The sequence below is a fragment of the Sutcliffiella tianshenii genome (assembly GCF_016908565.1).
GTDB classification, from domain to species: Bacteria; Bacillota; Bacilli; order Bacillales; family Bacillaceae_I; genus Sutcliffiella_A; species Sutcliffiella_A tianshenii.
In genome coordinates, this window is the sequence record NZ_JAFBED010000001.1 from 576,713 (window position 1) to 634,383 (window position 57,671).

Consider the following 57,671-nt stretch of genomic DNA (forward strand, 5'->3'; position numbering starts at 1 on the left):
TTCTCATTAAACCCGGATCAAGATTGCGTCGCCCTGTCCGCCGCCCGAGCAGATGGATGCGATACCAAGTCCGCCGCCGCGGCGTTTCAGTTCATGAATCAGTGATACGATGATGCGGGCACCACTTGCCCCGATCGGGTGTCCAAGTGCCACTGCCCCACCGTTCACGTTCACCTTTTCCAGATCCAGCCCTGCAAGGTTTGCAGATGCCAATGCGACTGCCGCAAATGCCTCATTTATTTCAAAAAGATCGATTTCTTCCAGTGTCGTCCCTGTTTTCTTTAAAAGCTCATTGATGACAAGTCCTGGCGTTTTCGGAAAATCCTTCGCTTCCACGGCGATCGATGCATGCCCGAGTATCGTTGCAAGCGGCTGCTTTCCTTCCCTGTTTGCACGGTCCTCACTCATCAGGACAAGCGCGCTTGCCCCATCATTCACTCCCGGCGCGTTTCCTGCCGTGATGGTTCCGTCATGGTCGAATGCCGGTCTTAAGCTTGCCAGCTTTTCAATCGATGTGTCCTTGCGCGGCGATTCGTCCTTGCTCACGACAACAGGCTCGCCTTTGCGCTGAGGAACTTCGACAGGTACGATTTCTTCTGTGAATACTCCTTTTTCCATTGCATCAATTGCACGCTGATGACTTCTGTATGCCCAAGCGTCCTGATCCGCGCGGGAGATTTCCATTTCCTTTGCGACACTGTTTCCGTATGTTCCCATGTGCACGCCTGTAAAGGTACAAGTCAAACCGTCATGCACCATCAGATCCTTCACCGAGCTGTCACCCATACGAAGTCCCCATCTTGCTTTCGGCAGGATATATGGGGCATTGCTCATGGACTCCATGCCGCCTGCGACGATGACCTCTTCTTCACCGGAGCGGATCAGTATATCGCCAAGCGCTACGCTTCTCATCCCTGATGCACATACCTTATTGATGGTTTCTGTTTTGACGTTCCAAGGAAGCCCCGCTTTTTGTGATGCCTGACGGGAAGGAAGCTGACCCTGCCCTCCCTGGAGCACTGTACCAAGGATCACTTCGCCTACCTCGTCACCTGAAACGTTGGCTCTTTTCAGCGCCTCTTTAATAGCTACAGCTCCCAGATCCGATGCGGACAACGAGCTCAATCCCCCGGCAAACTTTCCGATTGGCGTACGCACTCCACTGACGATTACTGTTTTTCCCATTTTAAGTTCCTCCTCTATATTGGTTGAATATATTGTTAGCGCTTACAGACAAGCGACTGAACGCTCGCTCAGTTCCGTTAAAAGGGTATGGTGTACGCAATTGGAATATCGCGTACACCCATTTATTTTTCTATGAAGCTAGCATTCTCTTTATGCCACAGTTTCTTTTTTATCGCCGTAAATGGATTTCTCGAGGAGCTCGGCAACGTCGTATGTGCTGACCTTCTCTTCGACTTCCTTGGCTTTTGTGCCGTCTGATAGCATCGTCAGGCAGTAAGGACAGCCGGAGCTGATGACGCTTGGTGCCACTTCGAGTGCCTGTTCGGTACGGGCGACGTTGACGCGCGTTCCTGTGTCCTCTTCCATCCACATGAGACCCCCGCCTGCTCCACAGCACATGCCTGTTTCGCGGTTGCGCTTCATCTCGACAAGCGTCACACCAGGGATGCTCTTCAGGATTTCACGAGGCGGCTCGTAGACTTCGTTGTATCTTCCAAGGTAACAGGAATCGTGGAAGGTGATCGTTTCGTTCACAGGATGCTGCGGCTTCAGGCGCCCTTCTTTTACAAGCTGAGCCAGTAGCTCTGTATGGTGATATACCTCTGCCTCGAGTCCGAAATCAGGATACTCGTTTTTGAAAATGTTGTAGGCATGAGGATCGATCGTGACGATTTTCTTCACTTCGTTCTTTTCGAACTCGGCGATATTGCCTGTTGCAAGCTCTTGGAACAGGAATTCGTTCCCAAGGCGGCGCGGCGTATCTCCGGAGTTTTTCTCTTTGTTGCCGAGGATCGCGAATTTCACGCCTGCTTCATTCAGCAATTTTGCAAAAGAGATCGCGATCTTCTGGGAACGGTTGTCGAAGGATCCCATAGAGCCGACCCAGAAAAGGAATTCGAACTCTTCGCCCGCTTTTTTCACTTCTTTTACTGTTGGGATATTCACTTCAGGTGCCGCTTCACGCCAGTTTTCGCGCTCTTTGCGGTTCAAGCCCCAAGGATTGCCCTGACGCTCGATGTTCGTCATCGCACGCTGTGCATCGGCATCCATTTTCCCCTCCGTCAGTACAAGATAACGGCGCAGGTCGATGATTTTATCGACGTGCTCGTTCATGACCGGACACTGATCCTCACAGTTACGACAGGTCGTACATGCCCAGATCTCTTCTTCTGTGATGACATCGCCGATCAGACTCGGGCTGTACTCGATCGTTGCAGCACTTTCCTCCGCACCTTTTCCGGCAGAAGCAAGTGCCAGCTGATTGCCTTGCGTATTGTTGAATGCGAACGTCGGAACCCAAGGTGATTTGGACGTGATCGCAGCTCCCTTGTCTGTCAGGTGATCACGGATTTTCAAAATAAGATCCATCGGAGAAAGCATTTTCCCCGTACCGGTTGCAGGACACATATTCGTACAGCGTCCACATTCCACACAGGCGTACATATCGATCAGTTGGTATTGGGTGAAGTCCTCGACCTTCCCGACCCCGAAGGATTCCTGTGTTTCATCTTCAAAATCGATCTTTTCAAGCTTTCCTGGATTCGTGGTGCGGTGGAAAAATACGTTCGCCGGTCCTGCAATCAAATGTGCATGCTTGGACTGCGGTACATATACAAGGAATGCAAGCAGGAATAATAGATGGATCCACCATCCTACATAGAACAGCGCGACAGATGCCGTCGTATTGATCCAGCCGAACAGGAATGCCACTCCGGATGCAACCGGCTCACTCCATGTCAGGCCATGGTCGTGCCAGATAAGCCCCATACCGTTTGAGAAAAGGACGGAAACCATCAGCCCGCCGATGAAAATAAGGACAAGACCTGATTTAAAGCCGCGCTTCAGGCGGACAAGCTTTTCCACATAACGGCGGTGGAACGCCCATAGTACTGCGACCAAAATCATGAGCGTGACAAGCTCCTGGAAAAACGTGAACGCTGGATAAAGCGGTCCCAGCGGCAGGTGTGAACCTGGGAAAAGACCTTTGATGATCAGGTCGATCGCGCCAAGCTGGACCATCAAGAACCCATAGAAGAACATGACGTGGATGATCCCACTCTTCTTATCCTTCAAGAGCTTCTTCTGGCCAAAAACATTGACCCAGACCTTATCCAATCTTTCTTTTACTTTTTTATCAAACTCGACCTTCTTGCCCAGCTTGATGAATGTAATCCTTGTTCTGATCAAATAAACAAATAGTGATACTGCGTAAGCGGTTACAATTATCGTTAAAATCCAATTGGCTATTAACAAACCGTTCCCCACATCTCTCCACTCCTTTCTTATGTCCCCTTTTTTTGTGTCAGCGGCTTTCTATATTACCCGAAGAGCCTTAATGTTTGGAAAGAATATAATTTTCAGAACTTTAATTTATCTCTATTCTATTTGTGAATGAGCATTCAGTCAACACATTTGCTGAAAATTTTGCTTATGCTTTTTCCCATGTGGGTATGGATTGGAGACGGCTTTAGTATCTTTGGCCCAACCTGGGCATAAGGACCTGTAAAAAGGATAAGTCAGGGCCGTTCGGTAGAAACTAGAAACAGTCGGATGACGGAGGGGTAAACATGACTATCGCATTATATATCGGTTTAGCAATACTACTTATTCTTATTTGGATCGTCATTGATTTTCAGCTGGGACGAAAGATGCATCTTAAGAAGGTCACTAGGCTCGAGTTCCCGAAAAGAAGGAGCGACTTTCACCTCTATTCCGACGGCAACAAGCTGTATGAGGACCTTTTTGCAGAAATGAAGGATGCCAAACATCACATCCATTCCCTCTTTTACCTCGTAAACGGGGATCATGTCAGCGAGGAATTCTTCACCATCTTAAAAAGCAAGGCGGATGAGGGGGTCGAGGTCCGCCTGCTCGTGGATTACCTTGGCTCCCATAAGTTGAAAAGAAAACAGGTGAATGAGCTTCGTTCCCATGGAATCGAGGTCGAATACTGCCGCAAGCCTTCATTCCCCTTCATCTTTTTCAGCATCAACCAACGAAACCATCGCAAAATCACTGTTGTGGATGGGAAGATCGGCTATGTCGGTGGATTTAACATCGGAAAGGAATATCTCGGCCAGGACCCTGAGTTCGGTGTGTGGCGCGATTACCATCTGAAGCTTAAGGGAGAAGGAGTGCAGGATCTTCAAACGCAGTTTTTCGAGAATTGGGATGATTGCACCTCGAAACCGCGCTCGGAATCATCGGCCTACTATCCTCCGTTGGAAGCGGGAAAAAGCTTACATCAATTCGTCCCGACAAACGGCGAAGCCCTGAAGGAAACTTTCCTTAAGCTGCTTCAGAAGGCACAGCGGTCCGTGATCATCTGCACGCCTTATTTCATTCCGGATGAGCGGCTTTATAACGAGCTGATGGCGGCGCTTCGGCGCGGTGTCAAGGTAACCATCCTCCTGCCCGATAAAGCGGATCACGCACTTGTCAGGGATGCGGCCTTTCTATATTTCCCATCCCTTCTGGAGGCAGGTGCCGAGGTTTACCGTTTCTATATTGGCTTTTATCATGCCAAGGTGATGGTCATCGACGAGGAAATGTGCGATATCGGCACAGCCAATTTTGACAAACGCAGTCTCTTTTTAAATAATGAAATCAATTGCCTGATATATGACCCAGAGTTCGTAAAGGCAACCATCCCTGAAATCCAAAAGGACATCCATAATTCCGAGAAGCTGACGCTAGAATACATCAGTGAGCGGTCCATTCTGGATAAAGGAAGGGAACAGCTTGCAAAGCTTGTTTCTCCTTTGCTGTAATTGTAAGTCAGGAAAATAAGAAAGAGGTGAATCCCATTGCGAATACGCTTTGGCTTTGTATCACAATCATGGAACCTTTGGGACGCCTCCCCCGGCAAGACATTGACCTATACGCGCTATAAGCAGATGTCGCCTGAGGACGGGCGCGCCAAACTGCTGGAGGTGACCCGTCAAAACCTTGCGAGCACCCTGCGCACCATACATCTCTGCATCGCAAACGAGATCAAGGTATTCCGTTTCTCCTCCTCCATCGTGCCGCTTGCGACACATCCCAAGGTCAAATGGGATTTCGTTTCGGAGTTCGGGGCTGAGTTCAAGGAAATCGGCGACCTGGTGAAGCGCTATGGCATGCGCACTAGCTTCCATCCTAACCAGTTCACGCTCTTTACAAGCGACAAGCCACATATTACCGAGAATGCTGTGGTGGATATGGTGTATCATTATGAAATGCTTGAGGCAATGGGCCTTGCGGACAGCGGGACGATCAACATCCATGTCGGAGGCGCCTACGGAAATAAGGAGGCTGCATTGGAGCGCTTTTATGAAAATATCAAGCAGCTTCCGGAGCACGTTTTTAAGCGGATGACATTGGAAAATGATGATAAGACCTACACGACGGAGGAAACGCTGGTGCTGTGCGAAAAGCTCGGCATACCGCTTGCTTTCGACTATCACCACGAATATGCGAACCCAAGCGCTGTATCCTGGGAGGAGCTTTTGCCGAGGGTCTACGAAACATGGCGCGGGATTGGCATTATCCCGAAGGTCCATATCTCCTCCCCCATCTCGGAGAAAAAGCTGCGCCATCACGCGGACTATGTGGACTTGCAGTTCTTGACGGAGTTTTTGAAGGTCGTCGTCGGACTTGGTCAGGATGTCGACTTCATGATCGAGGCCAAGCGCAAGGACGAAGCCGCCCTCCAGCTTGTTGAGGACGTAGCGGCGATCCGCGGGGTGAAGCGGATCGGCGGGGCGACTGTGGAGTGGTAGATTGTGAAGCAGCTGGGGGCGATGCCGTCCATTCGGTGATTTGCTCCGTAGAACGGTACGATTCGCTTGTTTTCGTACCGTCACTTAGGCCATTTGCTCGGTGGGACGGTGCGATTCGCTTGCTTTCGTGCCGTCTCCTCGACATTTAGCTCGTTATGACTGTAAGTTACAGCAGAGTTACCCAAACAAACTACTTTTAATAGCAAAAAGGGTCTGGCCCCATTTGGATGTTTTACCCAAATGGGGCCAGACCCCTGTTGTTATGTCAACTTCAACTTCAACCTCAACTGCCTGTGCTCTGGAACATTGGTGCGATCCAGGAGAATAGTTTGTAGCCTAGGTAGATGCCGACGATTCCGATGATGCCGGAGAATACTGGTGGTGCGGGGATGGGCAGGCGGAAGAGGGCGAATACGAACCCTACGACCATGCCGGTTAAGAGTGCCAGGATGCTTTCTTTCATAGATGAAAAACTCCTTTTGTTTTCAGTTATTTATTTCATTATTTTTCACCAAAAAAAGGTTCACTACTCATAATGGTAGTGAGCCTTTTCTTGTAATTTCTATTACATTTTTTCCGGAGCGGATACACCGATCAGGCTTAGTGCGTCCTTCAGCGTGATTTGAACGGCTTTCATCAGGCCGAGGCGCGCTTTGGATTTTTCCATATTTTCTGCATCCAATACTTTTTCTGCATTGTAGAAGCTGTGCAGCGCGGAGGATAGCTCGAAAACATAGTTCGTGATACGGTGCGGGATGCGTTTTTGTGCCGCTTCTGCCACCGCTTGCGGGTAGTCACCCAGCTTTTTCAAAAGGTCGATCTCTTTTTCGGAATTGATATTTTCCAATGCATACGGTCCTTCTAAGCTTAATCCAAGCTCTTCCCCTTGGCGAAGCATGCTGCAGATACGGGCATGTGCATACTGCGCGTAGAATACCGGGTTTTCATTGGACTGGGAAACTGCCAGGTCCATATCGAAGTCCAGATGTGTATCGCCAGAGCGCATTGCGAAGAAGTAACGAACCGCATCAAGGCCCACTTCCTCCATCAGGTCACGCATCGTCACGGCTTTACCTGTACGCTTGCTCATCTTCATTTTTTCGCCGTTTTGGAAAAGGTGAACCAATTGGATGATTTCCACTTCCAGGGCGTCCTTCCCGTAGCCAAGCGCCTCGATTGCCGCCTTCATACGTGGGATATAGCCATGGTGGTCGGCACCCCAGATGTTGATCAGCTTATCATGGCCGCGCTTCAGCTTGTCCTGATGGTACGCGATATCCGGCGTCAAGTAAGTGTAAGAACCGTCATTTTTGATCAATACACGGTTTTTGTCATCGCCGAATTCCATGGATCCGAACCAGGTCGCGCCGTCCTCTTCATAGATATGGCCTTTTTCACGCAGTGTCGCCAACGCTTCATCGATTTTGCCGTTATTGTATAGGGAAGTCTCGGAATACCATACGTCGAAACGGACACGGAATTCCTCAAGATCCTGCTGTAATTTTTTCATCTCATATTTCAAGCCGTATTCACGGAAAAAGCTGCGGCGGTCTTCTTCTGATTCATGAACAAAGCGGTCGCCGAACTCATCTGCAATCGCCTGTCCGATGCCGATGATATCCTTTCCGTGGTAGCCGTCCTCAGGCATCGCCACATCCTGGCCAAGCGCCTGGAAGTAACGCGCCTCTACAGACAACGCAAGATTGTTGATCTGGTTTCCGGCGTCGTTAATGTAATATTCTCTTGTGACATCATAGCCAGCCTTGTCCAATACGTTGCAAAGGGAATCCCCAACTGCCGCTCCACGGGCATGCCCCAAGTGAAGGTCGCCTGTAGGATTCGCTGATACGAACTCGACATTGATCTTTTCGCCGTTTCCGACATTCGATCTACCGTAATCGGAGCCTTGCTCGAGTATCGTCGGAATCAGGTCCGTCAGATAGGAATTGTTCATGTAAAAGTTGATGAAACCAGGTCCTGCGATATCGATTTTTTCGATGCTCGCCTTGGATTGGTCAAAATTTTTCACAAGCTCCTCCGCGATCATGCGTGGCGCCTTCTTCGCGACACGTGCCAGTTGCATCGCCATGTTGGTGGAATAGTCACCATTTGCTTTATCCTTCGGTGTTTCTAGCACCACATCCGGGATCTCCTCCTCTGTCGCCAAGCCTGCCTTGATCACGGCATCTTTAATTTCAGTTTTTAAACGTTCCTGGACTTGTTCTACTATATTCATGTCGTTTGTTCCTCCTCGTAATGGATGGTGATGAAATATTGACCTGTCTCTTGCCCTTGTACCTTCAGCTGGTATTGCAGCTGTATGGAGCCACGATTTTTCACAGGATCCTGCATCCTTACAACCTTCTCGGTATCTGTCTCCAAATGGAAAATACCAAATTCACTGTCATACAGCCCGGCTGTCAGTTCACCTGCACGAAAGGTCTGTTTCATTTTCACTCCGTTGCCTGAACGGCTCACCCAAACCTCTTGATCGGATAATTTATAAATGACATCCAGCTTTTTCCCGTTCCCTTGATCCTCGGAAAAAACGATATATTCAGTTTCACCTTTAAGGTAGTATTGACCATTTGTCTCATACGCCATAACCTGCCGTTCTTCATCTTGAAGAATTTCCGACTTGAACTTCACCCGGATAGGCATCTTGGCACTGTTCTGATTGTCCAGCAATCCAGACACATCCTTTATGATTAACGCTTTTCGCGGCGCTTTTACTTTTCTATAACCTTCATAGTATAAAACAAGTAGTGGAGCAAGTTCAATAGCGGGGTGGCCTGTTTAGGGAGAAAATGAGGTTCTGGGACTTGAAGCTGATCTCTGGCGCGAATGACATGCAAAAGCCCCATCCACCAACCAACCGGTCAGCAGACAGGGCAACAACTTTATTTCACCCAGCCAAGGATCATTTCACGAATGAGCTTGCTTGCTGTGTTTGCAGTTTGTTCGGATGTATCATAAATTGGTGCCACTTCCACCAGGTCCGCTCCAACGACGTTCACTTTCGAACGTGCGATTTCGTGGATGGAAGCCAGAAGCTCACGGGATGTGATGCCCCCGCAATCGACTGTCCCGGTACCAGGTGCGTGCGCAGGATCGAGCACATCGATGTCGATCGTCACATATACAGGGCGGCCAGCCAATGTTGGCAGGATTTCTTTCAGCGGCTCAAGCACCTCGAATTTAGAGATGTGCATGCCCACTTCCTTCGCCCATTTGAATTCCTCTTTCATTCCGGAACGAATTCCGAAAGAATAGACATTCGTCGGTCCGATCAGGTTTGCAGCCTTCTTGATCGGCGTGGAATGTGATAGAGGCTCGCCTTCGTAGTCGTCACGAAGGTCGGTGTGCGCATCCATGTGGATGATGGCAAGATCCGGGTATTTCTTGTACATCGCCTTGATGACAGGCCATGAAACAAGATGCTCTCCACCCATTCCAAGCGGGAACTTGTCTTTCTCTAAAAGGGAGTCGATATACTCCTCGATCATTTCGATGCTTTTTTGCGGGTTACCGAATGGCAATGGGATATCCCCTGCATCAAAATATTTCACTTCTTCCAATTCGCGGTCCAGATACGGGCTGTACTCCTCAAGCCCGATGGATACCTCACGGATGCGGGATGGGCCAAAACGGGACCCAGGTCGGTAGCTAACCGTCCAGTCCATCGGCATGCCATAAATCACAGCCTGGCTGTCCTCGAAAGTCGGATGACTCTTAATAAACACATTACCAGAATAAGCTTCATCAAAACGCATCATAATTTCCTCCTTTGAAGAAGGGGCCTGACCCTTAGCGCTTTAAAGCGCCGAGGGTCAGGCCCCTCTTTCATTCTCTATAACTTCGACGCATCACCGCGGAGCGGGTCAGGCCCCTCTTCACTGCGTTACTTGATTAAATCACCAACGAACTTCGGCAGGGCGAATGCTGCTTTGTGAAGTTCTTTTGTGTAGTATTTTGTGTCCATGTCGTGGAAGCGGTCTTCTTTTACTTCCAATGGGTCGTGCTTTTTGGATCCGATTGTGAATGTCCACATTCCGCTTGGGTATGTTGGGATGTTTGCGATGTAGAGGCGGGTGATCGGGAAGATCTCGCGTACGTCGCGTTGTACGTTTGTGATCAGTTCAGGCGTGAACCATGGGTTGTCTGTCTGTGCAACGAATACACCGTCTTCTTTCAGCGCTTTGGAGATCCCAGCGTAGAAGCCTTTTGTGAATAGGTTGACTGCAGGTCCGACAGGCTCAGTGGAGTCTACCATGATTACGTCATACTCGTTTTCGCTTTCAGCGATGTGCATGAAGCCGTCGCCGACTTTCACTTCCACGCGGGCATCGTCAAGCATGCCAGCGATCTCAGGCAGGTACTGCTTGGAGTACTCGATCACTTTTCCGTCGATTTCCACAAGTGTCGCTTTTTTCACGCTTGGGTGCTTCAATACTTCACGGATTACGCCTCCGTCCCCGCCGCCTACTACCAACACGTTCTCAGGGTTTGGATGTGTGAAAAGTGGTACGTGTGCCACCATTTCGTGATAGACGAACTCGTCCTTTTGCGTAGTCATGACCATGCCATCAAGGATAAGCATGTTTCCGAACTCCTCGGTTTCTACCATGTCAAGCTTTTGGAACTCCGTTTGCTCTGTATGTAAAGTGCGTTTGATCTTCGTTGTGATCCCAAAGTTTTTAGTTTGATATTCTGTGTACCATAATTCCATTTGTACAACATTCCCTTCCGTTTTTTAATCTGTCCAAAATACTCGTGCTATATCGAATAAACTTCGCTTTTATCGTTCCCTAACCTAAAAAAAAGCAAACATGATTTATAGGTGTTTTCGTACTCTTCGCTGTTTTTACGTATATAGGAAATCCTCGAACCAAGCGCTTCATCGTGCTCTTTTCCTGTAGATCAAGTCTTTCCTATTATTTTGAATGGGGATAGGCTGTAAAAAATCCAAAAGCCGATTTTTTACTTTTTTGCCACATCAAATAATGTTAATGAAAAGAGCTTAATTTAATTTTATACAACAAGAAAAAAGTATAGATGAATCTAGCAAAAATTCAAGTTAAAATTTATTTTTTTTTGAAAATGTTTAAAACGCGGGAAAGGTTTTCATACTGAGTAGTAATGATGCAGGACTAGGACTCTCACGGAAAGGGGGAATTTCTGAAATGGAATTGATGACAGATGACCGGTTGCAGCGGGTTTTGAAGTATGTTCGTGCCTTTATTTTTATTTTTTCAATCCTAGCAATCTCGTTGATGGTTTTAATAGGAAGTGTCATCATTTATGCGAAGTCCAAGGGGGCACCTCCTCTATCTGTGTCCCAGTCTTCGATTTTCTATAGCAAGGACGGCTCGATCATCGGGGAGGCACATAGCGGGGAGAAACGATATTGGGTTTCGCTTGCCGATATCTCCCCTCATCTGATCGACGCCACGGTTGCGGTGGAGGATCGCCGCTTTTTCAGCCATCATGGGTTTGACCCGAAACGGATTGCCGGTGCGCTCCTTGCTGACATCAAGGCGATGGCAAAGGTCCAAGGGGCGAGCACGATCTCGCAACAGTATGCCCGCAATCTTTTCTTGGAGCATGAAAAGACATGGAACCGAAAATTGAATGAGGCACTCTATACAATCCGGATCGAGGCCAATTATTCAAAGGAAGAGATCCTTGAAGGCTATTTGAATACGATCTATTACGGGCATGGTGCGTACGGAATCGAGTCAGCCTCCTATTATTATTTTGGCAAGCCGGCAGCGGACCTGAACTTGGCCGAGGCCAGCATGCTTGCAGGGATTCCCAAGGGTCCAGGGGTGTATTCCCCTTTTACAGATAGTGAACGGGCTTTGGCAAGACAGAAGACGGTGCTTGATTCGATGGTCGAAAATAAGGACATCACACGCGCCGAGGCCGAGGCTGTCCTTGCTGAGCCGCTAGTATATGGAGATCGCGAGCATCTGCCGAAGGAATTCATGGCTCCATATTTTCAGGATGCAGTCAGGTCCGTGATCCGTCATGATCTGAAGCTGGAAAAAGAACTCGAGGACGGCGGGCTTCATATCTATACGACGCTTGACCCGAAGATGCAGGAAATTGCGGAGGAACAGATCACAGCCACTTTCGATCCGAACTCCACGATGCAGGTCGGTTTTGTCGCGATGGAGCCAAAGTCCGGAAAAGTGCTGGCACTTGTCGGTGGACGGGATTATGAGGAAAGCCCGTATAACAGGGTGACCCAGGCGGAAAGGCAGCCTGGCTCCACATTTAAGCCGCTCCTTTATTATCGTGCGCTGGAAAAGGGCTTTACGCCATCGACCGGGTTCCGCAGCGAGCGGACGACATTCCAGGTCGATGAAGGGCGGTCCACTTATACGCCGCATAATTTCAACCATTACTATGCCAATGACACCTTGACGATGATGCAGGCACTGCCGCTTTCGGATAATGTGTATGCAGTGAAGACCCATCTGCTCCTGGGAAAAAGCGAACTGGTCAAACAGGCGAAAAAGATGGGCATCGAATCGAATGTAAAGGCGGTCCCTTCCCTCGCACTTGGGACTTCGCCTGTCCGGGTGCTTGATATGGCAAATGCCTACAGCACGTTTGCCAATGGCGGAAAAGAGGTCCAGCCAGTTTTTATCGAAAAGGTGGTCAACTACAAGGGCGAGGTCCTCTATGAGCGCGATGCCAAGGCAAAGCAGGTATTGGATAAGGATGTCACGTTCGTGCTGAACCATATGATGACAGGGATGTTCGATACGGCCCTGAATGGCTATATGGCAGTGACAGGGAATGCCATCAAGGATAAGCTGACCCGCCCCTATGCAGGTAAATCGGGCTCGACGGAAACGGACAGCTGGATGATCGGCTATACGCCGCAGCTGGTGAGTGCCGTCTGGACGGGTTACGATAAGGACCAGAACATCACCCTATGGACGGAAAAGCGCTATGCGAAGGAAATCTGGGCAGGATTCATGGAAAATGCCCTGAAAAATAAATCGGTGGTGGCGTTCCAGCCGACCGATAATGTAGTCAGTGTGAAGGTTAACCCGCAAAGCGGACTGCTGGCTTCAGAGGACTGCCCGGTTTCGCGGATGACGTATTATGTAAAAGGATCTGAACCGACGGAGTATTGTACTAAAGAAGCGGAGGGTACCGAGCAGGAGCAGGCACCGCCTGATACGACAGCTCCAGAGAAGAAGGAAAAATGGTGGAAGAAGCTTGTACCTTGGATGTAGATGAATAAAAAGTTAAAACCCCCGAGATGCCTCTCGGGGGTTTTAGGTGTCCTAGCTTTCCATGTGCTCTATACACATGTAGACTTAGTTTACTTTTTTTGCGGTAATAACTCAAGTGGGTATAGCCGAACGTTCAAAAAAATGTCACAACTTTATTTTTCAGATGGTGTTGACTTTTAACTGGTTTTTCAAATCGTCGGACGCACGCTCCCACATTCCGCTGTCATGTCCGATGAGATATTTTTGCAGAATAGTTTTAGACTTGTCGTCCATATGTTCGACGATGATATGGCGCTTCATCGATTTGTCCATTCTGTTCACATGCTCCGGCAAGGATTTGTAGCCTCTTCGGATCTCACGGTCGACGGTCATTTCGCAGGCTGTCACACCGGCATAGTACGGTCCCTCCTGCTTGCGGTCAATCGTCACCCAGACAAGCCAAAACGGCTTTCCGTTCGGTACATCTTCCTTATTCGGCAAAAACTTGATGCCGCGTTCCACCGTGCTTCGTGCGTGCATGGCGCCGATATCGACAAACGCCTCGCCACCCTCCACGTCAACGAATACCGGTGATACATTATCAAGGCTTAGTGCACCAACACCAAAGCCTCCATGGCCGTCTGTCGGGTCATTTTTTATGATATTAAATCCAATCGGTTTCTTTTTCTTTTCCTGGTCCATGATGGTTCCCCCTTAACGTAAGAATATGCTAGCAAACCACTGCATGATTGTTCCTTGTATACTCGGGACAACGTCATACAGCAGCGGATTGATGGTATAGTCACCAAGGTCTGTAAAAATCAATACTAAAAAGATGATGATGCCGAATGGCTCCAGTCTTGTCATTTTCACCCTCAAATCGGCCGGTGCCAAATCTTCAAGGATCCTGTATCCGTCCAATGGCGGAAACGGCAGGAGATTAAAAATGAAAAGAAGCACGTTCAACCTTGTGAAAACGTCGACGAAGAGCTCTATTTTTTCCAGGATGGAGATCGGCAGTCCTTGGAGCAACCCCAGGCTCACAAGTAGAAAGAACAGCAAATACGCGAGGCACGCAAGCAATAGATTGCTGAGCGGTCCGGCAAGCGAAACGAGTATCCCCGCCAATCTCGGATTCTTGAAATAGAACCTGTTGACCGGGACCGGCTTTGCCCATCCGAAGCCTGCAATGAATATCAGTATCGTCCCGATCGGGTCCAGATGCACATGCGGCGCCAAGGTTAGCCTTCCCTGATTTTTCGCTGTCGGGTCCCCAAATTTATAAGCCACAAAGGCATGGGCATATTCATGCAGCGTAAACGCTATAATCAGCGTGATCGCCAAATATGGAATCAACTCCAGATTCAGTCCAAAAAAACTATCCAACCCTTTTCCCCTTTTCTACGCGATTTCTTCGCTTGCGCTTTTCTAATAAGTATACAATAATTTATGTAAGGATAGAAAATATTAGTCGAAATAAGCTCTTTTCATAAAGTTTGTTGCTTTTGTCTGTAAAAAATCGGCTTTTGGATTTTTTATAGCTATAATTACACATTATTTAGTTAGAAAAATCCTATCCTACAGGAAAAGAGCACGACAGTAGTTCATCTTGCGGGGGTAAGCTGAATACGTCAATGCAACAACATATGCGAAAAAGCCTAAAACTTAAAGGAGTGTCATTCACATGCCATACGTAACAGTGAAAATGCTTGAGGGCCGTACAGAGGAACAGAAGAAGGCATTGGTGGAAAAAGTGACGACCGCTGTCAGCGAGACAACCGGCGCACCGGAGGATAAAATCGTTGTGTTCATTGAAGAGATGACAAAAGGTCATTACGCGGTTGGCGGGAAGCGCTTGAGCGATCAATAAAATATTGTGAAAGGTGTCCCGTTGGTTGGTGTTCGGGACACCTTTTTTGATGATGGAATGGGGTGAAAATGGGAATCGGGCGCAAATTTTTTTTTGCGGGCGATAAACACGCACTACCGGGCGCAAATTTAATTTTGCGGGCGAAAACCGCGCATTATCGGGCGCAAATCCTGTTTTGCGGGCGAAACCACGCTAATACGGTGCGTGGGGCAGCATCGATTCCCCCGCTACCGAAGAAGTTCATTCAAACACGCCTTCTTCTCCTCGATTTTCACAATATCCAACGGCTCGAACTGCCCTTCCTTGATGCTGTTGACTAAAAAATCATACATGCTGTTGATTTTCCGTCTGATCGGTTTGCTGCTTCCTTCTGCTGTAAGGATCAGGCATTCCAGGATGGTCAGGATCACCGAGATATCAGCCTGTCCGTAGATCCTGAGCTGGTAGAATGCCGTATACAGAATCTCTTCAAAGGTCCGCTGCGGCAGGAAGATGCGCTGCTTGTGATCCTCATCCAAGAAGAGCAGCAAGTCTGAATCGATTTCGCCAAATTCGATCAAGAGCCGGCTCATATACCGGATACAGTTGTTTGCGGTGTTTGGATCATTGATTCCTGGCGAGATGGCCCGCAATGCCACTTCTGCAAGCTTCTGCAGGGCAAACTCCCCGTCCTGAAGCGGTGTCCTCTCAGGTCCGATTTCCAGATATGGATTGATATCGATGGTTTCCTTTTTTTCTTTAAGAAAATAAACTTCTCCGATGACACTTTTGTCTGTCACAAAATCACCGATCCGCTTGTGGTAATGAATGAACAGGTCGTGCTCCTTCGCTTTTTCAGCCAGTCCTTCAGTGTCTAAGAGCTGGATGTAGCCTGTAGCTTCTGCCATCCATTCCAATTTCTCGATATAGTCGAAGTTCTGCTTTTCCGAAAGGACCAGTTTCCCCTCTTCTATCAGCGTCTTCTTCTTTTCGGCAGTCTCCATCCCTTCCTTCATCAGCCGTTCGATCAGCATGCTTACCCGGATTGACCTGGAAACGTGATGAATGAAGAACACAAAGTAGCCGACACAGATGATGGCAAGGATGATGCCGACCCCAGCAGCCAATACGCGCTGGTCGTCGAGCCAGTCCTTCATGAATAGAAGCGAAAGCACAGTATAGATGAACGCTCCAACGAAAACGCCGAGCACCCTGACTGTACTGCTTTCCGTCATAAAGTCCTGCAGGGTACGCGGGGAGAACTGTGAGGAGTATGTCGTCAGCACAACCATGATCGTGGAAAACGAAATCGTCGTCATCGTCAGGATTGCCGTCGAGATGGAGCTCAGTATCGTCGTTCCTAGGTCCACACTCGTAAACAGTACCTTTGGCAGGGCATTCTGCACCGAATCTGCAAACACTGTATCAATCAAAATCACTATGATGGTCAATATGATGCTTGCTATGCTGTATATGCTCGGAACAAACCATATGCTCTCTCTCGCCTTCAATGTCCACTTATCCATCGCTAAAGTATCCCCTTTTATCCGTACTTTTTTCTTATACCATTCCCTTTTGTGTCGGGGATTAAGCGGGTTAAGGAAAAATAATCCACATTGGTGGAGAATTGAGTGAGATTTTTTTAGCTGATTCAGTTTATCGGTCGGAAACTCACACTTATCGATCCGTTTCTTTGCGTAATCGATCCGTTCGGTTCCGTTATCGATCCGTTTTCCCACATTATCGGTCCATTACGAAGCATTATCGATCCGCTCGACAATCAGTGACAAAATCCGCACACCAAAACAAAGCTTCAGCAAATAAAAAGCCAGACCCATATCTACGGGTCTAGCTCAGCAACTGCGCTCGCAGCTTTTCGATATATTCGTATGCCTCGTCCACTTCCTGCTCGGTGTAACGCTGCTTGCTCTTTAACGTGAACACCTTTTCCTGCACTTCTTCTTTTGGCAGATTCTCAAAGTAAAGCACCGTTGAAACGAGCTCAAGGAAGCGTGAGCTCTGTTCGTTCATGGCGGTCATGCACTCGCCGAGATGCGGCATCTCCAGGTCGTAGTGCTTGAGGAATTCCGATCCCGTATCCGTGAGGGAGTAACGGTACTGCGAGTAGCCGCCTTTGTTTTCCTTCAGTTCGTGCAAAAAGCCCAGGTTGCAGAGCTCTTCCACTCTTAAGGTCACCTCTTCGGAATATGGTCCATAGAAATGGAAATTGTATTTTTCATAGAATGGGTAGTTCAGCTTTTTGGCTATGTACACCATCTTTTGCAGCTTTTTTCTCCCGATGACTTCCCCGGCCGTAGCAAAGACCTTCATTAATTTTGCGTGATCGATCAACAAACCCTTCATCTCCTAACGTGTATCCGTAGCCTATATTCCTAATATCTCTCTGATTTTTTTCTTTATCGCGCGTTTTGACGTCTGGTCCTCTAGTATGTCCTGTGGAAAATAAAGCTTATGGTCGGTTCTTCTTTTGCCGGAAATCGCTTCTACTATCTCCGATTCCCTGGAAAGCTCCCGGATGTCCCCGTTTGGCTTCAACAGATGGATCGGCAATCTTTCTTCCTCTTCACCAGGACGGTAAAAGTCGTACGGCAGGTCGGAGGAGGAATCGACTACAAGGTAATATTCCGGATCGAGTCCCGCTTTTTTGAAGAGACCCATCAGTTCCATTAAATCCATCATCTGCTTATTAGGATTAAATTCGACATACTTAAACAAATTCCTGTTCATAAATCGTCGACAAAGGTCACTTATTATCGAATCTTCTTCCTCTTCCCAAGCCTGGAAGTAAAACATGATGACGGCTTCGTCCAATTTTATATAATCCTCAAGCTCAAGCTTGTCCTGAAAAAGGGAATAAAAATGTATCGGATCATGCTTGAACGTATAGTTTTCCTCATACAGTTGTTTTGCTCGATGAAGGATCTTCGTTAAAATAACCTCCGCACTTCTTGTCACCGGATGGAAATAGACCTGCCAGTACATCTGGTAGCGGCTCATGATATAATCCTCGACCGCGTGCATCCCGCTCGACTTGATGACCACCTGATCCTCTCTCGGCCTCATGACGCGCAGGATCCGCTCCATATCGAAGTTCCCGTAGCTCACCCCTGTAAAATAGGCATCACGAAGCAGGTAATCCATCCGATCGGCATCAATCTGACTGGAAATCAAGCTTACTACTAATTTATTTTTATATGTTTTGGCAATCACTTCGGCTACATGCTTCGGAAAATCCTTATGGACATTACGCAATACGGCATTCACCTCGGTTTTGCCCAAAATGATCTCTTGTGTAAAATCCTCATGATCGAGGTGGAACACTTTTTCAAAGGAATGGGAGAACGGACCATGCCCAAGATCATGGAGCAATGCTGCACACAGGCACAATAGGCGGTTTTCAGGATGCCAGTCCGGCCTTCCGTCAAAGCCGTCGTCAATGATCCGGCGTACGATTTCATAGACTCCAAGCGAATGGTTCAGACGGCTGTGCTCCGCGCCATGAAACGTCAAATATGTCGTCCCTAGCTGACGGATCCTTCTCAGGCGCTGGAACTCCCTTGTCCCGATCAAGTCCCATATCACACGGTCACGAACATGCACATAACGATGGACCGGATCTTTGAATACTTTTTCTTCACTAAGCTTTTCCGTTGCATAACTCATTCTCTTGACCTCGTTTACGTGTGATATTTTTAAACCTGACTCTATTATATAGTATTTTTTTTACAAAGAAAGGATGGCCAAAAGGCAAAATAGAGGGTCTATCCTCGTATTACCCGAACATATTCCCGCCTACTCTTTTTTTCGTCATTCTACTGATAATCTGAATCTTTTAGGCGAATAAAAAATCACCTTTGTACGAATACGAAGGCGATTTCTATTTTTTGATCTTTTTCACTATTTTTTCGATCAGTTCATCTTCTGTTGGTGCAGAAACAGGACGGTTGTTCACAAATGCAAACGACTTCTTCCTTCCCGGTCCGCAATAAGATTGGCATCCCACATCCAGCGTTGCTTCCTCATCCACATTTTTCAGCTTCGGAATCAATGTTTTGATGTTGGTTGCCTGGCAATCATCACATATTCGAAATTCATTCGCCATTGCTGGTACAACCCTTTCTTTTCTGGGGATCTGTCCCCATGGCTTTGCAAATGATATTTTACATGTAAAATCCACCCTTTGCAAGGGAGTTTCCGGAGAATCAGCCTCGAATTGGCGGCAGATAACAATCTAGTAATTTTTTCTATGAATATGTATAAATATTTTTTTCTCGTCAAAAATAATAACAGAACTAAAGCTTAAAAGGGAGTTGGATTACAATGAAAGATCGTCAGGACGCTTGGTCCGAGGAGAATGATTTATTACTAGCCGAAACGGTTTTGCGACATGTAAGGGAAGGCAGCACACAGCTTAACGCATTCGAGGAGGTCGGCGACAAGCTGAACCGCACCTCGGCAGCCTGCGGATTCCGCTGGAACGCAGTGGTAAGGCATGATTATGAAAAGGCGCTTCAATTAGCGAAAAAACAGCGCAAGCAAAGGCAGCGCGCACTTGGCCAGCCTACGAAGAAGCTTCTTTACAACCCACCTGAGTCCATTGTGGATGAGGATATCCCATATGTGCTTGAGCAGACTGAAGTGTTAGCCCAACCTGTCATGCAGGCACCGGTGCAAACAAAGATGGAAACTGCAGCCGAGCAAATGCCTCTGCAGCAAAAGCAACCAGTCTATTCCGGTTTTAACGGTACGCTTTCCATCGATCAGGTTATCGGTTTCTTACAAACCATGAAACACTCAAACGTTCATACTAGCGCTCTAAAACTAGAAAACGAGAGACTAGCAAAAGAAAATGCCGAACTTGCCCGGAAGGCCCAGGAGCTCGAACAGCGCGTCAAAACGCTTCAGGATGAGCAGCTGACCGTCCAGGAGGATTACGAAACACTGATGAAAATCATGAACAGAGCACGCAAGCTCGTCCTGTTCGACGAAGAAGAACGCGTACCATCAAAATTCATGATGGACCGCAACGGGAACTTGGAGAAACTGGCGGAATAGATAAAAAGATCAGTGGCCAGACCCCCTTAGCGCTTTAAAGTGCTAAGGGGGTCTGGCCCCTTGGTATGTTGGTGTGTTGATTCCCTCACCGCTCGCTATTCCCACGAGTGAGGGTATCATTCTGCCCTTTTGATTCCCCCACCCCTCGCTTTCTCCACGAGTGAGGGTATCATTCTACCTTTTTGATTCCCCCACCCCTCGCTTTCTCCACGAGTGAGGGTATCATTCTACCTTTTTGATTCCCTCACTCCTCGCTTTCTCCACGAATGAGGGTATCATTCCGCCTTTTTGATACCCTCACCCCTCGCTTTCTCCCTGAGTGAGGGTATCATTCCGCCCTTTTGATTCCCCCACCCCTCGCTTTCTCCACGAGTGAGGGTATCATTCTACCTTTTTGATTCCCTCACTCCTCGCTTTCTCCACGAGGGAGGGTATCATTCCACCTTTTTGGTTCCCTCATCCCTTGCTTTCTCCACGAGGGAGGGTATCATTCCACCTTTTTGATTCCCTCAACCCTCACTATTCCCCCAACACCTTCTCATTCCGCTCCACAATCCGTTGGTAATAGTGGTGATAGAGTTCTGTTTCTGCTCCTTGTAGCGTGCCCGCAAAAATCTGCCCGCTCATTTCTTTCAGCGATGTGAGCAGTCGCAGCATCACGTCCTGGACGGTCAACCTTTCTCCTGTCAGCTCGGTCAACGAAGCCATCACACTTGGGTCGATCGTCGGGAAGGCGAATTTGGTCTGTTCGCCTTGCAGTGCACGCTTATAGAACTCACCGATCATTGCAGCCCGCTCCGACCCGCTGCCACCGATGCAAAGATAGATCTGGACGGCCACGCCGCCCCGGATCCGCCGCTGGGAAATTCCCGCAAACTTCCTGCCGCCGATGCTCAAGTCATAGCTGCCTGGACAGTATGAGCCGATGATCTCCCTAGCTTCTATTTCAGACGTCAGATCCTTGAACATATCCTTTGTCAGTTCAAACATCGCGTCATAGCCTCTATTGATATCGATCGCTTTTTCGCCTTCCGGGAATACAAGCGAAATGTTAAGGACGCCATCGTCGAGTACGACTGCCAATCCGCCTGAGTTGCGGACGATAACCTCATACCCCTGGCTGTTCAAATAGTCGATGCCTTCCTGAAGATGGGGCAGTCTTGTATCCTGGATGCCGAGTACGATCGTGTTGTGGTGGACCCACGTGCGGCAGACCGCTCCGCTTTCGCCCTTTCCAACAGACGTGCATAACGTGTCATCCATGGCGAACGATTGGAGTGCATGGAAGTTTGCGCCCAATGATGATTGATCGATGATTCGCCAGCCCGGCTGCATGAGCAGCGCCTGGGCGAGCGCATTTGTTGGTTCTATCATGATAATGGTAACTCCTCTAAACGTTCAAATTTATTCCTTTGCATTATAATACAAGAATGAAAAAAGAGGAAGGCGCGCCGCCAGGCACACACTTCCCCTTTCACTGTCAGATTCAGTTCATTGCCTGCCCGGCTGTAATGAGTGCAAGCTTGTAAACGTCCTCCACGCTGCATCCGCGGGATAGGTCGTTCACCGGTTTGTTCAAACCTTGCAGGATCGGGCCTACCGCTTCGAAGTTTCCTAGGCGCTGGGCGATTTTGTAGCCGATGTTTCCTGCTTCAAGGCTTGGGAATACGAATACGTTCGCGTCCCCTTTGATGATGGAGCCCGGTGCTTTCTTTTCTGCAACGGATGGCACGAATGCTGCGTCGAATTGGAATTCTCCGTCCACCACAAGGTTCGGATCGCGCTCAGCGGCAAGGCGAGCCGCTTCCACTACGCGTTCGGTTTCTGGGGATTTTGCCGATCCTTTTGTCGAGAAGCTCAGCATTGCAACCTTTGGCTCGATGTTGAACATTTTAGCAGTTGCCGCACTTTCAACCGCGATTTCCGCCAGGTCGTTGCTGTCCGGGGAAATGTTGATCGCGCAATCAGCGAATACGTACTTTTCGTCGTTGCGTACCATGATGAACACGCCTGAAGTTTTGCGGACGCCCTCTTTCGTCTTGATGATCTGAAGTGCCGGGCGCACCGTATCGGCTGTAGAGTGTGCCGCTCCGCTTACAAGTCCTTGTGCACGGTTCACGTGTACTAGCATTGTTCCGAAATAGTTCGGGCTGAGAAGAATCTTGCGTGCATCCTCTTCTGACGCTTTTCCTTTGCGGCGTTCCACGAAGGATGCCACAAGCTCGTCCATGTGCTCGTAAGTTTTAGGATCGTAGATTTCCACGCCGTCCAATGTCAGTTTGAGGCTTGCTGCAAGTCCATTGATCTCATCAAGGTCTCCAACAACGATCGGCTGAACCATATTTTCCGCTGCCAAACGCGCAACAGCTGTCAGGACACGCTCATCGTTTCCTTCGGGGAATACGATTTTGATATCTTTTCCTGCCACTTTTTCTTTTAATGTAGTAAATAATTCACTCACACAAATCGCTCCTTCATTCGCTTTATACTAGCTTCTACAGATAAGGATACTTCAACAAAATTGAAAAGCAACCATTAGCCACCCTTGTTATCGCTTACAAGAAAAAGTCTTTATTTTCTAATAAAATCCTGTAATCTTCGCCCTTCTATTGTTTCATGCCCACCGCTTCCTATTCATCAACCCGTCACATTTTTAGGGTTTTACAAATAAGAAGATAAGGATAAACTGTGTTATAGTAAGAAGGAATACATATTAATTCTATTTAATTTTATATAGGAGTGATAATGATGAGTGAAGCAGCACAAACATTAGACGGCTGGTATTGCCTGCATGATTTCCGTACGGTTGACTGGGCACTTTGGAAGACGCTTTCAAGTGAAGAGCGCCAGACTGCGATCAACGAGTTCCTTGGACTTGTGGAAAAATGGAACCATGTTCAACGTGATAAAAATGGAAGCCACGCGCTTTATACTATCGTGGGACAAAAAGCGGATTTCATGATGATGCTCCTTCGTCCGACTCTGGAAGAATTGAACGCGATCGAAAACGAGTTCAATAAGACGACACTTGCACAGTATACGATCCCGGTACATTCCTATGTATCCATCGTCGAGCTGAGCAACTATCTTCCTGAGGGCGAAGATCCTTATCAAAACCCGCAGATCCTTGCGAGACTATACCCGGAATTGCCAAAGGCGAAGCATGTCTGCTTCTATCCGATGGACAAGCGCCGCAACGGGGAAGACAACTGGTACATGCTGCCGATGGAAGACCGTCGCCGCATGATGCGCAGTCATGGAATGATTGGCCGCCAGTATGCCGGAAAAGTGAAGCAGGTCATCACAGGTTCTGTCGGATTTGATGACTATGAGTGGGGCGTAACCTTGTTTGCAGACGAAGCGCTTCAATTCAAGAAGCTTGTCTACGAAATGCGTTTTGACGAAGTGAGTGCCCGTTTCGGTGAATTCGGTGCGTTTTATGTAGGAAACCTGCTTGAAGAAGACAAAGTATATTCTTTCTTGCACGTATAATAGTACGCTTGAGTGCCGACTTCCGGGTTGGCGCTCTTTTTTTCGTGGCACCAACACCCAAACTCCCCCTGTCATATTTACTCCCCACCTTTCATACAATCTACTAGTATGAATTCTGCTAAAAGATGCACCATTTTCTTTCCTCTCAATATGTTATTAAGGGAGATGCCTATGCTTTAACTTCAATTGAGGTGAGAGAATGTCAGTTATATCTCACAGAGACGCGGATGAAAAGAACAAGGCACGGCAAAAAGAAAAGAATACTTACACGTTTTTGAGGAGGGAATAGCATATGAGTCAACAATTTTCACAGGCAGCAGGTTACCCTTATGCACAGGGGTACGGAGATCCTTACTCAGCCTACACAAGAAATTCCCAGCAAGGCGGTTATCCATATGGAATGAACGGCCAGCAGATGCAGCAAATGCAACAGATGCAACAAATGCAGCAGATGGCGGCGCAAAACGGGACGCAGCCACCATCTTTCCCGGCCCAGACTACTACCCTACAAGGACCGGATGTACCAGGAATGCTGCCCATTGAGCAATCTTATATCGAGAATATCCTGCGACTGAATCGCGGCAAACTTGCAACGGTGTATATGACATTTGAGAACAACCGTGAATGGAATGCAAAGATTTTCAAAGGGATCATTGAAGCGGCAGGACGGGATCACATCATCTTAAGCGACCCGCAAACAGGGAAGCGTTATCTGCTCTTGATGGTTTACCTGGATTACATCACATTCGATGAAGAGCTTGAATATGAATATCCTTTCAATGGCACAGGACAGCTGTCTCAATATCAGCCTAGATAAAATAAAAACACGCAAGCCGCATATCTTCATGCGCCTTGCGTGTTTTTTTACGCCTTCATTGCCGCCACGATCACCAATGCCCATCCAATCAGGAATGCCACTCCGCCAAGCGGCGTTATGGCCCCGAGAATTTTTACCCCGGACAATGTCAGGACATACAAGCTTCCTGAAAATAGGATGATTCCGATGGTCATGCTCCAGCCTGCAGTGGATAAAAGGCCTGAACCGCCAAAGCGGTCGATCAGGAATGCAACAACGAAAAGACCTCCAGCATGGAACATCTGATAGGTTACGCCGGTCTTCCAAATCTCGAGCATCCGCTCTGTTACTTTCCCTTCCAACCCGTGTGCCCCGAAAGCTCCGAGCGCCACCGCCAAAAATGCATTAATTGCACCAAGTATGATAAAGAGATTCATGAATGGGTCCGCCTTTCCTATCCTGTTCTTTTAGTTTAAGCTAGGGTAGTAAGTATTTTAAGCTTATTTATATGTATAACACAATTCTCCTCATGTAAGGGTGATGTTTTTTGAACTATCTGTTACAACCGCTTGGGGATCAGGCGTTGCGAATCGAATGGACGGATAAGGATATTGCCATCCGGACCATCTGTGCCAAGCTTTCATCAAGCAAAATCCTGGGTGTCGTGGATATTGTCCCCGGCATCAGCAGTATAACCATCTTTTATGAGTATCCTACGACTGATTATTATATTTTAAAAGAAAAAGTGATCGGCTTTCTGGAAGATATGCCTGTCTATGAAAGTGACGTTTCATCAAGGACGGTCCTTTTGCCTGTCTTATATGATGGGCCTGATTTAGCTGATCTTGCCGGCAAGCACCAGACTTCAGTGAAAGAAATCATTGAAAAGCATAGCGGGGCTGCCTATGAGGTGGCAATGCTCGGATTTTTGCCTGGATTCCCTTATCTGAACGGGCTGCCATCTTCATTGACAACGCCAAGACTCGCAACACCAAGAAGCAAGGTTCCTGCAGGTTCCGTCGGGATCGGAGGAGATCAGACTGGCGTATATCCGGTAGAGTCGCCTGGCGGTTGGAATCTTATCGGCAGAACGCCGATCCCGCTTTTTTCACCTGATGAAAAGGACTCCTTCCTGATGCAGGCAGGCGATAAAGTGCGATTCCAACCTGTCTCTGAAGAAGAATTCAACCTATGGCAGGAAAAGGTTTCTCAAAGTGATTGGAAAAAGGAAGTGATTATCTATCATGAAAAGAACGATTGATTTGAACTGTGATTTGGGAGAGAGCTTCGGTTCGTTTGTGATGGGCAATGACGAATCCATTCTGCCTTATGTGTCCTCTGCCAATATTGCCTGCGGCTTTCATGCCGGGGACCCCCATGTGATGGCCAGGACCGTCAAGCTAGCAAAAGAGAACGCTGTGGCAGTCGGGGCACATCCCGGATTTCAAGATATTCAGGGTTTCGGCCGGCGCAGCATGCCGCTAACCCCCGATGAAGTATATGATCTCGTCCTTTATCAGATTGGGGCCATGGAAGGGTTTTGCCGGGCACACAACGTGCCGCTTCATCACGTAAAACCGCACGGCGCTTTGTATAATATGGCGGCAAAGGACTACACCCTGGCCGAGGCAATCGCAAAAGCGGTAAAGGCGTTCGATTCTTCCCTTCTTTTATACGGCCTCGCCGGCAGCGAACTTATCCGGGCGGGAAAAGATATGGGGCTCCAGACGGCTTCTGAAGGTTTCGCCGACAGAACCTATCAGCCCGACGGAACACTCACACCACGTAACCAGCCGAATGCTGTCATCCATGAGGCGGATGCGGCTGTGCAGCAGGTCATTCAGATGGTGGAGCACGGAACGGTCACTGCCGTCAACGGGGAAAAGGTGAAGCTCCATGTTGATACCATCTGCCTTCATGGAGACAATGAGCATGCGATCCTTTTTGCCAACAAGCTCCATGAGACCCTCTGTGAAAATAAGATTGAAATCTCGAGGGTGCAGCGCCTATGACCACTCCAATTTTTCAAGTAGACAAGCCGGGGCTGCTTACTTCTTTTCAAGATTTGGGGAGGAAAAATCACCAATCAAAAGGTGTGGTCGCATCTGGAGCGATGGATACGAATTCATGCCAGATTGCCAATCTCCTTGTCGGTAATCAAAAGGAAGAGGCATGCATCGAGGTGGCCGTACAAGGTCCCTCTTTTACAGTGACTGCAAAAAGTGCGACCATCTCGATCTGCGGGGCGGATCTCTCTCCCGTAATCAATGGAACTCCGGTCGAGATGTGGAAGACGCTGCAGGTAAAAGAGGGCGACAAGCTGCAATTTGGCGCACCTAAATCGGGAGTGTATGCCTATATTGCGGTGAGTGGCGGATTTGCGGTACCGAAGCAGCTCGGAAGCAAGTCCAGCTATCCTAAAGCAAGTCTCGGATTGGAGATAAAAAAAGGGGAGATTCTCTTTGCGGAGTCCCTTCCCTCTGCCTTTCCTGCAAGAGGCCTGCGCCACGATTTCAGCTTTCCGAAAGAGGTGGAGGTACGAGTCATCCGGGGGCCACATGAATCGCATTTTTCCGTTGAGGATTTTGAAACATTTTTCTCCCAATCGTATCAGGTGAGACAAGGAGATCGCATGGGGTATAGGCTCCAGGGTGAGCTATCCCTTTCTTCTCCGACAGATACCGGAATTGCCTCGGATGCAATTCCACTCGGGGGGATTCAGGTGCCTGAAGACGGCCAGCCGATTGTACTGTTGGCTGACAGGCAGACGACTGGCGGCTATCGCCGGATCGGGACGGTCATCACAGCGGATCTCCCTAAATTGGTACAGGTTCCTGCCGGTGGGATGATCCGTTTCAAGGAAGCGACACTTGAGGAAGCATACGAAGCGCTTCTGGAACAGCAGCGGTTTTTGAAGCATGTAGGGATTTTCATCCAATAATAAAACGCCCCACCTCTATCGGTCATGGGGCGTCCTATCATCGGGAGTTCAAATACAGCTGAAGTGCGTGTTTGAGCTCTCGTTCCTTTTTGTTTGTTCTTATATGATAATGATCGCCGTCAAGATTCGTCAGGAAGTCGTTGTGGCCCTGCGTGTGCAGGAATTCATTGACACTTGTAACGTCTTCCCTCGTCGAAAGCAGCGTTTTTTGTCCAACAAAGTCACCGTTCACGTAAACTTCATAGCGATCATGGGAAAGCTTCGTGCTTGTATCGATAAAATTATCCATATTAGAAGCTATCCCGAAAAATGTTCCGTCCATACTACCCATCATGTGTAAAAAACACCTCCATACTTGCTGGGGTGTTTTTAGTTTAGCTACTTCCCATGCAGTTTAGTATGGTAACTTTTCGGAAGAACGTTAAAAATCGAAAATCGAGTCGCCGTTCGCCTCGTCCTCTTTCATGGGCTTGGACGGAAAATGGTTCACCGGCTGGCTGGGCTGGACCGGTGGAACAAAATTGTTTGCCGCAAATGTTGGGGCTGAGGGCTGCATGCTTGGTGCTGCTGGTCTTCTTTCCTGCTGGGCGTCCTCTTCCAATGCAAGCTCGCAAAGCGATTTCATCGCCGCCAGATGCTCCCGCTTCTTTTGCACATTTCCCGTTTCCTGCGCCCGGTTCAATTCCGCCTGCATCCGCTGCAAGACTTTATCCAATGTGATGCTCATCATGTCCCCTCCTTTAGTAATATGGCGATATCATCAAATACACGATCACACCCGTCAAGCTTACATAGAGCCATAGGGGCATCGTCCAGCGTGCAATTTTGCGGTGTCGTTCCTTTTGCATGCTCCATCCCGTCGCCAGGGAATATAGTGCAAGGGGTACAATCACTACCGCCAGCACGATATGCGTCAGTAATATGAAGAAATAGATTGATCGAATGATCCCCTCTCCGCCAAACGGTGTCGACTCTGTAAGCGAATGATAAGTCACATAGGTGACCAAAAATAATGTGGTGGATGTAAATGCCGCTAAAATAAAACCGCGGTGTACCTTAATATTTTTCTTTAAAATCGCTATTAGCGCACAAACTAGGAATACAAAGGTAAAGCTGTTGAATATCGCGTTCATCATCGGCAGGAATGTCAGATTCACATGAGCCAGCCCTTCATATCGCGGAAGGAAAAACAGCAGCGCGACAAGTGCATTGACCAAAATGGATATGCCGATGATCCACGGCAGGAAATTTCTCTTTTTCATGGTTGTCTCCTTTTACAGGCTCTTTAAAAATAAAGCCTTTATATGTAATAGCCTTTTTGGGCAGGTTCTTTTGTTGAAGCCTTTTTTTCAAATTTCATACAAGGGCTTCCTGATGAACGGAAGACGGCCAAGGAAGGCAACTGATTGGTTTTGAACCCGAATGCACGGCAGCCTTTTGGAAACTTCGCATCCCAGGTGACATAGTAATGTCTGCATTTCAAACAATCAATCCGCTTCTGTTCCATCCCTTCACACCCTTTCCCCCATTATGCTCCATTTTACCATTCTTTAAGTGCGCATCCTATGAATAACCTGTGACGAATGCGGTACATTGTCATAAAAAGATCGTGTCTGGGTTTAAGACCGCTGGTGATTTCCGCACTAGGCTGCGCTTTCCGCGGGGCGATGCTGGAGCCTCCTCGGGCTTCGCCCTGTGGGGTCTCCAGCCTACCGCTTCCTTCCCGCAGGACAAGGAAGGCTTCGGAAGCGATACATCGCACGCAGAAAATGCTCGCATTTTCAAGGAGTCTACGCCTATTGCTCCAATCACCAGCTGGCATACACTTTGAATTTTAGACGTACAAGGGTGACAGAGTTCAATGTCTTTCGCCTTTGCGTATTAACATATATCACGTTGAAAAGGTCTAGGTCTTCATCCGGGTTGATGAAGACCTTTTCTCTATACAACGGCCGGTGTTTTGGTCTTCATCTCGCTTATGAAGACCTTTTCTCTACACAATGGCCGGCGTTTTGGTCTTCATCCCTCTTTTGAAGGCCTTTTCTATTCACAATGGCCTGCATTTTGGCCTTCATCCGGCTTATGAAGACCTTTTCTCTACACAATGGCCTGCATTTTGGTCTTCATCCCGCTTATGAAGACCTTTTCTCTACACGACGGCCCGCGTTTTGGTCTTCATCCCGCTTATGAAAACCTTTTCTCTACACAATGGCCGGCGTTTTGGTCTTAATCTGGCTTTTTATATGACCAACATTATTAATTCCACTCTCCCCTGTTGTTTGTAGTGCAAGGCATGAGACTCCTGCGGGAAAATAGCGGTTGACTTGAGACCCCGCAGCAAGCCGAGGAGGCTCAAGCATCGCCCCGCGGAAAGCGAATGCCTGGAACGGAAATCAACAGGGTGTTTGATGAGGATACTTTATTCTAAATTGATCTTCAAACATAAAAAAACCTGTGACAATTTCATCACAGGTTTCTTAGTCAGCGGTTGTTTATGGATTCGATGGTTGAGGCTAGGTCTTCTGCTGTTTCTTTGACGACATCCACGGTTTCTTTCATGCTGTTGGAGACGGCCACCTGGTGGTCTGCCGCATTTACCACTTCCCCCATCTGCTGCGTCAATTCCGAGGAGGAAGTCACTAGGTCATTGACGGAGTTCACGATATCATTCACCCCAAGGCTGATTTCCTCCATCGCTGCTGTAATATGCGTGCCCTGCTCCAAAAGGGTACCGCTATTGGCAGCGATATCCTGAAACAGCTGTGCCGAAGCGGCGTTCTGGTCATTAGTCTTATCAATCGTCTCCTTGAAGGTTTCGAACTCGACCAGCACAGAGTTGGCATCCTCCTGGATACGTCCGGTGATGAGGTTGATTTCTTTGGAAAAGAGATCTGTCTGGGAGGAGAGCTTGCGTATTTCCTCTGCCACCACTGCAAATCCTTTTCCTGCCTCCCCGGCCCTTGCCGCTTCGATGGAAGCATTCAGGGCCAGTAGATTTGTTTGTGTCGTGATTTCGTTTATTCCTTTTAAAAAGCTCTGTGCTTCATCAATGCTCGTCTTGATCTGTGAAAAACGGCTGACGATGGACTCTGTCTCCTTGGAGGAATGGTGCATCGTCTCAAACATCGCCTTTACGGATTGGGCTCCCTTTTTCGAAAGTGTTTCCATATTTTCGAGGTTCCGCTTCATTTCATCGACAATGCTGTAAATTTCCTGTGTGCTGGCAGAGGCCTGCTCAGTAACCGATGATATGGCGGCTGTCCCTTCATATTGCATGGCCACTTTTTCTGTCACCTGTTCGGATTTCGATTTTATCAGAGCTGATTTATCAAGGTTCTGATCTGCCCCGATCAGTAGCTCCTGCATGACAACCTGCAGACGCTGATTGGCATCGAGACTTCCCTTCATGAGCTGATCGATGTTCTGGCCCATTTTCGTGAGCGCATGATTCACCTGGCCAAACTCATCTTTCCTTGCCGAACGCTTTGATGTGAATGTAAAATCCCCTTGCTGATATGCCCCGACACGTTCGAGCAACAGATTCACGCCCCTGTTAAAGGCTGTCCGGAAGGTAAGCAGGGAGAAAATCGGCACAATCACCACCACCAATAACGATAGCAATGTCCAAAATTCCGTCGAACCGACCTGTGCCTGTATTTCCTGTCGATTCTCGTCATTGAACGTTTGAAGAAACTCCATTCCTGTCACATTTGCACGCTCCACCTGATTGCGTGCTTTTGCCAGCTCCTCTGAGGTCTGGATTCGCAGACGGTCCATGTTTGCTGCATTGGATACGTCACTTATCAGGAGATATTGTTTTGACAATGTTTCATGTGAAACGACAAAATACTGCTTTAACTGTCCCAATTCTTCATATTCTTTAAAATAAGGCTCGAAATTTGCCAGCTTCTCTTCCGTTCCCAGGAGATTCTTCTCGATGCCCTCTACATGTTTTTTAGAATAGCCATTCGATACCACAAAATACATATCCGTCAATGTAGACTGATAGGATTGAACCAGCTCAAAATAGCGCTCATTCAGCTCTGTCAGCTCTTCCATTTCATTTACACTTTTCTTCACCTGCATGCTGCTCATCCATATGACGATCGAAGCAGCCACCCCGATTGCCGCAAGTAAAACCGTCAAGACCAACAACCTTTTTCTCATACTCCCCATCATCCTTCCCCCTCCATCTCACAAAGCCACTCCCTATTGTGCATCCCGGTTCATGAAACCGTTTGCACAAAAGTTCAAAAAAACTTCTCTCTCTACTTATTTAATTCGGCAGAAAGTCCTACTTTATTAAGTTAGTTTCATAAAAAAAAGCGATTTTCAACCAGGGGCCTGACCCCTTAATCGAAAATCGCTACTTTTATTTTTCTTTTTTCATCAACAGCAGCTTCAGTTCGTTGATTTCGTTAGTGATTTTTGCGAGTTCGTGCTTGCTTACTTCAATCTTGTCATCCTTTTGTTCTTCCTCTTTTGCCTCTTGGATGTTATTGAGGATTTCCCCGACAATCAGGTTAAGGACAATAAACGTGCCGACAAGGATAAAGGAGACAAAATAGATCCACGAGTATGGGCTCTCGGCAAAGATCGGTCGGAAGACGCCGCTTGCCCAGCTTTCCAGTGTGATGACCTGGAACAATGTCACAAGGGACAGGTGAAGCGAACCGAAGTATTCAGGCGAGATATTCCCAAAGAACATCACCCCGAGCACTGCATAGATATAAAACACCAGTCCAAGGAGCATCATGATCGTCCCAAGCGACGGGATGGTTTTCAGAAACGCCGTGACAAGCCTTTGCAGGGACGGAATAACTGTCACCGCTCGGAGGACTCGCAGCACCCTGAGGATACGCAATGCGGAAATGAAGTATGTTCCGCTAAATAGGAGCACCCCTGCAACGACCACAAAGTCGAAAATATTCCATTTACTATAGAAGAACTGATAGAACTTCTTCTCCGCAAATATTCTTAATATGATCTCTATCGTAAAGAACCATAAAAAGAACACCTCGAATCCTTGAATGAGTCCCGGATAATCCTCCCTGAAATGAGGATACGTCTCCACTCCGATCAAAATGGCATTCAAGAGGATGACAAACATGACTGCATTTACAAAATAACGGTGGCCGACCAGGTGCCGTAATTTCAATTTCCAACTTTCCATATGTACTCTTCCCTTCATCTAACTGACCCCTATGGCGTTAATTGCCAATCTATTTCTTTTTCGCCCATTTCCTTTAATATCCCATTCACTTTCGAAAAAGGCCTGCTGCCAAAAAAGCCCCTGTTTGCGGAAAAAGGACTCGGGTGAGGACTTTTTATCACATAGTGACGGCTATTGTTGATCAGCTTTTCTTTTTGCTCTGCATGCTTTCCCCATAATAGAAAGATGACAGGGCGGCTTCGCTCATTCAACTTACTGATCACAGCATCGGTAAACCGTTCCCAGCCCTTGCCCTTGTGGGAGTTGGGCTCCGATTCCCTGACAGTCAGCACCGTATTCAGCAGCAGCACACCTTCATCCGCCCATTCCATCAAGTAGCCATGGTTGGGTGTGGCAATCCCCAAGTCTGCCTGCAGCTCTTTATACATATTGCGCAAGGATGGCGGGATGGTCACCCCTTTTTGGACAGAAAAGCTCATTCCGTGGGCCTGTCCCCTTCCATGATACGGATCCTGGCCGATGATGACGACCTTTACATCCTCATAGCTTGTTGCCCCGAACGCACGAAATAAGTCCTCCCTCGGGGGGTATACTATTTTTGACTCGTATTCCTTATTTATAAATCGATTCAATTCATTATAATAATCTTTTTCCGATTCTTCCTTGAAAAGAGCGGACCAATTTTCACAGCTTATTTCCATGGATACACCACTCCAATCTGTTACTGTTTCAATCTTTACTTTACCATAGTCGCTAGCTATTGGGTTAACATTTCCCATGAGCCAATCATTCCGGGAATATCGTCATGTTGTGGTATAGTGGTTTCGGAAAACATTGAATTGCGATGTCTTTTTATATAAAATAAAATACTTGGGTAGGTTATTTTTTAAATGTTCCATACTTATTTTAATAAATGTTACTTTTTTACATAATTGTTTGTCATGAATGAGTAAATTGTTGTAACACAATTCCATTTAGACTAGCTACTAAAAGTGAGGTTCTTACTGTGATGACAAAAGAAAATCCAACAAGCTTAATCGTTATTTTCGGAGCAACCGGGGATCTGGCAAAACGTAAGCTTTATCAATCCCTCTATCGCCTTTATAAAAATGGAAGCATCTCAAAGAACTTTGCGGTTGTCGGTGTGGCCCGCCGCCCCCTTACAAATGAGGATTTCCGGGCGAATGTGGCAAAGTCGGTGAATGGCGCTGCGAGTGGAAATGCCGATGTTGAGGAGTTCAGCTCCCACTTTTACTACCAGCCGTTTGATGTGACAAGCAGCGAATCTTATCAACAGCTTAAATCTCTATCAAGTTCATTGGACCAGGAGTATCAAACGAACGGAAACAGAATGTTCTACCTGGCCATGGCGCCTGAATTCTTTGGTACCATCGCCTCCAACCTGAAAGCTGAGGGCTTGACCGATACAACCGGCTTTAAACGCCTTGTCATCGAAAAGCCGTTTGGACACAGCCTGCCAACCGCAAAAGAATTGAACGAAGAGATCCGCGGGGCATTCCATGAGTCCGAGATCTATCGTATCGACCATTATCTAGGTAAGGAAATGGTGCAGAACATAGAAGTGATCCGTTTTGCCAATGCCCTTTTCGAACCGCTATGGAACAACCGATACATTTCCAATATCCAAATCACATCAAGTGAGGTGCTTGGAGTGGAAGATCGCGGACGCTATTACGAGAATTCCGGAGCCCTGCGCGATATGGTCCAGAACCATATGCTGCAGATGGTCGCACTGCTTGCGATGGAGCCGCCGATCAAGCTTAACCCGGAGGAGATCCGGAGTGAAAAGGTCAAGGTGCTACGTGCACTTCGTCAGATCGACCAGTCAGAAGTGGATCAATATTTCGTACGCGGTCAATATAGCGCAGGAATGATCGAGGAAGAAAGGGTGCCAGGCTACCGCGAGGAAAATTCCGTGGACCCTGCTTCCAACACTGAAACATATGTGGCAGGAAAGCTTGTCATCGACAACTTCCGCTGGGCAGGCGTTCCGATCTATATCCGTACAGGGAAAAGAATGTCCTCCAAGTCGACCAAGGTTGTCGTACAGTTCAAGGACATCCCGATGAACCTTTACTATAACCGCGGTGAAAAAGTCGATCCTAACCTGCTTGTCATCCACATTCAGCCGGATGAAGGCATCACCCTGCACTTGAATGCGAAGAAATCGGGTAAGGATATAACAACCACCCCGATCAAGCTCGACTATAGCAACAATTGCATCGATGGCATCAACACACCGGAAGCTTATGAGCGACTGATTTTCGATGCCATGCGCGGAGATATGACCAACTTCACCCACTGGGATGAGGTGGCTCTTTCCTGGAGCTTCATCGATCAAGTATCCAAGGCATGGGAAAGCACTACAGCAGAAGACTTCCCGAACTACGAAGCAGGATCAGTCGGGCCAAAGAAGGCGGACGAGCTGCTGAAGAGGGACGGATTCCATTGGTGGAATGTCTAAGGTATTAATATTGTCAGAAAGCCCATTTTGAGAGGAGTTTTTCACATGAAAGTATATGATGTATCTTCACCGATTTTTACAGGAATGCCTGTTTATAAAAACAAGCCTGAAAAGCAGCCGGCATTGACAACGAATACGAACGGCTATGTAACGGAAACACGCCTGGAGCTTGACGTACACACAGGGACTCACGTGGATGCACCGCTTCATATGATCGTGGACGGCGAAACGATCGAGACCTTGCCTCTTGAAAGACTGGTAGGTCCTTGTAAGGTATTCGATTTGACTACTGTGGAAGACCGCATCAAAAAAGAAGATATCCTCCACCTTGATATCCAGAAGGACGACTTCATCCTGTTTAAGACGAAAAACTCTTTCGACGAAGAGTTCAATTTCGACTTTGTATTCGTGGCAGAGGATGCTGCGCACTACTTGGCGGAAATCGGAATCAGCGGAGTGGCAGTTGATGCACTTGGAATCGAGCGCAGCCAGGAGGGTCACCCGACACACAAGACCCTTTTCAACAACAACGTCATCATCATTGAAGGATTGCGCTTAAAAGATATCGAGGAAGGCAGCTACATCATGGTAGCGGCTCCTTTGAAGCTTTCTGGCGTAGATGCTTCGCCTGCTCGAATCGTACTATTGGATATGAACTGATAAAGAAAGTGTCACGATGCTTACCCCATTCCAAGGGGCAGGCACCGTGGCATTTTTTTGTACTGTAACACGTAAAAAAAGCCAATCCCCAAAGCAGCACCTGCTGCCCCGGAATTGGCTTTTTTAAATTATATTATTTAGACATCCATTCTGTATGGAAGATGCCTTCTTTATCTGTACGTTGGTATGTGTGTGCACCGAAATAGTCGCGCTGTGCCTGGATCAGGTTGGCAGGCAAAGTCTCGGAGCGGTAGCTGTCGTAGTATGCCAATGCGCTTGAGAATGATGGCACAGGTACGCCGTGCTGGATTGCGACACCAAGGATTTCACGCAGGCCGCCCTGGTAGCTTTCCACGATCTCCTTGAAGTAAGGGTCCAACAATAGGTTCGCTAGCCCTGCTTCACGGTCATATGCTTCCTTGATTTTTTGCAGGAATTGGGCACGGATGATGCAGCCGCCACGGAAGATCATTGCAATCTCACCGTACTTCAGATCCCATCCATATTCTTCGGATGCCGCACGTAATTGCGCGAAACCTTGTGCGTAGGAACAGATTTTGCTCATGTATAATGCCTTGCGAACGGACTCGATGAACGCTTCCTTGTCACCGTTGAAGGTTACCCCTTCCGGTCCGCGAAGCATGCCGCTCGCTTTCACGCGCTCGTCTTTCATTGCGGAAATGAAACGTGCGAATACGGATTCAGTGATGATCGGAAGCGGAACACCAAGGTCCAATGCGCTTTTGCTTGTCCATTTTCCTGTACCTTTTTGGCCGGCAGTGTCGAGGATGACATCCACAAGCGGTTTGCCTGTTTCATCGTCCACTTTTGTGAAGATATCTGCAGTGATTTCGATCAGGTAGCTGTCGAGCTCTCCCTTGTTCCACTCGGCAAATACTTCATGAAGCTCTTGAGCCGACAATCCAAGGACATTTTTCAAAAGGAAATACGCCTCACTGATCAGCTGCATGTCGCCGTACTCGATTCCGTTATGCACCATTTTCACATAATGTCCGGCTCCGTCCGGACCGATGTATGTGCAGCAAGCATCGCCTTCCACTTTTGCGGAGATGCTTTTTAAGATGTCCTCTACAAGGTCATACGCTTCTTTTTGGCCTCCAGGCATGATGGAAGGACCTTTTAATGCTCCCTCTTCCCCGCCAGATACGCCTGTTCCGATGAAGTGAAGCCCAAGCTCTGCCAATTCCTTGTTACGGCGGATCGTGTCCGTGTAAAGCGTGTTCCCGCCATCGATCAGGATATCTCCTTTATCAAGGTGAGGCTTCAAGGATTCGATCGTTGCGTCTGTCGGTCCGCCTGCTTTTACCATCAGTAAAATTTTGCGAGGGGATTCCAGTGACTGGACGAACTCCTCGATGCTATATGTACCTTTGAAATTTCTGCCTTCCGTTTCTTGCATGAATTCTTCTGTTTTTCCAGCTGAACGGTTGAATACAGAAACGGAATAGCCTCTGCTTTCGATATTCATTGCGAGGTTTTTCCCCATGACCGCAAGCCCGATTACACCAATTTGTTGCTTTGCCATTTTATAAAAACTTCCCTTCTACAAGGTAATTGGTTTCGCGATAGTCCGAATTGAAAATACCATAAAAAGCCTGATGGAATCAAGCTTTAAACCCATTATAACCTATCTTCCGAGATGCGAACGCTTACACACGAATATTCTTTATTCTTTGTCATAAAGGCTATTCACATACTGTTTGGCAAGCGATTTTAGGTACCTTGTCCGAACTGCGAGGACAGCAACCAAAAGGGACCGTAATATCTTGCTTTTCTCCGTCTGTGTATACAGTGATTCCTCTGCAAGATAAGCCTCGATTTCCTCTTTTATATGCTCTTCTGTTAAAATCTCCGTCTGTGCCATCAAGTTTTCATAAAGACAAGCATATGATTTATAAAATACCACCGGACTGATGATATCATCCGTGCGATCTTCCGGGTTGTTGAAAATGGACCCGAGCACCTTGCGAATCTCTTCGAAATCCAATAATACCTTTAGATCCTTTACTATAAAAAGGAGGGCTGCCTGTTCAATCGAATATTTCCGTCCCACCTGTGGTGCACCGATGTATTCCTTTATTTCGCGTTTTACCCAGTTCTTCAGTGCAGGCTCCGAATAGACTGCCGTTTCGAGTTGATTGCCGAGCCAGACGATATTCGACATGGTGAGCCCTATTTCCCCAACCGTTTTTTTGCTCACCAGCTGCTGGAAATTTCCGGGCAGGGAATCCGCATAACCCACTAAACCTATTTTAGTCTGGAACTTCTCCAAAAGCCTTGCCAGCTCTAATCTTGTCCACCCTTTTCCCATCAGGATTACCTCTTTTCAATCGTCCAATTATGCTCTAATAGTAAAATGCAAATGTGTTTTCGTCAAATATAGTCAAGGTATTTTTATTGATAAATCTGACTTATATCTTTATAATTGTAACCATAAGATATAGGTTCATAAGAACTCAAAAACAATCAGGAGGAGAAACATGGCTAAACGTATATTCTACTTTCTTTTAACGAATATTCTAGTTCTGACTACGATTACAATTATCTTCAGTTTAACTGGAGCTGGCAGTTACATTGATGAAAATGGCATTGATTTCGGTGCCTTACTGATATTCAGTGCCATCATCGGTTTCACTGGTTCCTTCATTTCACTATTGATGTCCCGCTGGATGGCGAAAAAAATGATGAATGTCCAGGTCATCGATCCGAACGGTCCGATGTCCAATCAAGAGCGTCAAATCGTGGAAATGGTTCACCGCATGTCCCGTGCGGCTGGCATCACAAAAATGCCTGAGGTTGGTATCTACCACTCTCCAGAGGTAAATGCATTTGCTACAGGTCCTTCCAAGAACCGTTCCCTGGTGGCTGTTTCTTCCGGACTCTTGCAGGAAATGGACGATGCTGCCATTGAAGGCGTCATCGCACATGAGGTTGCCCACATCGCAAATGGCGACATGGTTACAATGACACTTTTGCAAGGTGTTGTGAATACATTCGTTATCTTCCTTGCACGTATTGCAGCGTTTGTGGTTTCACGTTTCGTAAGGGAAGATCTAGCACCAGTGGTTCACTTTATCGCCATTCTTGTGTTCCAGATCGTCTTCTCGATCCTTGGAAGCTTGGTAGTATTCGCATTCTCCCGTTACCGTGAATTCCACGCGGACCGTGGCGGTGCAGACCTTGCAGGCAAGGACAAAATGACACACGCACTGCGTTCCCTTCAAGCTTACACACATCGAATACGAGATGAGCAGGATTCTGCGATTGCGACATTCAAAATCAGTGGAAAGAGAAAAAGCTCTCTTTTCTCTACTCACCCTGACTTGAACGAACGTATCCGCCGCTTAGAGGCGAAATAATAGAGACGCAAAAAGGAGTCGGCCGATGAGGCTGACTCCTTTTTATTTTGGTTAATTATGTTGCACTTCTAAGACCTCTTGAGATAAGGCTAAGCAAGAATACAAAGATTGCTGCTCCGATGATGGCAGGTACGATGGCCATATCCGCGATCACAGGACCCCATTTCCCCAATAGTGCGTGGCCGATCCATGCGCCGACAAGTCCCGCGATCATGGCACCAAGGATTCCCCCTGGCATTCCGCCTGGCGCGATTGCGCTCCCGATAATTCCGATTATGATTGCAATAATAATAGTAATTAATAGTCCTAACATGTGTTTTCCTCCTTTTAGTGTTGTTCGTTGTGTTGCTTACAGAGTATATTTCCGTTTGCAAAACTTTTTAAACTTCCGGCCTTCAGATTCTATCCCCGCCTGGTCAAATCTGGTATATTAGAGTTGAATTGTTTGAAAAATCCCATAGATAAAAATAGATTATTTTTAGAAAATAGCTACTTAAAAGGAGGATGTAAAATGGCAGATATTCAGGATTCCGTCGTAATCAATAAGTCTGTGGAGGAAGTTTTTTCGTATGCTTCCAATATGGAGAATTCCCCGAAGATCATGGACAATGTCGTTGAAATTGAAAAACTGACGGACGGTCCGCTCCAGGTCGGCTCACGCTTTAAGGAAACCCGTGAAATCAGGGGGCGTAAAGCTTCAGCGGTTATTGAATTTACGGATTATGCTCCCAACAAAAGCTTTGTGGTTAAGAGCGAAGCAAATGGCTTGAAGGTTGTGTACTACTACGATTTCGTCCCTGCTGATGGCGGTGGGACAAGGGTGGATTTCAAAGGTGACATCCATACTACAGGGCTTGTGATGAAGCTTACCAAGCCGATCATCCGTAAAATCCTGAAGAAGGAAGACGGGGATCATTTGAAAAAGCTGAAAAGCTTGCTTGAAAGTGAGTAAGGTAAAGGTGAAAGTGAAGGCAGCCGGGCGGGAAGCTTGGCTGCCTGTGTTTTGGGGTATGGTCTTTTGATAGGCTTGCAAAAACCTCGAAAAATGCTATTTCACAGTTAAAAATCACCTTTTTTTAGTTTTTTTGCACTAGCTTGGGGGAGTTTTCGAATGTTCACTCAATAAGCATAAAAAATATGCTCGATCTGCTACCGATTCTTACAAATCTACGTAGCATTCTAACACTTTCTCCTGCCATTCTAACAAATCCGTCTCGAATTCTAACAAAATCGACAATCATTCTAACAAATCACGTTGCCGGTAAAGACTCGGTACAGTTGAAACGAACGAACATAATCCAAAGGAGACCTCCATGAAAAAGCACGCCATATCCATTATCTTCTCTGTCATTATACTTTTACTTATGATTCCAATCTATCAGCCCCTTGCCACCTATCTACATCCATTAGTCATACCTGTCGTATTCTTCTGTGTGTATGTAGTGATCTTTTGCATAGCTCTTTTTTACAGGAAAGAAACAGTAACCTTTTCTGTCAAGACGCTTAGTACTGGTTTAGGGATCTACACCCTATCCCTATTAGTTCTACTCTTTTTTCGACCTAACGAGCAGGATTATGGGGCAGCACACAATGTCAACCTTGTCCCGTTCTCGACCATTTCCCTCTTTCTCTCGGGAAATGCGGACCCGCTTGTCGCCTTCTATAACATAGCGGCCAATATTGTCCTTTTCATTCCTTTTGGCATTGCCCTGAAATGGAAAAAGAGGAACTGGTTCTTGTTGCTCATTGCGCCGGTTCTCGTCATTTCCCTTATTGAACTCACCCAGCACCTGACCAACCGCGGCAGCCTGGACATAGACGACCTCCTGCTTAACACACTTGGTTTTCTCATCGGCTACCTGCTCACTCCCGTCTTTAAGCGGATCATAAAAATCAGCTCCTGACAAAAACGCACCGCCCTGAATCTCCCGGACGGTGCGTTTTTTTGTCGAAATTTGTAGGGGTCAGGCCCCTTTTCAGTTTTTCTTCTTGCCTTTTTCTTTCCCTTTGCCCTTCTCCTTTTCTTGCACGTTATCCAGCAGGATGGCGTTTCCGAGGAGTCGGTAGCTGTGCTCGGTGTGGGCACGAAAAACAAGGTCGTTGGCGAATAGCGTGACATTGGCTCCGCTCTCTTCCACCGTGGTGGTCAATGCGAGTACCTGACCTTTCACCTGCTCTTTGCCTGGCCACCAGCCAGCTACAAAGTAATCCTCTGCATCTGTCACTTTCGCCAATACCTCCGCATTTTCCGGAACGCCGGTGATCCAGGAGCCTGTCGTATTATACAGGATTTCCTCCGCTCCATAGCCGGATGTCAGGAATGAATCCGTGTTGATCACTGATTTCAGCAAGCCCTCATGATAGAAGTTCGTTCTTTCAAAGCTGAACCCTTCGAGAAGACCTGACTGCTGTACAGAGGAAAGCGCTCTGCCACCGATTCCAATATACGATTTGCCTACCGATACATTTGCGGCATCAAATCGGCCTGTATCGTCCACAATCACATCCGCCTCTTCTACACTAGTAATCTCAAAGCCTAGCTGTTGCAGAACAAATCGGCTCACTCCGCTGCCTGCCACCGCCACTTTCGGAGCAGCCGGCAGTTCTTCTACATTCGCTTTGCGATCTAGTGCCACCACTTCAAGATAGTAGGAATCTTTTATAGCCAAGAGGTCGTTCCGCTTTATCACATAGTCACCCTTGCCATAGCCATTTCCGTCAGCTGTGGCAACCCCCACTTCCTTGCCTGCTTTTAAAAGCTCATTCACAGCTTTGATCGCGTCATTATTTACGTTTTTCACAACATAATGCCCTTTGTTCTCTGCAATCTCCGTGGTAGGGTAAACAGCTTCCTTCACTTCCGCCCCTACACCTGCAAAAGCATCGGGAGTACGAATCTCCTCAATGGTAAATCCTCTTAGGTCAGGGAAATTCACGACAATGGCGTCATACATATTGTCCCAATCCGATATATCATCGCCCTGATACAGGACAGCGTTTGCGAAACCGCGTTTTGCCTGCTTCATCGGCACAATATATGTTCCTTCCGGATAGGTGACGCCGTCCACTTCTACTTTTGATGTGGTCTGCTCCACTTTTACCCCATTGCGGATCAAGTAATCTACCATTTCTGCAGCTTCCTTTTTGTTCTTCTGCAAATCATGCATCGGCAGCACATAGTAATCCGGGAAGAAATTCTCGTTATCCCCACGATCACGACCTATTGCTTCCCCTTGCTGATTGACAAGGTGCTGGTCCACTGCACGGTTGTCCTCGCCTTCCACCCCACGCTTGAACACTTCAAGTTGCTGGGAGAAAAGCTCATCTTTATTTTCCAGCACAAAATCAGTGGCCCCGAGTCCTGCGTGAACCATCGCGTATAGGGATTGCTGATTCAGTCCAGGCACTTCTATCGTGTGTCCCAAAGATCCATGCAGCATGGAATAGATTGCCGTATAGGCCGGTGTCATGTCATCCCAGCCATTTTCATAGTCCAGATAGGGAATTGCATAAGAATCATAATCGGAATTCGCTGTACCGGCCTGTCCCATGGAATGCGCCTGCTCGAGCATATTATCAATCAACAGGTCGAACTCGAAATTAGGGTTATGCGGCGGTGTACATGGCTCGATCAGAAAATCGCTCACATAACCGTGCATATCCAAAAACGATAGCGGAGACCATTTTGCAATCTCTTCTGTCACCACTACTGATTCCTGCTGTGTCTGGTACGCATTATCACGGTTTAAATCAAAGCCATTGATATTGGCACGCGTGTTATGTACCCTTCCATCGGGATTATGCGTAAAGTTGAAAAGGAAAATCACGTGCTCGAGTGCATCTGTCACATTAAGTGTGATTTCTTCCTCTTCCCCTTGTTCATTCACCACGTTGAAGGTGATTTCTTCTTCCTGTGAAAACTTGCGGAACAGCTCCACCTGAGCATCCACACCCTCCACTTCATCAGGATGGATATTGTTGAACCAGATCGGCACCTGATAGTCCCCGATTGTTCCATCCTCGATTTTTTTCAGAAGGCTTGCCGGATTTTCCAGCGCTTCCGGCAGTGTCTGGTTTAAGTACTTGTCCACTGCCTTTTTGTTCTTTGCAAGGGTAATAAAGTGGATGTCGCGTCCTTCATAGGATTGCCCCAGCGACTTGTATTCTATGAATCTGCCATTCTTGGCATTTGCCTCTTCTGTAATACGATCAAGCTCCGGCTTCAGTTGGTCATAGGTCAAATATTCATCATAAACATTGTATGTAATGGGTTTGCTTAATACTTCTTCTGTATTTTTATTCATAACACTTAAATCATATGTACCGATCATATCGGGATATAAAACACGGATGGATCGAGGAGCAAGATTGTCAGTCCCGTAAAGAAGACCGAACTCCAAGGTTGCCTCCACCACTGTGGAATCCCCTGCATATGCTGGTGATTCGGCAAATGTGATAAGGGGGTCCCCGTTATAGCCCTTGGTGTTGGAGTCATATGCTCTCCACTCTTCCAAAGCTTTTCCGCCAAAGGTCCATTCGATGTCCTCCAATGGGACTTTTTCACCAAAATCGAATTTCACCTTCATCGAACGTGCTTCTGTCATTGAAATGGTGGAAATGCTTGTAGTCATTTCTTCTTCCGCTTGTGTCTGAACCTGCGTCTCCGCTTGGGCATTTTGCATCGGAATGCTATATGCCACTAACATCCAGACAGATAAGCAGGTAATAAGTATTTTTCTGAATTGCATCTCTTCAACTCCTAATAATTATTCTTAACAATGAATATTTATAACATAAAACCCTTTAATTCTGAAGATGTTTTAAAAAAGTTTAAATATTATAAATTCTCCATATCAAAACCTTACTAATAGTCCCTTCCTTCTCATAGGGACAAATGACACAAATTCCTTGCTCCAAAAGCACGAAAAAAAGAACAGCCCGCTTTCGACTGTCCTTCATCGTCCCTATATGCATTTCTCCGATTATCTTTTGGCCAACCCCTGCTTTTCCACATAACCTTTCATTCCTGTACGTTTTGGTTCACGCAGCATATTGGCCATCTGGCTTGACCAGGTGTCGGCGCGCTTGCCTGCGGTACGGGCATGATAGTAGGCGGAGGTGGTTTTATTGTAGTCCTCAAGTTGTTCCTTGTAGCTTTCCTCGTCCGTATTATAGGTGTCCTCGTGATAGACGTGTTCAAACGGGAGACGCGGCTTCACATCGGTTTGCTGTGCCGGGTAGCCGACTGCAAGGCCGAATAGCGGCATGGCATGGCTTGGGATTCCAAGCAGTTCTGTCACCTGTTCCATATTATTGCGGATCCCGCCGATATAGCAGATCCCAAGACCGATGGATTCCGCTGCAATTGAGGCATTTTGTGCAGCGAGCGAAGCATCGATGACAGCAACCATGAATTTCTCCATGCTCTCAAGGGAGCCGTTCACATCCGTCCCTTCCATTTCCCCTATTCTTTCATGGCGGTGAAGATCGGCACAAAACACGAAAAAGTGCCCGCTATGCTCGACATAGGACTGATTCCCGGCAAGCTCAGCCAGCTTCTTTTTCTTCTCCTTATCCTTCACGCCGATGATCGAGTAGGCCTGAATGAAACTTGAGGTGGAAGCGGCCTGTGCACATTCCACAATCGTTCTGATCTGTTCATCAGTTAACGGCCTGTCCTCAAATTTTCGAATCGAGCGATGCTGTAAAATGGTTTCAATTGTAGGGTTCATCCCTGCTCCTCCTCTTGTTGGCAATCTTACTATCCATTAAATCAGTTCCTGAGGAGGATTTCCAGAAGGAGCTCTTTTCGTAGAAATTCTCTTCCCCCATTCTAATCCCGGATTGCCCCTTGTTTGAATTTTGCAAAAAAGAAGGAATCCTGTCGCCAATAGAGAATTGTAGAAGATGGATGGGAAACATTTTAAAAGGGGGAGTATATTTGAAGGCAGTCATTTCTTTTTTTAACAGATTGATGCAACGTTATCTACCTGATCCATTTTTATTTGTCATCATTTTAACTTTTGTTGTATTCGGTTTGGGTCTACTTTTCACCGACAGTGGTCCTGTAGATATGGCAAAGCATTGGGGTGGCGGCTTCTGGGCCTTACTTGCTTTCTCGATGCAGATGGTGCTTGTCCTTGTAACAGGACATGTGCTGGCCAGCAGTCCCATTTTTAAAAGAATGCTTGGTGCTCTTGCGTCCACGGCGAAGTCGCCTGGCTCGGCAATCATTATCGTAACCATCGTTTCCATTGTCGCGAGTTGGATTAACTGGGGCTTCGGGCTTGTTATCGGGGCATTGTTTGCAAAGGAACTGGCAAAGCGCGTGGAAAACGTGGACTACAGGCTATTGATTGCAAGCGCTTACAGTGGTTTCATTGTCTGGCATGGCGGATTTTCAGGATCCATCCCGCTTACCATTGCGACAGAGGGCCACTTTTCACAGGATCTGATCGGTGTCATCAGTACAGATCAAACCATTTTTGCTCCATTCAACCTGGCTATCATCGCGGCGCTATTCATTACGTTGCCTTTGTTGAACCGCTTAATGATGCCTTCCAAGGACGAAACGATCACTGTCGATCCTGCTGTGTTGGATGACTCTTCAAGTCTGCAGGCGGCAACTGTTGAGAAAGTAGAGCTCACTCCAGCGGATCGTTTGGAGAACAGCTGGGTCCTTTCCCTGCTTGTTTCGGTGTTGGGACTATTTTTCCTGTTCCTCTATTTTGCCGACAATGGCTTCAAATTGAATCTGGATATCGTAAACTTCCTATTCCTTTTCCTGGGCATCCTGTTCCACTGGCGCCCTAAACTTTTCCTGGAAGCAGTGATGAATGCAGTAAAAGGGGCAAGTGGGATCATCATTCAATTCCCGTTCTACGCGGGAATCATGGGGATGATGGTAACTTCAGGCTTAGCCGGAGTCATGTCAGAGGCATTCGTCTCCATTTCCAATGAGCATACCTTCCATTTCTTCACCTTTTTAAGCGCTGGTATCGTGAACGTCTTCGTTCCATCCGGTGGAGGGCAGTGGTCGGTACAGGCACCAATCATGCTGAAAGCTGCTCAATCACTTGATGTATCTGTTGCAAAAACGGCAATGGCAGTGGCATGGGGGGATGCATGGACAAACATGATCCAGCCATTCTGGGCTTTGCCTGCACTTGCAATCGCCGGCTTGAAGGCAAAGGATATCATGGGATTCTGTGTGATTGTCCTATTCATAAGCGGAGTCATCATCTCCCTGGCATTTTTACTTTTATAACAGCAACTCTGCGCTCCTCCTATTTATTAGGGGGAGCTTTTTTCATAAGGATTATGAATAGCGTTAGGGTCAGGCTCTGGATGTAAAAATAAAAGGGAAACGAGTACACAAACTGATAGCCATTTTTATAATGGAACACCCCTAAATACGTTGCCAACCCTTCGACAAACATGGCAATGATCGACCACATGATGATATAAAGGAATGTGAAGTAGCCTTTCAGCTTTAAATAGTCATAGAGATAAAAGAACAGATAGCCGAACGGCCCATACATGATGTAGGACAAAAAGTCGTAGATTTCAAATTTCGAACTGTCATTCACGTCATAAAAATCGAATGGCGGAATGCTGATCGTATGGTCAAAAACGATGCCGCTGTTGATGCCGATGAATAGGAAAAGCAAGGTGTAAGCAGGTGGATATCGCTTTGGGAGAATCAAAATGAGTGTGTAGCCCGCAACAAGACTCGCAAGAATAAACCATTCATTCGAGTTGAAGGATTGGTCATATTGGACAATGGCAAAAAGGTTCATGGCGATTCCTTCACCACCTTTTCTCTTTCTATGAGATAGCGGTAGGCACTGGCTATCACAAATGCGGTTGTCAAATAAATGGCGGAAAGAAGCAAGGACCTCCCAAAGGACCAATCGGTATAGGTAATGATATTAAACTCGATCCCTAAAGCGTCCAATAAGAGCCAGACTGCTGAAATGATGAGCCCCCAGCCTATTTTGGTCAGAAAGGGCTTATCCATGATTTTATTCACAAAGATAAGCAGCAGAATCGGACCGATGATTGTCCGCTGAAACCAGAAGCTGATAAAGAGATGCGGCTCTCTTGAATACTCGATCATTTTGAGATTCAAGCTCAGCATGGTAAGCACATTCTTATTGATAAAAAAGAAGAAGAAAAAGAGAAAAAAATTCTCAAGGAGGGACAGTGATTTTTTCTGAAACAGGAAATATGCCGCAAAAAACCATGTCAGGATAAGAAAAATGACCACTTCCACTTGTGTTTCCTCCTCTTTAGTTAAAATTCGACAAATTTCGCGCATTCATATAAAAAAGAGAAGCTATCTCGCTTCTCTTCTGCTAGTATGCACTAATTGCATCACTTTATTAAATTCCACAAAATCACAATCCTGAATTCAGCCTTTAACTTTCCAATCCACAAGCGCCGTTGCTCCCTTGAATGCATCCTGCACATCATGCTTCTGTACGTTATCCAGGATGTCCCCGTTTGTCAAAATAACAGGTGTCACGATGCTTTTCGCTTTTTGCTTGATCAGCTCGATATCGAATGTCAGTAGTGGCGTACCGACTGTGACTTTATCGCCGACACTTACCAATCCTTCAAAGCCCTCACCCTTCATGCCGACTGTTTCAAGGCCCACATGAATCAGGATCTCCACGCCAGTTTCAGACTTGATCCCGATGGCATGCTTTGTCGGGAAGAATTGCATGATTTCCCCATTTACCGGGGAAACGACTGTTCCTTCCGTAGGTTCGATCGCGATGCCGTCTCCCATCATCTTTTGTGCAAAAACAGGATCAGGAACGTCTTCTAGCGGAATCATCTTTCCTGTAATCGGTGCTACCAATACCTCTTCTGTCTTCACTTCGTTCTTTCCGAAAAGCTTTTTCAAAAATGACATACTTGTTACCTCCTAGTGGTCTGAATTGTCAGGAAAATAAAAAAGACCCAACACGCCCGGGGGTTATCCGGTTTCGTATTAGGTCTTGCCTGCTTTACCAGTCACAATCCATCTTGTTATTTTTATAAAATATATGACAACGCACGGTTTGTCAAACAGTTTGTTCTAGGAGTTCACAGGTCCCTTTGCAAGCTGCTCCCAGTCCGGGTATAGATCAGAACGGCGGTCCCGCCACGTTGTCACAGATCCACTCTGCCTCACTTTTTCCAAAAGGGAGATATCAAGGTCGCCAGTCACTATCATATCCTGGTTCAATTCCCCCTCCACGACGATGCCTCTTGGCGGGAAAGGAACGTCATTCGGTGAAATGATCGCTGCCTGGCCGAAGTTGCCGCGCATAAAGTCGACGGTCGGCAAGGAACCGATCGTGCCTGTTGTCACCACATACACCTGATTCTCGATGGTGCGGGCATGACAGGAATAGCGAACGCGGTGGAAGCCATGACGGTCGTCGGTGCACGATGGACAGAATACCACATCTGCCCCCATCGCCTTCACGAGGCGCACAACCTCCGGAAACTCGATATCATAGCACGTCAGCATCGCGATGGTGCCCTTTTCCGTTTCAAACACCTGCAAGCCTTCCCCAGGCGTGATGCCCCATTCCTGAACCTCTGTGGGTGTCAGATGAAGCTTTGTCTGGATGGCAATCGTTCCATCCGGGTAGAAGAGATGTGCAGCGTTATAGAGCTTGCCATCTTTTTCGATAACATGGGTCCCCCCGATGATGTGCATGCCCGTCTGCTTGGCAATACCGGTGAAAAGCTGGTAATACAAGTCCGTATAGGACGGTAGATCTTTTATCGTCTGCTCTCTTCCGTCAACTGGGAACGAGAGTAATTGGGTGGTCAGGAATTCAGGAAACAATACGAAATCCGCATCAAATTCAGCGGCTGTTTTTACATAATGGATGACTTGATTTGCAAATTCTTCAAAACTATTGATGGTATGCAAGTGATATTGCACAGCAGAAGCACGAAACTTCATCTGGAGGCCCCCTTTTTCCGGTCTTTTACAACTAGTTTATTATAGAGGATGTGGGGGGTGCGGAACAATGGTTAATTTATTGGAAACTGTTTTGGGTGTAGATGAGAAAATGGAATGTGTACATTAAACAACAAAACCAACCACAAAATCCCCCACCAAAACTAGTGCCTGGCCCCTCCATCAACCCCAAAAACTCTCTCTCCCCAAAATAAAAAAAAGGGGCCTGGCACTAATTAGCACCGCCCCCCACTACAATTAATTTACCAATCCTACTCCTACCCCAGCACTTCCAGCACGGCTTTGGCGACGCCGCTGTTGATGTTGGTGTCGGTTTCCATGTGGGCTTTGGCCTTTACGCCTTCTGGGGCATTGCCCATTGCGACGGCGCGGCCGACTCTTTCGAACATGGAGACATCATTGTAGTTGTCTCCGATTGCCATCGTGTCCTCCATGGAAATGCCGCGCTCGCTCGTGAAGACCGACAAGGCTATCCCTTTTTGCGCTTCAATGCTTGTGATCTCCAGGTTGTCCTTACCGGATGAGCTGATGGCCACATGCCCTGTTTCAAGCAGCTCGCTTCGTGCCGCTTCCAGCCTTTTCTTATCAAGCGAGAAGGCAAGCAGCTTGAAGATGATTGTTTTTTCATCATTTAAAATTGGTTCAAAGCTGTCAACCAGCTTCGTTCGACCGTCTTCCATTCTTTCCTTTGCTGCCTTGAGTACTTCCTCATAGTCGTTTTCCTCATTCACAGACATGAAAATGTCCAAAAGGGTGGCAACCGCCTTGTCGTAGTCCTTGGAATAGGTTCCGCTTTGTGTGTAGAGCTCAAAATACACATCATGTTTATCGAGGATCTCAGCAAGTTCCAATACTTGTTTGTTCATCAAGGGGTTGATGGCTACAACCTCGCCCTCCATCGAACGCACTTCCGCTCCATTGACACAGATGATAGGGGTGTGTATGTCCGCTTCTATCAGGACGTCCTTCGCTTCTGCATACGACCTGCCTGTGGCAATGACAACCTCGACGCCATTTCTTTGTGCAACCTTTACTGCCTTTGCATTCTCTTCACTTACGACATGATTATTATTCAATAACGTTCCATCCATATCTATTGCAATACATTTTATCAATCCGTTCACCTCTTATATAATTTAAGTGCTGTCTTCTATCCTAAAGTATTCCTTCAACTAATTTCAAATATTATACTAAGAGAATTATTTTCTGGCTATTTTGAAAAATATAGATTTTTTGGGCAATAAATGTTAAAATTTCTAATATTAAGGGAATAATATTTGGTTTAGGCGAGGTAGAATGCTATGAGAATTTCCTCAACACATATCGGTAAAATCCTAATAGATGATATATATTCTGTATCAGGAAATCTTTTATTGAAAAAAGGCACTATCTTGACTAAAAAGCATGTAAATAGTCTGGAGAACCATGATTACATTTTCAACCAAAAATCATTAGTGGAACAGCCTAATCATCTCTCCAATAACTACTTTCAGCATGTAAAAAGCATTTATGAAAACAGTGTGAATGCTTTTCAGACGATTTTTTCGAAAATGGAACAAGAGAACATCCCTCCTATCGAAGAAATTCATGAAATGCTTGCACCCTTAGTGGACAAGCTGGTTGATGACCCTGTATTCATACGTTATATTGAGCAAGTAAAAAGTTATGACAACTATACATATTCCCACAGTCTGAATGTAGGCATTTATGCATCCCTGATTGGAAAAATTATGGGCCTCGAAAAGGATAAGATAAAACTCTTAGGTCAGATGGGCCTGTTTCATGACGTCGGAAAGCTGTTAATAGACAAAACCATTCTGCAAAAGCCAGGCCGTCTAACTGAAAGTGAATGGACCGAGATTCAAAGACATACAACACTTGGATACGAACTTTTGCGAAAGAATAAAACAATTGACCCACATATTCTGCAAGGAGCCTTACTGCACCATGAGCGTCTGGATGGTAGTGGCTATCCCACTGGAATCAAGCACGAAAGAATTCCTTATTTTGTACAAATTCTTTCCGTAGCAGATATGTACGATGCTCTTTCATCCGAGCGTAGCTACCGTGCGAAACAGAATCTTTTTGTCACAAGCAAGATCCTTATCCAAGAAGCGAGCTATAATCGCGTCAATCCGGCAATCGTTTATCCATTCATCCGCTATATCTTCTCGAATCATATACGCGATGAGGTCTTGCTTAACAATGGACAGCTTGCTGAGATCATTTTTATCCATACCGACGAACCACATCTGCCCATCATTAAAATCGATGACCATTTTATCGATCTCAGAAAACATAAAGAACTGGAGATATTGGATTTTGCCAACTGATGGCATGTCCGGTATCTCTTTTTTGTGTTTGTTTTTGCGAATTTAAGGGAAAGTAATAGGAGAAACTTTTCGATCTGCCAATAACTACCTTTGAAAAATGAGAGAAATGTATTAAAATAACTAACGTTGCATATTTACGCATAAGGAGAATCTACATTGAAAAATACACCATCTTATCGCACGATTGATATCTTAAAATTTCTTATTCCATCACTAATCGGGATCCTGTTATTCATGTTCCCCATTTCCTATAACGATGAAATCACGATACCCATCGCCATTCTTTCCGGGGAGCTGCAGGAGCTGCTTGGGGGCACCATCCCATATATCATGACAGCCATCATTACCATTACTGCTATCGCGACTGTCTTTACAAAGCTCGCGAAGCCTTCTTATACGAAACGGCCCGGCTTTTTCAATGCCCTGCTGAATGTTTCCCTGTTCTGGACAATCACCCGCATTGTCGGGATGGTCTTTGCGATCATGACCCTCTTCAAGCTTGGACCGGAGGCTGTTTGGAGTGAAGCGACAGGTGGCCTTTTATTATTTGAACTGCTTCCCATCCTGTTGACTGTATTCCTTTTTGCCGGTTTATTTTTACCTCTGCTTTTGGATTACGGACTATTGGAGTTCTTCGGGGCTTTATTAACGAAGATCATGCGACCGGTTTTCACCCTGCCAGGACGCTCTTCCATCGATACGATGGCTTCCTGGCTTGGGGATGGTACCATCGGGGTGCTATTGACCAGTAAGCAATATGAAGAAGGTTACTATACTAAGCGTGAAGCGGCGGTCATCGGTACGACCTTTTCCGTCGTTTCGATTACGTTCAGCTTGATCGTCATATCCCAGGTCGGACTTGAGGAAATGTTTGTTCCTTTCTACGCAACCGTCGCACTATCAGGACTTGTTGCTGCGATCATCATGCCGCGCATTCCGCCACTTTCATGGAAGCCGGATACGTATTACAACGGCGAGGAGAAAGAAGAGAAAGAATTGATCCCGGAAGGTTACTCCCCGTTAAAATGGGGTTATACCCAAGCCGTGGAGCGTGCTGCGAAAAATAGGAGCGTCAGCAAATTCTTCATCGAGGGCGGAAAAAATGTCCTCGATATGTGGATGGGTGTCGCACCGATCGTCATGGCGTTCGGAACAATCGCCCTTGTTTTAGCGGAGAATACGCCGCTGTTCACATGGTTGGGAGTACCATTCATCCCGCTATTGGAGCTGCTGCAGATTCCTGAGGCGAAGGCTGCATCCGAGACCATGATGGTCGGATTTGCCGATATGTTCCTGCCTTCCGTATTGGGTGCCGATATCCAAAGCGAACTGACACGTTTCGTGGTCGCGACAGTATCCGTGACCCAGCTCATCTACCTTTCCGAGGTCGGTGGCGTATTGCTAGGATCAAAGGTACCGGTATCATTCAAGGACCTGTTCATCATCTTCATCCTGCGTACATTGATTACGCTGCCTGTCATTGCAATCATGGGCCATATCTTTTTCTAATAAAATGCGAAAGGTGCCAGACCCCGTTTTTAGGGGTCTGGCACCTTTTTTGCTTATGCTCTTTCCAACTCTTCACCAAGCAATTTGGCCAATTGCAGCATACCGAATTTCCCTGCCACTTTTTCGGCATCGGCATTGTAGTTGGTGTTCGTGTTGACATCATAAGTGAAAATTTCACCATTTGCGTTGCGGATAAATTCTATTCCGGCAACCTGGATGTTATTTTCCTTCAGGAATGTCTCGTATTTTTCAATGATTGGATCAGCGAAATCCTCGACAATGCGGAACTTCGGCTTCTCTTCCACTTCTTCCCCTACCGGACAGAACAGGTCGTCAATCTGGCAGGCATCCGCCGGGCAGAGCTCAAACCCTTCTGACGTATCCACCCTCACCGCATAGAGGAACTTGCCGCCTACAAACTCGCATCTCGTGATATAGGATTCCGGTGATTCGATATATTCCTGGATCAAGGTAATCCCGTCGACAGGTTCCTCAAATGTCGGACCATACAAATAATCCTCTAGGCTTGCCGTGGAGCGGAATAGCTGGACTCCCAGACCTTTTCCGGCGCGGTTGTGCTTTGTGATGAACGCCTCGGACCCCAATTTCTTTGCCGCCTCGATAATATTGGCCTTTCCAACTGCCGCTATCGTTTTCGGCGTACGGATCCCCTGCTTCTCGAGAGACGTATACTGATTCACCTTGCTCAGTTCAAGCTGAAGCGCACGGCTGCCGTTCAGCACTTTTCGGCCATGATGCTCAAGCCATGAGATCACTGCCCCCGTCAATTCCGGCGCAAAACGGTGGTCCCTTGTGTGGGAGGACGCACTCATCCTGTTATAAAATACCCCTTCAGGTGGCGCCTCCACCAATGGCACGAGCCCTTCGTCAAGATGCCATTCCTCAAACGGCAGGTCCAATTCTTTTAATCTATTGGTCAGATGGTCGGTCCATTCTTTGTTTTCATGTATGATATATATCTTTTTCAACGTCTATTCCTCCAATTTCTGCAAGTCTACTGGTTTGAATGTGCTTTAGGCTTGAGCAAGCCGTTGACCTTGTACAAGGGGCATCACTTTTTCCGCAAAGCGCTCCATTTCCTCGAGCTGCGGGGAAAATTGCAACAAGAGCAGGTCGACGCCAGCATCCTCGTACTCTCTTATTTTGGCGGCAACCTGTTCCGGTGTACCGATCAGGTTAGGCCGCAACCCCCTATTGGATACCGAATAGTCCTGCAGTTGGATCTGCTGCTCGAGCTGCGATTTGCTTGTGAAATCCTTGAAGCCCGCATAGGCATCGGACTCCTTCACATCTGTGATTCTAGCAAGCTCCTCGTTTGCTTCTTCCTCAGTATCCCTGCAGATGACATACGCCGCCATCCCGAATGATTGGAACGGAGGGTGATCCGTCTTGGCTCTGAGCTCTTTCATTTCCCCTATTTTGCGGGCAACCTCTTCCACTGTTCCGCCATGCATGACATACGCATCGCAATAGGAGGAAATGACCTCTTTCCCTTTCGGACTCTCGCCACCTGCGTAAAGAATCGGATTAGGACGCTGCACCGGCTTTGGGAATAGCTTCGTTTCCTTGAATTGATAGTACTTTCCGTCATAGCTGAAGGAATCCTCGGTCCATAGCCCTTTCAGCACATCGATGAATTCCTTTGTCCGTTCATACCGTTCATCATGCTCGGTGAAAATGCCGCCATACTGCCGCGCCTCCTCCTCCCACCAGGCAGAAACGACATTCAGGGTCAGACGGCCATTACTGATGTGATCGATATTCGCAATCGCTTTGGCCGCTATCGCAGGATTATGAAAGCCGGGACGGATCGCGGTCATGATCTCGATTTTCTCCGTCACAGCAGCAAGTGCAGCAGCCGTTGACCAAGCCTCCAGACTGTCCTCCTGTGGCCCCTTTATATCATTTAAAAATAATTCCGCAATCAATGTGGTGTCATAGCCAAGCCTTTCCGCCTGCTGTATGACCTTTTTTGCATAATCAAAGGTGGGCGGCATCTGCTCATCCTCCACATTTCTCAACCACCCGCCAAAAATCGGTAACCAAAATCCGAATTTCATCCGCTATCTTCCCTTCGCCCTTAGATTTTTGACAAATAAAAAAACTTCCTCGATAAGAAGAAGTTTGGAATGGGAACCCGTCCATCTACTTATCTGCCAAGAACAAATTGTCTTGCTGGAATTAGCACCTGCACACACCTGTGCGGTTGCCGGGTTTCATCGGGCCAGTCCCTCCACCTCTCTGGATAAGAAAATAACTATTAATTTAGACTAATCCTATCACGAAAGTCAGGATTAGACAACTGTTTCGGATCGCTAAATATGTCTGTGATATGTTATGCAGGAGGAGGGGGAGATATGTTGTTTGCTGTTTGAGGGGATTAACATTACGGACAGATGGAAAGGTGCCGGCCGGCCAGGAATGATGTCGAATATCCTCGAATCCTGCGCTTTGTGCATAAGACAACCGTTTTTGAGCGTAAATCTGATTTATTGTGCATAAAATTGATTTTTTGTGCATATATTTATATTTTTGAGCATAAACCATGGTTTTTTGTGCATAACGTAAATTTCGGACCACTTTCACATCCCGGGAGACCCAATAAACTATGAAAATAGCACAAAAAAAGCCACCTGCCGCAATTCCCGCGACAGGTGACTCCTTATTAAGTAATTATTGTACGTCCTTTTTGAAATTCGGCGCATGCAATCCAGCCTTTTCGAATGTTGCGCCGATCTTTTCGTGGAATGCTGCAAGTGCCGCATCCATTTCTGTCAGGTCAGCATCTGGCTTTAATGTTGCCGCGCGCTCTTCGAAGTAAAGCGCAAGCAATTCAACGGATTCTTTCATGTCTCCCTGAAGCTCTTTGCTTAAGTCGGAAGGGATCTCGAGTCCGCGTAGCTCGTTTGCAATAAGTTTACTTGAGGAAACCGCTTCTTCCTGAAGGGCTGCATCCTGTGATTGTTCATATGCTGTCACCGGCTCCAGGTTTTTGCGGATGGTATGGATCATTTCCATTTGAAGGCCGACCAATGCCGTAATCTGCTTGCTATCGTTATTATCAGAAGGCTTACTTGCTTCCGTTTCTTTTGTTTCATTTTTATTTTCTGCATTGCATCCTGCCAATACAGCGATGCTAAGTAATGCTGTCAATAGTATGCTCATCCATTTTTTCATTGTAAAAGTTCTCCTTTATTGTCCATCTTAGTACGGTACATAGTTTACTTCTTTTATAAAAGGATGTATAGCGAATAGAGGAAAGTAAGACTATTTCAGCAATAATAAATTTTCTTAAAATAACACTTTTTACATGAGAATAAACTTTATTAATTTTAGATGAATGTTAAATTTTTTACTTGCATTGTTACGGGACATCTCTTACAATAGAAAAATGCAAACGGTTGCACTAATGTTGCATATAAGTTGCACTAAAATGAATTCGTTTTCAGGTTTATATAATACTAATGAAGAAAGAAGGCTGTAAATATGAAGAACTTTTTGTCTTTTGATTTCTGGCAAAAATTCGGGAAAGCGTTGCTGGTTGTAGTCGCGGTTATGCCGGCTGCCGGTATCATGATTTCCCTTGGTAAATTGGTAGGCATGACGGGTGGAGACATCGTTCTTGTGCAAACGATTGCAAGAGTGATGGAGGACATTGGTTGGGCGATCATCACCAACCTGCACATCCTATTCGCCGTCGCAATAGGTGGATCTTGGGCGAAGGAGCGTGCTGGCGGTGCTTTCGCAGCGTTGATTGCATTTGTTCTGATCAACCGTATCACCGGTGCCATTTTTGGGGTTAATAATGATATGCTTGCCGATCCGGAAGCGACATTCACTACCTTGTTCGGCCAGGAGCTGATCGTAGGGGATTACTTCACTTCTGTATTGGGTGCCCCTGCCTTGAACATGGGAGTATTCGTCGGGATCATTGCCGGATTCCTCGGTGCAAATCTTTTCAATAAATTTTATAACTATAGTAAACTACCAGATTCATTATCATTTTTTAACGGAAAACGCTTTGTACCTTTCGTCGTGATCGTCGGGTCGGTCATTGCAGCACTTGTACTATCTCTTGTATGGCCATTCATTCAAGGGTTGCTGAATGATTTCGGACGCTGGATTGCATCTTCCCGTGACTCTGCGCCGATCATCGCACCATTCATTTTCGGTGCACTTGAGCGCTTATTGCTTCCATTCGGTCTTCATCATATGCTGACTGTACCGATGAACTATACGTCCCTTGGTGGAACTTACACGATTTTGACTGGCGGCAGCGCTGGCTCTGTGGTATCCGGCCAGGATCCATTATGGCTTGCTTGGATCGCCGATTTGAACAACTTCCTTGCAGCAGGAGACAAAGAATCGTATGAAGCATTATTGAAAGAAGTAGTTCCTGCCCGTTTCAAAGTGGGACAAATGATCCTTTCCTGTGCAGCATTGATCGGTATCGCATTTGCGATGTACCGTAATGTGGACAAGGACAAGCGCAAAAAGTATAAATCCATGTTCTTATCTGCAGGTCTTGCAGTATTTTTGACTGGTGTGACAGAGCCGATTGAATTCATGTTCATGTTCGCTGCCCCATTGTTATATGTGGTATACGCAATCATGACAGGTCTTGCTTTTGCCATTGTCGACATCATTGACATCCGTGTTCACGCATTCGGTGCCATTGAGTTGTTGACTCGTACACCGATGATAATCAAAGCTGGATTATGGTTAGATCTTGTAAACTTTGTCATTGCTTGTCTTGTATTCTTCGGGTTGAACTTTGCAGTAGCAAATTTCCTC

Annotated in this window: 55 protein-coding genes and 1 riboswitch (1 of these 56 cut by a window edge); of the genes, 19 read left to right on the forward strand and 36 right to left on the reverse strand. The window is 46.9% G+C overall.

The window, feature by feature from the left end; genetic code table 11:
- Positions 1-6 precede the first annotated feature (6 nt).
- Together JOC95_RS02530 and JOC95_RS02535 are read right to left on the reverse strand one after the other, a co-directional pair.
- Entirely contained in the window at positions 7-1,185 is a 1,179-nt protein-coding gene (locus JOC95_RS02530; protein ID WP_204413081.1) for an acetyl-CoA C-acetyltransferase, read from the reverse strand.
- Positions 1,186-1,335: 150 nt separating this feature from the next.
- Positions 1,336-3,450, reverse strand: a complete 2,115-nt coding sequence (locus JOC95_RS02535) for a (Fe-S)-binding protein (protein ID WP_204413083.1) — start codon at positions 3,448-3,450, stop codon at positions 1,336-1,338.
- A 302-nt stretch (positions 3,451-3,752) separates the two neighbouring features.
- On the opposite strand from JOC95_RS02535, the gene cls reads away from it, so the two are divergent.
- Both cls and uvsE read left to right on the forward strand, forming a co-directional pair.
- On the forward strand, positions 3,753-4,955 hold the full coding sequence (cls, locus tag JOC95_RS02540) for a cardiolipin synthase (protein ID WP_204413085.1): 1,203 nt from the start codon (positions 3,753-3,755) through the stop codon (positions 4,953-4,955).
- 36 nt (positions 4,956-4,991) lie between these two features.
- Positions 4,992-5,945: a UV DNA damage repair endonuclease UvsE gene (gene uvsE, locus JOC95_RS02545; protein WP_204413087.1), complete on the forward strand. Its 954-nt coding sequence runs from the start codon at positions 4,992-4,994 to the stop codon at positions 5,943-5,945.
- 283 nt (positions 5,946-6,228) lie between these two features.
- Here the strand turns inward: uvsE and JOC95_RS02550 are convergent, their stop codons facing one another.
- From JOC95_RS02550 to speE, 5 genes are all read right to left on the reverse strand, one after another.
- Positions 6,229-6,408 carry a XapX domain-containing protein gene (locus JOC95_RS02550; RefSeq protein ID WP_204413088.1) on the reverse strand — a complete coding sequence of 60 codons (180 nt, stop codon included), beginning with the start codon at positions 6,406-6,408 and terminating at the stop codon, positions 6,229-6,231.
- A gap of 102 nt (positions 6,409-6,510) precedes the next feature.
- Positions 6,511-8,181 (reverse strand): arginine--tRNA ligase, encoded by a 1,671-nt coding sequence (argS, locus tag JOC95_RS02555; RefSeq protein ID WP_204413089.1) that lies wholly within the window; start codon positions 8,179-8,181, stop codon positions 6,511-6,513.
- Complete coding sequence (locus JOC95_RS02560; protein WP_204413090.1) at positions 8,178-8,633, reverse strand: YwiB family protein; 456 nt, start codon at positions 8,631-8,633, stop codon at positions 8,178-8,180. The genes argS and JOC95_RS02560 overlap by 4 nt, the downstream gene beginning before the upstream one ends.
- 212 nt (positions 8,634-8,845) lie before the next feature.
- Complete coding sequence (speB, locus tag JOC95_RS02565; RefSeq protein ID WP_204413440.1) at positions 8,846-9,718, reverse strand: agmatinase; 873 nt, start codon at positions 9,716-9,718, stop codon at positions 8,846-8,848.
- A 128-nt stretch (positions 9,719-9,846) separates the two neighbouring features.
- On the reverse strand, positions 9,847-10,674 hold the full coding sequence (gene speE, locus JOC95_RS02570; RefSeq protein WP_204413091.1) for a spermidine synthase: 828 nt from the start codon (positions 10,672-10,674) through the stop codon (positions 9,847-9,849).
- A gap of 454 nt (positions 10,675-11,128) precedes the next feature.
- Here speE and JOC95_RS02575 point away from each other — a divergent pair, with 454 nt between their 5' ends.
- Positions 11,129-13,198: a transglycosylase domain-containing protein gene (locus tag JOC95_RS02575; RefSeq protein ID WP_204413092.1), complete on the forward strand. Its 2,070-nt coding sequence runs from the start codon at positions 11,129-11,131 to the stop codon at positions 13,196-13,198.
- A 159-nt stretch (positions 13,199-13,357) separates the two neighbouring features.
- On the opposite strand, the gene JOC95_RS02580 is transcribed toward JOC95_RS02575, so the two are convergent.
- On the reverse strand, positions 13,358-13,879 hold the full coding sequence (locus JOC95_RS02580; RefSeq protein ID WP_204413093.1) for a YwhD family protein: 522 nt from the start codon (positions 13,877-13,879) through the stop codon (positions 13,358-13,360).
- 12 nt (positions 13,880-13,891) lie between these two features.
- Complete coding sequence (locus JOC95_RS02585) at positions 13,892-14,563, reverse strand: site-2 protease family protein (RefSeq protein WP_204413095.1); 672 nt, start codon at positions 14,561-14,563, stop codon at positions 13,892-13,894.
- A 298-nt stretch (positions 14,564-14,861) separates the two neighbouring features.
- Between JOC95_RS02585 and JOC95_RS02590 the strand changes: the two genes are divergently transcribed.
- Entirely contained in the window at positions 14,862-15,047 is a 186-nt protein-coding gene (locus JOC95_RS02590) for a 2-hydroxymuconate tautomerase (RefSeq protein ID WP_204413097.1), read from the forward strand.
- 227 nt (positions 15,048-15,274) lie between these two features.
- Here the strand turns inward: JOC95_RS02590 and JOC95_RS02595 are convergent, their stop codons facing one another.
- From JOC95_RS02595 to JOC95_RS02610, 4 genes are all read right to left on the reverse strand, one after another.
- Complete coding sequence (locus JOC95_RS02595; RefSeq protein WP_204413099.1) at positions 15,275-16,552, reverse strand: DUF2254 domain-containing protein; 1,278 nt, start codon at positions 16,550-16,552, stop codon at positions 15,275-15,277.
- 322 nt (positions 16,553-16,874) lie between these two features.
- The gene (locus JOC95_RS02600; RefSeq protein WP_204413100.1) at positions 16,875-17,381 is read right to left on the reverse strand and encodes a YwgA family protein; all 507 of its coding nucleotides are present in this window, start codon (positions 17,379-17,381) and stop codon (positions 16,875-16,877) included.
- Between the two features lie 30 nt (positions 17,382-17,411).
- Positions 17,412-18,710, reverse strand: coding sequence for an HD domain-containing protein (locus tag JOC95_RS02605; protein ID WP_204413101.1), 1,299 nt, complete (start codon positions 18,708-18,710; stop codon positions 17,412-17,414).
- Positions 18,711-18,924: 214 nt separating this feature from the next.
- Positions 18,925-19,149, reverse strand: a complete 225-nt coding sequence (locus JOC95_RS02610; RefSeq protein WP_204413103.1) for a YuzB family protein — start codon at positions 19,147-19,149, stop codon at positions 18,925-18,927.
- Positions 19,150-19,367: 218 nt separating this feature from the next.
- On the opposite strand from JOC95_RS02610, the gene JOC95_RS02615 reads away from it, so the two are divergent.
- A complete protein-coding gene (locus JOC95_RS02615) occupies positions 19,368-20,102 on the forward strand; it encodes an RsfA family transcriptional regulator (protein WP_204413105.1) in 735 nt (244 codons plus the stop codon).
- Between the two features lie 519 nt (positions 20,103-20,621).
- On the opposite strand, the gene lipL is transcribed toward JOC95_RS02615, so the two are convergent.
- Entirely contained in the window at positions 20,622-21,476 is an 855-nt protein-coding gene (gene lipL / locus JOC95_RS02620) for an octanoyl-[GcvH]:protein N-octanoyltransferase (RefSeq protein ID WP_204413107.1), read from the reverse strand.
- 112 nt (positions 21,477-21,588) lie between these two features.
- Positions 21,589-22,563, reverse strand: coding sequence for a phosphate acetyltransferase (gene pta, locus JOC95_RS02625; RefSeq protein WP_204413109.1), 975 nt, complete (start codon positions 22,561-22,563; stop codon positions 21,589-21,591).
- Positions 22,564-22,850: 287 nt separating this feature from the next.
- Here pta and hemQ point away from each other — a divergent pair, with 287 nt between their 5' ends.
- Together hemQ and gerQ are read left to right on the forward strand one after the other, a co-directional pair.
- Positions 22,851-23,594 (forward strand): hydrogen peroxide-dependent heme synthase, encoded by a 744-nt coding sequence (hemQ, locus tag JOC95_RS02630; protein WP_204413111.1) that lies wholly within the window; start codon positions 22,851-22,853, stop codon positions 23,592-23,594.
- Positions 23,595-23,886: 292 nt separating this feature from the next.
- Entirely contained in the window at positions 23,887-24,411 is a 525-nt protein-coding gene (gene gerQ, locus JOC95_RS02635) for a spore coat protein GerQ (RefSeq protein ID WP_204413113.1), read from the forward strand.
- 47 nt (positions 24,412-24,458) lie between these two features.
- On the opposite strand, the gene JOC95_RS02640 is transcribed toward gerQ, so the two are convergent.
- Complete coding sequence (locus JOC95_RS02640; protein ID WP_204413115.1) at positions 24,459-24,827, reverse strand: DUF423 domain-containing protein; 369 nt, start codon at positions 24,825-24,827, stop codon at positions 24,459-24,461.
- A 110-nt stretch (positions 24,828-24,937) separates the two neighbouring features.
- On the opposite strand from JOC95_RS02640, the gene pxpB reads away from it, so the two are divergent.
- Genes pxpB through JOC95_RS02655 form a run of 3 tightly spaced genes read left to right on the forward strand, consistent with a single transcriptional unit; the run spans position 24,938 to position 27,331 of the window.
- The gene (pxpB, locus tag JOC95_RS02645; RefSeq protein ID WP_204413116.1) at positions 24,938-25,651 is read left to right on the forward strand and encodes a 5-oxoprolinase subunit PxpB; all 714 of its coding nucleotides are present in this window, start codon (positions 24,938-24,940) and stop codon (positions 25,649-25,651) included.
- Entirely contained in the window at positions 25,635-26,402 is a 768-nt protein-coding gene (locus tag JOC95_RS02650; protein WP_204413118.1) for a LamB/YcsF family protein, read from the forward strand. Before pxpB ends, JOC95_RS02650 begins: the two co-directional genes overlap by 17 nt.
- Complete coding sequence (locus tag JOC95_RS02655) at positions 26,399-27,331, forward strand: 5-oxoprolinase subunit C family protein (RefSeq protein ID WP_204413120.1); 933 nt, start codon at positions 26,399-26,401, stop codon at positions 27,329-27,331. The genes JOC95_RS02650 and JOC95_RS02655 overlap by 4 nt, the downstream gene beginning before the upstream one ends.
- Positions 27,332-27,368: 37 nt before the next feature.
- Here JOC95_RS02655 and JOC95_RS02660 read toward each other — a convergent pair whose 3' ends face one another.
- The 7 genes from JOC95_RS02660 to JOC95_RS02690 all read right to left on the reverse strand — a co-directional run bounded on the left by JOC95_RS02660 (position 27,369) and on the right by JOC95_RS02690 (position 33,205).
- Positions 27,369-27,665, reverse strand: a complete 297-nt coding sequence (locus JOC95_RS02660; protein WP_204413123.1) for a hypothetical protein — start codon at positions 27,663-27,665, stop codon at positions 27,369-27,371.
- An 87-nt stretch (positions 27,666-27,752) separates the two neighbouring features.
- Positions 27,753-28,061: a YwdI family protein gene (locus JOC95_RS02665; RefSeq protein ID WP_204413124.1), complete on the reverse strand. Its 309-nt coding sequence runs from the start codon at positions 28,059-28,061 to the stop codon at positions 27,753-27,755.
- Positions 28,062-28,071: 10 nt separating this feature from the next.
- Complete coding sequence (locus JOC95_RS02670; RefSeq protein ID WP_204413126.1) at positions 28,072-28,593, reverse strand: DUF420 domain-containing protein; 522 nt, start codon at positions 28,591-28,593, stop codon at positions 28,072-28,074.
- 38 nt (positions 28,594-28,631) lie between these two features.
- The gene (locus JOC95_RS02675) at positions 28,632-28,838 is read right to left on the reverse strand and encodes a hypothetical protein (protein WP_204413128.1); all 207 of its coding nucleotides are present in this window, start codon (positions 28,836-28,838) and stop codon (positions 28,632-28,634) included.
- 974 nt (positions 28,839-29,812) lie between these two features.
- Entirely contained in the window at positions 29,813-31,510 is a 1,698-nt protein-coding gene (locus JOC95_RS02680) for a methyl-accepting chemotaxis protein (RefSeq protein ID WP_204413130.1), read from the reverse strand.
- A 193-nt stretch (positions 31,511-31,703) separates the two neighbouring features.
- Positions 31,704-32,522: an ion transporter gene (locus JOC95_RS02685; protein ID WP_239582665.1), complete on the reverse strand. Its 819-nt coding sequence runs from the start codon at positions 32,520-32,522 to the stop codon at positions 31,704-31,706.
- Between the two features lie 11 nt (positions 32,523-32,533).
- Positions 32,534-33,205, reverse strand: a complete 672-nt coding sequence (locus JOC95_RS02690) for a uracil-DNA glycosylase (RefSeq protein ID WP_204413443.1) — start codon at positions 33,203-33,205, stop codon at positions 32,534-32,536.
- Between the two features lie 308 nt (positions 33,206-33,513).
- Here JOC95_RS02690 and zwf point away from each other — a divergent pair, with 308 nt between their 5' ends.
- Together zwf and JOC95_RS02700 are read left to right on the forward strand one after the other, a co-directional pair.
- Entirely contained in the window at positions 33,514-34,989 is a 1,476-nt protein-coding gene (gene zwf, locus JOC95_RS02695) for a glucose-6-phosphate dehydrogenase (protein WP_204413445.1), read from the forward strand.
- Positions 34,990-35,034: 45 nt separating this feature from the next.
- Positions 35,035-35,649, forward strand: coding sequence for a cyclase family protein (locus JOC95_RS02700; protein ID WP_204413132.1), 615 nt, complete (start codon positions 35,035-35,037; stop codon positions 35,647-35,649).
- 133 nt (positions 35,650-35,782) lie between these two features.
- Here JOC95_RS02700 and gndA read toward each other — a convergent pair whose 3' ends face one another.
- On the reverse strand, positions 35,783-37,195 hold the full coding sequence (gene gndA, locus JOC95_RS02705) for an NADP-dependent phosphogluconate dehydrogenase (protein ID WP_204413134.1): 1,413 nt from the start codon (positions 37,193-37,195) through the stop codon (positions 35,783-35,785).
- A gap of 141 nt (positions 37,196-37,336) precedes the next feature.
- Positions 37,337-37,981, reverse strand: a complete 645-nt coding sequence (locus JOC95_RS02710; RefSeq protein ID WP_204413136.1) for a DUF1836 domain-containing protein — start codon at positions 37,979-37,981, stop codon at positions 37,337-37,339.
- Between the two features lie 169 nt (positions 37,982-38,150).
- Here JOC95_RS02710 and htpX point away from each other — a divergent pair, with 169 nt between their 5' ends.
- Positions 38,151-39,029, forward strand: coding sequence for a protease HtpX (gene htpX / locus JOC95_RS02715; RefSeq protein WP_204413138.1), 879 nt, complete (start codon positions 38,151-38,153; stop codon positions 39,027-39,029).
- A 55-nt stretch (positions 39,030-39,084) separates the two neighbouring features.
- Here htpX and JOC95_RS02720 read toward each other — a convergent pair whose 3' ends face one another.
- Entirely contained in the window at positions 39,085-39,342 is a 258-nt protein-coding gene (locus JOC95_RS02720; RefSeq protein ID WP_204413140.1) for a GlsB/YeaQ/YmgE family stress response membrane protein, read from the reverse strand.
- A 198-nt stretch (positions 39,343-39,540) separates the two neighbouring features.
- On the opposite strand from JOC95_RS02720, the gene JOC95_RS02725 reads away from it, so the two are divergent.
- On the forward strand, positions 39,541-39,981 hold the full coding sequence (locus JOC95_RS02725) for an SRPBCC family protein (protein WP_204413142.1): 441 nt from the start codon (positions 39,541-39,543) through the stop codon (positions 39,979-39,981).
- A 361-nt stretch (positions 39,982-40,342) separates the two neighbouring features.
- A complete protein-coding gene (locus tag JOC95_RS02730) occupies positions 40,343-40,933 on the forward strand; it encodes a VanZ family protein (protein WP_204413143.1) in 591 nt (196 codons plus the stop codon).
- A 72-nt stretch (positions 40,934-41,005) separates the two neighbouring features.
- On the opposite strand, the gene JOC95_RS02735 is transcribed toward JOC95_RS02730, so the two are convergent.
- Together JOC95_RS02735 and nfsA are read right to left on the reverse strand one after the other, a co-directional pair.
- Positions 41,006-43,777, reverse strand: coding sequence for a M14 family metallopeptidase (locus tag JOC95_RS02735; protein WP_204413144.1), 2,772 nt, complete (start codon positions 43,775-43,777; stop codon positions 41,006-41,008).
- A 234-nt stretch (positions 43,778-44,011) separates the two neighbouring features.
- Entirely contained in the window at positions 44,012-44,761 is a 750-nt protein-coding gene (gene nfsA / locus JOC95_RS02740) for an oxygen-insensitive NADPH nitroreductase (RefSeq protein WP_204413145.1), read from the reverse strand.
- Between the two features lie 209 nt (positions 44,762-44,970).
- Here nfsA and JOC95_RS02745 point away from each other — a divergent pair, with 209 nt between their 5' ends.
- Positions 44,971-46,296 (forward strand): short-chain fatty acid transporter, encoded by a 1,326-nt coding sequence (locus tag JOC95_RS02745; protein ID WP_204413146.1) that lies wholly within the window; start codon positions 44,971-44,973, stop codon positions 46,294-46,296.
- Positions 46,297-46,315: 19 nt separating this feature from the next.
- Here the strand turns inward: JOC95_RS02745 and JOC95_RS02750 are convergent, their stop codons facing one another.
- From JOC95_RS02750 to JOC95_RS02770, 5 genes are all read right to left on the reverse strand, one after another.
- Entirely contained in the window at positions 46,316-46,828 is a 513-nt protein-coding gene (locus JOC95_RS02750; RefSeq protein WP_204413147.1) for a hypothetical protein, read from the reverse strand.
- A complete protein-coding gene (locus tag JOC95_RS02755; protein ID WP_204413148.1) occupies positions 46,825-47,304 on the reverse strand; it encodes a hypothetical protein in 480 nt (159 codons plus the stop codon). The genes JOC95_RS02750 and JOC95_RS02755 overlap by 4 nt, the downstream gene beginning before the upstream one ends.
- Before the next feature lie 138 nt (positions 47,305-47,442).
- The gene (locus JOC95_RS02760; RefSeq protein ID WP_204413150.1) at positions 47,443-47,949 is read right to left on the reverse strand and encodes a PTS sugar transporter subunit IIA; all 507 of its coding nucleotides are present in this window, start codon (positions 47,947-47,949) and stop codon (positions 47,443-47,445) included.
- A gap of 165 nt (positions 47,950-48,114) precedes the next feature.
- Complete coding sequence (locus JOC95_RS02765) at positions 48,115-48,996, reverse strand: carbon-nitrogen hydrolase family protein (protein ID WP_204413152.1); 882 nt, start codon at positions 48,994-48,996, stop codon at positions 48,115-48,117.
- A 275-nt stretch (positions 48,997-49,271) separates the two neighbouring features.
- Positions 49,272-50,129: a Cof-type HAD-IIB family hydrolase gene (locus JOC95_RS02770; RefSeq protein ID WP_204413154.1), complete on the reverse strand. Its 858-nt coding sequence runs from the start codon at positions 50,127-50,129 to the stop codon at positions 49,272-49,274.
- 186 nt (positions 50,130-50,315) lie between these two features.
- Here JOC95_RS02770 and JOC95_RS02775 point away from each other — a divergent pair, with 186 nt between their 5' ends.
- Entirely contained in the window at positions 50,316-51,347 is a 1,032-nt protein-coding gene (locus JOC95_RS02775; protein WP_204413156.1) for an HD-GYP domain-containing protein, read from the forward strand.
- 156 nt (positions 51,348-51,503) lie between these two features.
- Positions 51,504-52,856, forward strand: coding sequence for a YjiH family protein (locus tag JOC95_RS02780; RefSeq protein ID WP_419096213.1), 1,353 nt, complete (start codon positions 51,504-51,506; stop codon positions 52,854-52,856).
- Positions 52,857-52,909: 53 nt separating this feature from the next.
- On the opposite strand, the gene JOC95_RS02785 is transcribed toward JOC95_RS02780, so the two are convergent.
- The 3 genes from JOC95_RS02785 to JOC95_RS02795 form a co-directional block, all read right to left on the reverse strand.
- On the reverse strand, positions 52,910-53,845 hold the full coding sequence (locus JOC95_RS02785; protein ID WP_204413158.1) for an ATP-grasp domain-containing protein: 936 nt from the start codon (positions 53,843-53,845) through the stop codon (positions 52,910-52,912).
- Between the two features lie 45 nt (positions 53,846-53,890).
- Positions 53,891-54,937 (reverse strand): LLM class flavin-dependent oxidoreductase, encoded by a 1,047-nt coding sequence (locus JOC95_RS02790; protein ID WP_204413160.1) that lies wholly within the window; start codon positions 54,935-54,937, stop codon positions 53,891-53,893.
- A gap of 86 nt (positions 54,938-55,023) precedes the next feature.
- Positions 55,024-55,129: riboswitch (SAM riboswitch) on the reverse strand.
- Positions 55,130-55,550: 421 nt separating this feature from the next.
- A complete protein-coding gene (locus JOC95_RS02795; RefSeq protein WP_204413162.1) occupies positions 55,551-56,054 on the reverse strand; it encodes a hypothetical protein in 504 nt (167 codons plus the stop codon).
- A 309-nt stretch (positions 56,055-56,363) separates the two neighbouring features.
- Between JOC95_RS02795 and JOC95_RS02800 the strand changes: the two genes are divergently transcribed.
- A protein-coding gene (locus JOC95_RS02800; RefSeq protein WP_204413164.1) for a PTS transporter subunit IIBC crosses the window boundary here: on the forward strand, positions 56,364-57,671 show its 5' portion. The gene runs 330 nt beyond the window's last position; only the first 1,308 of its 1,638 coding nucleotides appear in the window; its start codon is at positions 56,364-56,366; the stop codon falls past the right edge of the window.

Bases quoted from the DNA above. Each gene is read 5' to 3' on its own strand.
- JOC95_RS02530 (WP_204413081.1), bottom strand. From the start codon at position 1,185: ATGGGAAAAACAGTAATCGTCAGTGGAGTGCGTACGCCAATCGGAAAG.
- cls (WP_204413085.1), top strand. From the start codon at position 3,753: ATGACTATCGCATTATATATCGGTTTAGCAATACTACTTATTCTTATT.
- JOC95_RS02550 (WP_204413088.1), bottom strand. From the start codon at position 6,408: ATGAAAGAAAGCATCCTGGCACTCTTAACCGGCATGGTCGTAGGGTTC.
- argS (WP_204413089.1), bottom strand. From the start codon at position 8,181: ATGAATATAGTAGAACAAGTCCAGGAACGTTTAAAAACTGAAATTAAA.
- speB (WP_204413440.1), bottom strand. From the start codon at position 9,718: ATGCGTTTTGATGAAGCTTATTCTGGTAATGTGTTTATTAAGAGTCAT.
- speE (WP_204413091.1), bottom strand. From the start codon at position 10,674: ATGGAATTATGGTACACAGAATATCAAACTAAAAACTTTGGGATCACA.
- JOC95_RS02575 (WP_204413092.1), top strand. From the start codon at position 11,129: ATGGAATTGATGACAGATGACCGGTTGCAGCGGGTTTTGAAGTATGTT.
- JOC95_RS02580 (WP_204413093.1), bottom strand. From the start codon at position 13,879: ATGGACCAGGAAAAGAAAAAGAAACCGATTGGATTTAATATCATAAAA.
- JOC95_RS02590 (WP_204413097.1), top strand. From the start codon at position 14,862: ATGCCATACGTAACAGTGAAAATGCTTGAGGGCCGTACAGAGGAACAG.
- JOC95_RS02595 (WP_204413099.1), bottom strand. From the start codon at position 16,552: ATGGATAAGTGGACATTGAAGGCGAGAGAGAGCATATGGTTTGTTCCG.
- JOC95_RS02605 (WP_204413101.1), bottom strand. From the start codon at position 18,710: ATGAGTTATGCAACGGAAAAGCTTAGTGAAGAAAAAGTATTCAAAGAT.
- JOC95_RS02610 (WP_204413103.1), bottom strand. From the start codon at position 19,149: ATGGCGAATGAATTTCGAATATGTGATGATTGCCAGGCAACCAACATC.
- JOC95_RS02615 (WP_204413105.1), top strand. From the start codon at position 19,368: ATGAAAGATCGTCAGGACGCTTGGTCCGAGGAGAATGATTTATTACTA.
- lipL (WP_204413107.1), bottom strand. From the start codon at position 21,476: ATGATAGAACCAACAAATGCGCTCGCCCAGGCGCTGCTCATGCAGCCG.
- hemQ (WP_204413111.1), top strand. From the start codon at position 22,851: ATGAGTGAAGCAGCACAAACATTAGACGGCTGGTATTGCCTGCATGAT.
- gerQ (WP_204413113.1), top strand. From the start codon at position 23,887: ATGAGTCAACAATTTTCACAGGCAGCAGGTTACCCTTATGCACAGGGG.
- JOC95_RS02640 (WP_204413115.1), bottom strand. From the start codon at position 24,827: ATGAATCTCTTTATCATACTTGGTGCAATTAATGCATTTTTGGCGGTG.
- JOC95_RS02650 (WP_204413118.1), top strand. From the start codon at position 25,635: ATGAAAAGAACGATTGATTTGAACTGTGATTTGGGAGAGAGCTTCGGT.
- JOC95_RS02655 (WP_204413120.1), top strand. From the start codon at position 26,399: ATGACCACTCCAATTTTTCAAGTAGACAAGCCGGGGCTGCTTACTTCT.
- JOC95_RS02660 (WP_204413123.1), bottom strand. From the start codon at position 27,665: ATGATGGGTAGTATGGACGGAACATTTTTCGGGATAGCTTCTAATATG.
- JOC95_RS02665 (WP_204413124.1), bottom strand. From the start codon at position 28,061: ATGATGAGCATCACATTGGATAAAGTCTTGCAGCGGATGCAGGCGGAA.
- JOC95_RS02670 (WP_204413126.1), bottom strand. From the start codon at position 28,593: ATGAAAAAGAGAAATTTCCTGCCGTGGATCATCGGCATATCCATTTTG.
- JOC95_RS02675 (WP_204413128.1), bottom strand. From the start codon at position 28,838: ATGGAACAGAAGCGGATTGATTGTTTGAAATGCAGACATTACTATGTC.
- JOC95_RS02680 (WP_204413130.1), bottom strand. From the start codon at position 31,510: ATGATGGGGAGTATGAGAAAAAGGTTGTTGGTCTTGACGGTTTTACTT.
- JOC95_RS02685 (WP_239582665.1), bottom strand. From the start codon at position 32,522: ATGAAGGGAAGAGTACATATGGAAAGTTGGAAATTGAAATTACGGCAC.
- JOC95_RS02690 (WP_204413443.1), bottom strand. From the start codon at position 33,205: ATGGAAATAAGCTGTGAAAATTGGTCCGCTCTTTTCAAGGAAGAATCG.
- zwf (WP_204413445.1), top strand. From the start codon at position 33,514: ATGACAAAAGAAAATCCAACAAGCTTAATCGTTATTTTCGGAGCAACC.
- JOC95_RS02700 (WP_204413132.1), top strand. From the start codon at position 35,035: ATGAAAGTATATGATGTATCTTCACCGATTTTTACAGGAATGCCTGTT.
- gndA (WP_204413134.1), bottom strand. From the start codon at position 37,195: ATGGCAAAGCAACAAATTGGTGTAATCGGGCTTGCGGTCATGGGGAAA.
- JOC95_RS02710 (WP_204413136.1), bottom strand. From the start codon at position 37,981: ATGGGAAAAGGGTGGACAAGATTAGAGCTGGCAAGGCTTTTGGAGAAG.
- htpX (WP_204413138.1), top strand. From the start codon at position 38,151: ATGGCTAAACGTATATTCTACTTTCTTTTAACGAATATTCTAGTTCTG.
- JOC95_RS02720 (WP_204413140.1), bottom strand. From the start codon at position 39,342: ATGTTAGGACTATTAATTACTATTATTATTGCAATCATAATCGGAATT.
- JOC95_RS02725 (WP_204413142.1), top strand. From the start codon at position 39,541: ATGGCAGATATTCAGGATTCCGTCGTAATCAATAAGTCTGTGGAGGAA.
- JOC95_RS02730 (WP_204413143.1), top strand. From the start codon at position 40,343: ATGAAAAAGCACGCCATATCCATTATCTTCTCTGTCATTATACTTTTA.
- JOC95_RS02735 (WP_204413144.1), bottom strand. From the start codon at position 43,777: ATGCAATTCAGAAAAATACTTATTACCTGCTTATCTGTCTGGATGTTA.
- nfsA (WP_204413145.1), bottom strand. From the start codon at position 44,761: ATGAACCCTACAATTGAAACCATTTTACAGCATCGCTCGATTCGAAAA.
- JOC95_RS02750 (WP_204413147.1), bottom strand. From the start codon at position 46,828: ATGAACCTTTTTGCCATTGTCCAATATGACCAATCCTTCAACTCGAAT.
- JOC95_RS02760 (WP_204413150.1), bottom strand. From the start codon at position 47,949: ATGTCATTTTTGAAAAAGCTTTTCGGAAAGAACGAAGTGAAGACAGAA.
- JOC95_RS02765 (WP_204413152.1), bottom strand. From the start codon at position 48,996: ATGAAGTTTCGTGCTTCTGCTGTGCAATATCACTTGCATACCATCAAT.
- JOC95_RS02775 (WP_204413156.1), top strand. From the start codon at position 50,316: ATGAGAATTTCCTCAACACATATCGGTAAAATCCTAATAGATGATATA.
- JOC95_RS02790 (WP_204413160.1), bottom strand. From the start codon at position 54,937: ATGAAATTCGGATTTTGGTTACCGATTTTTGGCGGGTGGTTGAGAAAT.
- JOC95_RS02795 (WP_204413162.1), bottom strand. From the start codon at position 56,054: ATGAAAAAATGGATGAGCATACTATTGACAGCATTACTTAGCATCGCT.